51 protein-coding genes and 1 pseudogene (1 of these 52 only partly in view) are annotated in these 56856 nt (G+C 70.0%); 28 read left to right on the top strand and 24 right to left on the bottom strand.

Annotated elements, in window-relative coordinates:
• From CCN37_RS03865 to CCN37_RS03855, 3 genes are all read left to right on the top strand, one after another.
• On the top strand, positions 1-154 hold the final stretch of the coding sequence (locus tag CCN37_RS03865; protein WP_246842802.1) for a hypothetical protein. It extends 731 nt beyond the left edge of the window; 154 of the gene's 885 nt are visible here — the last part of the coding sequence; the start codon falls outside the window, past its left edge; its stop codon occupies positions 152-154.
• 230 nt (positions 155-384) lie between these two features.
• Positions 385-1032, top strand: a complete 648-nt coding sequence (locus tag CCN37_RS03860) for a hypothetical protein (protein ID WP_086819321.1) — start codon at positions 385-387, stop codon at positions 1030-1032.
• The gene (locus tag CCN37_RS03855) at positions 1029-2009 is read left to right on the top strand and encodes a tetratricopeptide repeat protein (RefSeq protein WP_371503588.1); all 981 of its coding nucleotides are present in this window, start codon (positions 1029-1031) and stop codon (positions 2007-2009) included. Before CCN37_RS03860 ends, CCN37_RS03855 begins: the two co-directional genes overlap by 4 nt.
• A 40-nt stretch (positions 2010-2049) precedes the next feature.
• Here CCN37_RS03855 and CCN37_RS03850 read toward each other — a convergent pair whose 3' ends face one another.
• The 4 genes from CCN37_RS03850 to glgB all read right to left on the bottom strand — a co-directional run bounded on the left by CCN37_RS03850 (position 2050) and on the right by glgB (position 7937).
• On the bottom strand, positions 2050-3492 hold the full coding sequence (locus tag CCN37_RS03850) for an aminopeptidase (protein WP_086819320.1): 1443 nt from the start codon (positions 3490-3492) through the stop codon (positions 2050-2052).
• Positions 3493-3711: 219 nt separating this feature from the next.
• Positions 3712-4044, bottom strand: a complete 333-nt coding sequence (locus CCN37_RS03845) for a hypothetical protein (protein WP_143261414.1) — start codon at positions 4042-4044, stop codon at positions 3712-3714.
• A gap of 177 nt (positions 4045-4221) precedes the next feature.
• A complete protein-coding gene (locus CCN37_RS03840; protein ID WP_086819319.1) occupies positions 4222-5574 on the bottom strand; it encodes a neutral zinc metallopeptidase in 1353 nt (450 codons plus the stop codon).
• A 131-nt stretch (positions 5575-5705) separates the two neighbouring features.
• A complete protein-coding gene (gene glgB, locus CCN37_RS03835; protein ID WP_086819318.1) occupies positions 5706-7937 on the bottom strand; it encodes a 1,4-alpha-glucan branching protein GlgB in 2232 nt (743 codons plus the stop codon).
• Positions 7938-8111: 174 nt separating this feature from the next.
• On the opposite strand from glgB, the gene CCN37_RS03830 reads away from it, so the two are divergent.
• Positions 8112-8420 carry a hypothetical protein gene (locus CCN37_RS03830; protein ID WP_086819226.1) on the top strand — a complete coding sequence of 103 codons (309 nt, stop codon included), beginning with the start codon at positions 8112-8114 and terminating at the stop codon, positions 8418-8420.
• 53 nt (positions 8421-8473) lie between these two features.
• Here CCN37_RS03830 and CCN37_RS03825 read toward each other — a convergent pair whose 3' ends face one another.
• The 3 genes from CCN37_RS03825 to CCN37_RS03815 are packed head-to-tail and all read right to left on the bottom strand — an operon-like array spanning position 8474 to position 13655.
• Positions 8474-9847: a phosphotransferase gene (locus CCN37_RS03825; RefSeq protein ID WP_086819225.1), complete on the bottom strand. Its 1374-nt coding sequence runs from the start codon at positions 9845-9847 to the stop codon at positions 8474-8476.
• Positions 9844-11670, bottom strand: coding sequence for a maltose alpha-D-glucosyltransferase (gene treS / locus CCN37_RS03820; protein ID WP_086819224.1), 1827 nt, complete (start codon positions 11668-11670; stop codon positions 9844-9846). Before treS ends, CCN37_RS03825 begins: the two co-directional genes overlap by 4 nt.
• 14 nt (positions 11671-11684) lie before the next feature.
• Positions 11685-13655, bottom strand: coding sequence for an alpha-1,4-glucan--maltose-1-phosphate maltosyltransferase (locus tag CCN37_RS03815; protein WP_086819223.1), 1971 nt, complete (start codon positions 13653-13655; stop codon positions 11685-11687).
• 399 nt (positions 13656-14054) lie between these two features.
• Here CCN37_RS03815 and glgP point away from each other — a divergent pair, with 399 nt between their 5' ends.
• Positions 14055-16616 carry an alpha-glucan family phosphorylase gene (gene glgP, locus CCN37_RS03810; RefSeq protein WP_086819222.1) on the top strand — a complete coding sequence of 854 codons (2562 nt, stop codon included), beginning with the start codon at positions 14055-14057 and terminating at the stop codon, positions 16614-16616.
• Between the two features lie 60 nt (positions 16617-16676).
• Here glgP and CCN37_RS03805 read toward each other — a convergent pair whose 3' ends face one another.
• The 6 genes and pseudogenes from CCN37_RS03805 to glgX all read right to left on the bottom strand — a co-directional run bounded on the left by CCN37_RS03805 (position 16677) and on the right by glgX (position 22842).
• Positions 16677-18434, bottom strand: coding sequence for an alpha-amylase family glycosyl hydrolase (locus CCN37_RS03805; protein ID WP_168200507.1), 1758 nt, complete (start codon positions 18432-18434; stop codon positions 16677-16679).
• Positions 18435-18495: 61 nt separating this feature from the next.
• A pseudogene (locus tag CCN37_RS42255) lies at positions 18496-18651 on the bottom strand (hypothetical protein); the annotation flags it as partial.
• 199 nt (positions 18652-18850) lie between these two features.
• Positions 18851-19243, bottom strand: coding sequence for a rhodanese-like domain-containing protein (locus CCN37_RS03800; protein ID WP_086819220.1), 393 nt, complete (start codon positions 19241-19243; stop codon positions 18851-18853).
• On the bottom strand, positions 19240-19758 hold the full coding sequence (locus tag CCN37_RS03795; RefSeq protein WP_086819219.1) for a cysteine dioxygenase family protein: 519 nt from the start codon (positions 19756-19758) through the stop codon (positions 19240-19242). The genes CCN37_RS03800 and CCN37_RS03795 overlap by 4 nt, the downstream gene beginning before the upstream one ends.
• Positions 19759-20423: 665 nt before the next feature.
• Entirely contained in the window at positions 20424-20654 is a 231-nt protein-coding gene (locus tag CCN37_RS03790) for a hypothetical protein (protein WP_086819218.1), read from the bottom strand.
• 73 nt (positions 20655-20727) lie between these two features.
• Complete coding sequence (gene glgX, locus CCN37_RS03785; protein WP_086819317.1) at positions 20728-22842, bottom strand: glycogen debranching protein GlgX; 2115 nt, start codon at positions 22840-22842, stop codon at positions 20728-20730.
• A gap of 69 nt (positions 22843-22911) precedes the next feature.
• On the opposite strand from glgX, the gene CCN37_RS03780 reads away from it, so the two are divergent.
• The 6 genes from CCN37_RS03780 (at position 22912) to CCN37_RS03755 (ending at position 29018) form a co-directional block, all read left to right on the top strand.
• Entirely contained in the window at positions 22912-23757 is an 846-nt protein-coding gene (locus tag CCN37_RS03780) for an ABC transporter ATP-binding protein (protein ID WP_210407862.1), read from the top strand.
• 72 nt (positions 23758-23829) lie between these two features.
• Complete coding sequence (locus CCN37_RS03775; RefSeq protein WP_086819217.1) at positions 23830-24609, top strand: enoyl-CoA hydratase/isomerase family protein; 780 nt, start codon at positions 23830-23832, stop codon at positions 24607-24609.
• Positions 24599-25558, top strand: coding sequence for a class I SAM-dependent methyltransferase (locus tag CCN37_RS03770; RefSeq protein ID WP_086819216.1), 960 nt, complete (start codon positions 24599-24601; stop codon positions 25556-25558). The genes CCN37_RS03775 and CCN37_RS03770 overlap by 11 nt, the downstream gene beginning before the upstream one ends.
• The gene (locus tag CCN37_RS03765) at positions 25558-26736 is read left to right on the top strand and encodes a class I SAM-dependent methyltransferase (RefSeq protein ID WP_086819215.1); all 1179 of its coding nucleotides are present in this window, start codon (positions 25558-25560) and stop codon (positions 26734-26736) included. The genes CCN37_RS03770 and CCN37_RS03765 overlap by 1 nt, the downstream gene beginning before the upstream one ends.
• 88 nt (positions 26737-26824) lie before the next feature.
• Positions 26825-27574 carry an HAD family acid phosphatase gene (locus CCN37_RS03760; RefSeq protein WP_086819214.1) on the top strand — a complete coding sequence of 250 codons (750 nt, stop codon included), beginning with the start codon at positions 26825-26827 and terminating at the stop codon, positions 27572-27574.
• Between the two features lie 37 nt (positions 27575-27611).
• On the top strand, positions 27612-29018 hold the full coding sequence (locus tag CCN37_RS03755; RefSeq protein WP_246842801.1) for a PucR family transcriptional regulator: 1407 nt from the start codon (positions 27612-27614) through the stop codon (positions 29016-29018).
• A 411-nt stretch (positions 29019-29429) separates the two neighbouring features.
• Here CCN37_RS03755 and CCN37_RS03750 read toward each other — a convergent pair whose 3' ends face one another.
• The gene (locus CCN37_RS03750) at positions 29430-30386 is read right to left on the bottom strand and encodes a nucleoside hydrolase (RefSeq protein WP_371503587.1); all 957 of its coding nucleotides are present in this window, start codon (positions 30384-30386) and stop codon (positions 29430-29432) included.
• A 59-nt stretch (positions 30387-30445) separates the two neighbouring features.
• Here CCN37_RS03750 and CCN37_RS03745 point away from each other — a divergent pair, with 59 nt between their 5' ends.
• Together CCN37_RS03745 and CCN37_RS03740 are read left to right on the top strand one after the other, a co-directional pair.
• Complete coding sequence (locus CCN37_RS03745; protein ID WP_086819212.1) at positions 30446-31195, top strand: acyltransferase; 750 nt, start codon at positions 30446-30448, stop codon at positions 31193-31195.
• Between the two features lie 140 nt (positions 31196-31335).
• Positions 31336-31773 carry an excalibur calcium-binding domain-containing protein gene (locus CCN37_RS03740; RefSeq protein ID WP_086819211.1) on the top strand — a complete coding sequence of 146 codons (438 nt, stop codon included), beginning with the start codon at positions 31336-31338 and terminating at the stop codon, positions 31771-31773.
• 127 nt (positions 31774-31900) lie between these two features.
• Here the strand turns inward: CCN37_RS03740 and CCN37_RS03735 are convergent, their stop codons facing one another.
• Both CCN37_RS03735 and CCN37_RS03730 read right to left on the bottom strand, forming a co-directional pair.
• Positions 31901-32404 (bottom strand): hypothetical protein, encoded by a 504-nt coding sequence (locus CCN37_RS03735; RefSeq protein ID WP_143261408.1) that lies wholly within the window; start codon positions 32402-32404, stop codon positions 31901-31903.
• A 60-nt stretch (positions 32405-32464) separates the two neighbouring features.
• A complete protein-coding gene (locus CCN37_RS03730) occupies positions 32465-33721 on the bottom strand; it encodes a glycosyltransferase family 4 protein (RefSeq protein ID WP_086819209.1) in 1257 nt (418 codons plus the stop codon).
• A gap of 124 nt (positions 33722-33845) precedes the next feature.
• Between CCN37_RS03730 and CCN37_RS03725 the strand changes: the two genes are divergently transcribed.
• Positions 33846-34037: a hypothetical protein gene (locus CCN37_RS03725; protein WP_086819208.1), complete on the top strand. Its 192-nt coding sequence runs from the start codon at positions 33846-33848 to the stop codon at positions 34035-34037.
• Here the strand turns inward: CCN37_RS03725 and CCN37_RS03720 are convergent.
• Genes CCN37_RS03720 through CCN37_RS03710 form a run of 3 tightly spaced genes read right to left on the bottom strand, consistent with a single transcriptional unit; the run spans position 34034 to position 37144 of the window.
• Positions 34034-35527 (bottom strand): glycoside hydrolase family 57 protein, encoded by a 1494-nt coding sequence (locus CCN37_RS03720; protein WP_086819207.1) that lies wholly within the window; start codon positions 35525-35527, stop codon positions 34034-34036. The two genes, CCN37_RS03725 and CCN37_RS03720, sit on opposite strands and share 4 nt — an antisense overlap.
• Positions 35524-36276: a bifunctional 2-polyprenyl-6-hydroxyphenol methylase/3-demethylubiquinol 3-O-methyltransferase UbiG gene (locus tag CCN37_RS03715; RefSeq protein WP_086819206.1), complete on the bottom strand. Its 753-nt coding sequence runs from the start codon at positions 36274-36276 to the stop codon at positions 35524-35526. Before CCN37_RS03715 ends, CCN37_RS03720 begins: the two co-directional genes overlap by 4 nt.
• A 25-nt stretch (positions 36277-36301) precedes the next feature.
• Positions 36302-37144 (bottom strand): DegV family protein, encoded by an 843-nt coding sequence (locus CCN37_RS03710; RefSeq protein WP_086819205.1) that lies wholly within the window; start codon positions 37142-37144, stop codon positions 36302-36304.
• Between the two features lie 72 nt (positions 37145-37216).
• Here CCN37_RS03710 and CCN37_RS39610 point away from each other — a divergent pair, with 72 nt between their 5' ends.
• The 5 genes from CCN37_RS39610 (at position 37217) to CCN37_RS03685 (ending at position 41844) form a co-directional block, all read left to right on the top strand.
• Complete coding sequence (locus tag CCN37_RS39610) at positions 37217-37606, top strand: VOC family protein (protein WP_086819204.1); 390 nt, start codon at positions 37217-37219, stop codon at positions 37604-37606.
• A gap of 160 nt (positions 37607-37766) precedes the next feature.
• Positions 37767-38549: an electron transfer flavoprotein subunit beta/FixA family protein gene (locus CCN37_RS03700; protein ID WP_086819203.1), complete on the top strand. Its 783-nt coding sequence runs from the start codon at positions 37767-37769 to the stop codon at positions 38547-38549.
• 18 nt (positions 38550-38567) lie between these two features.
• Positions 38568-39521 carry an electron transfer flavoprotein subunit alpha/FixB family protein gene (locus tag CCN37_RS03695; protein WP_086819202.1) on the top strand — a complete coding sequence of 318 codons (954 nt, stop codon included), beginning with the start codon at positions 38568-38570 and terminating at the stop codon, positions 39519-39521.
• Positions 39522-39645: 124 nt separating this feature from the next.
• Positions 39646-40416 (top strand): GNAT family N-acetyltransferase, encoded by a 771-nt coding sequence (locus tag CCN37_RS03690; protein WP_086819201.1) that lies wholly within the window; start codon positions 39646-39648, stop codon positions 40414-40416.
• A gap of 45 nt (positions 40417-40461) precedes the next feature.
• Entirely contained in the window at positions 40462-41844 is a 1383-nt protein-coding gene (locus CCN37_RS03685; RefSeq protein ID WP_246842800.1) for an MFS transporter, read from the top strand.
• Here the strand turns inward: CCN37_RS03685 and CCN37_RS03680 are convergent.
• A complete protein-coding gene (locus tag CCN37_RS03680; RefSeq protein WP_168200506.1) occupies positions 41839-42363 on the bottom strand; it encodes a MarR family winged helix-turn-helix transcriptional regulator in 525 nt (174 codons plus the stop codon). The genes CCN37_RS03685 and CCN37_RS03680 overlap by 6 nt on opposite strands.
• Before the next feature lie 52 nt (positions 42364-42415).
• Here CCN37_RS03680 and CCN37_RS03675 point away from each other — a divergent pair, with 52 nt between their 5' ends.
• The 3 genes from CCN37_RS03675 to mnmA are packed head-to-tail and all read left to right on the top strand — an operon-like array spanning position 42416 to position 45544.
• Positions 42416-43270 carry an NmrA/HSCARG family protein gene (locus CCN37_RS03675; protein WP_246842799.1) on the top strand — a complete coding sequence of 285 codons (855 nt, stop codon included), beginning with the start codon at positions 42416-42418 and terminating at the stop codon, positions 43268-43270.
• Entirely contained in the window at positions 43267-44439 is a 1173-nt protein-coding gene (locus CCN37_RS03670; protein WP_086819197.1) for a cysteine desulfurase family protein, read from the top strand. Before CCN37_RS03675 ends, CCN37_RS03670 begins: the two co-directional genes overlap by 4 nt.
• A 4-nt stretch (positions 44440-44443) precedes the next feature.
• Complete coding sequence (gene mnmA / locus CCN37_RS03665; protein WP_086819314.1) at positions 44444-45544, top strand: tRNA 2-thiouridine(34) synthase MnmA; 1101 nt, start codon at positions 44444-44446, stop codon at positions 45542-45544.
• A 234-nt stretch (positions 45545-45778) separates the two neighbouring features.
• On the opposite strand, the gene CCN37_RS03660 is transcribed toward mnmA, so the two are convergent.
• Positions 45779-46657, bottom strand: a complete 879-nt coding sequence (locus CCN37_RS03660) for a serine/threonine dehydratase (RefSeq protein ID WP_086819196.1) — start codon at positions 46655-46657, stop codon at positions 45779-45781.
• Between the two features lie 69 nt (positions 46658-46726).
• Between CCN37_RS03660 and CCN37_RS03655 the strand changes: the two genes are divergently transcribed.
• Entirely contained in the window at positions 46727-47638 is a 912-nt protein-coding gene (locus tag CCN37_RS03655; protein WP_086819195.1) for a LysR substrate-binding domain-containing protein, read from the top strand.
• On the opposite strand, the gene CCN37_RS03650 is transcribed toward CCN37_RS03655, so the two are convergent.
• Positions 47580-47915 (bottom strand): helix-turn-helix transcriptional regulator, encoded by a 336-nt coding sequence (locus CCN37_RS03650; RefSeq protein WP_086819313.1) that lies wholly within the window; start codon positions 47913-47915, stop codon positions 47580-47582. The genes CCN37_RS03655 and CCN37_RS03650 overlap by 59 nt on opposite strands.
• Positions 47916-48052: 137 nt before the next feature.
• Positions 48053-48985: a chitinase gene (locus CCN37_RS03645; RefSeq protein WP_246842798.1), complete on the bottom strand. Its 933-nt coding sequence runs from the start codon at positions 48983-48985 to the stop codon at positions 48053-48055.
• Between the two features lie 130 nt (positions 48986-49115).
• Between CCN37_RS03645 and CCN37_RS03640 the strand changes: the two genes are divergently transcribed.
• Positions 49116-50129, top strand: coding sequence for a methionine synthase (locus CCN37_RS03640; protein ID WP_086819194.1), 1014 nt, complete (start codon positions 49116-49118; stop codon positions 50127-50129).
• 114 nt (positions 50130-50243) lie between these two features.
• On the top strand, positions 50244-52091 hold the full coding sequence (locus CCN37_RS03635; RefSeq protein WP_086819193.1) for a glycoside hydrolase family 9 protein: 1848 nt from the start codon (positions 50244-50246) through the stop codon (positions 52089-52091).
• Here CCN37_RS03635 and CCN37_RS03630 read toward each other — a convergent pair.
• Positions 52088-53071 carry a YeiH family protein gene (locus tag CCN37_RS03630; protein WP_371503586.1) on the bottom strand — a complete coding sequence of 328 codons (984 nt, stop codon included), beginning with the start codon at positions 53069-53071 and terminating at the stop codon, positions 52088-52090. The genes CCN37_RS03635 and CCN37_RS03630 overlap by 4 nt on opposite strands.
• A 70-nt stretch (positions 53072-53141) precedes the next feature.
• Between CCN37_RS03630 and CCN37_RS03625 the strand changes: the two genes are divergently transcribed.
• From CCN37_RS03625 to ligA, 3 genes are all read left to right on the top strand, one after another.
• Entirely contained in the window at positions 53142-54029 is an 888-nt protein-coding gene (locus tag CCN37_RS03625) for a LysR family transcriptional regulator (RefSeq protein ID WP_086819192.1), read from the top strand.
• 74 nt (positions 54030-54103) lie between these two features.
• Positions 54104-54742: a hypothetical protein gene (locus tag CCN37_RS03620; protein ID WP_086819191.1), complete on the top strand. Its 639-nt coding sequence runs from the start codon at positions 54104-54106 to the stop codon at positions 54740-54742.
• A gap of 15 nt (positions 54743-54757) precedes the next feature.
• On the top strand, positions 54758-56854 hold the full coding sequence (gene ligA, locus CCN37_RS03615) for an NAD-dependent DNA ligase LigA (protein ID WP_086819190.1): 2097 nt from the start codon (positions 54758-54760) through the stop codon (positions 56852-56854).
• The last annotated feature ends 2 nt before the right edge of the window (positions 56855-56856 follow it).

Here is a 56856-nt window from a genome sequence, read left to right as displayed (position 1 = left end):
GCGGACCGACGACGGCGCGATCCTGCCGTGGCTGGAGATCGGTGAGGACGCGACGCGGCGCTTCGCGGAGTTGATCACGCCGATCGCGCGCACCCTCGCCGAGGGCAACGAGGCCTTCCGCGCCAACCCGATGGCGCTGCACCTGGTGACGTGATTTTCCTTTGCCACCATGGCAAAACGTCGCCCAGAAGGGAACGTCAGGGGGTGGCGCTAGCGTGGCGTGTCCACATCGGACACGCCACGCGAAGGAGCCCTGATGGTCGACGAACCGGTGATCGACGAAGGCGGAGAAGCGCCCCGGAAAATACATAACCCCGGCGGCATGTCCCGAAGGACAGAGGCGACCGGGGTCTTCGTCGAAGACTCTACCGGAGCCGCCCGGTGATGACAAACCCCACCCTGAACGCACTGCTGGAGCAGCGGTTGTCGGCGGAGCGGCTGGCTCCCTACCGGGCGGTGTGCGGGGGAGACCTCGGCGCGGCACTGACGCTCTACGAGCAGAACGCCCGGATCAGCGCGGCCTTCTGGCGAACGCTCGGCCACGTCGAGGTGTTGGTGCGCAACGCGATGCACTCCGCGCTGGTCGACCGGAGCGGGCGCGCGGACTGGTACGTCCCCCTCGCGGGGCTGCTGACCGAGAAGGCGCAGAAGGACATCGCTTCGGCGCAGGCCAGGGTCGCCAGGAACGGGCGGACCGCGACCCCGGGCCGCGTGGTGGCGGAGCTGCCGTTCGGCTTCTGGCGGTACCTGCTCGCCGCCAGGTACGACCGCACGCTCTGGCGCACCTGCCTGAAGGACGCCTTCCCCGGGGCGTCAGGTCTTCGTCGCGAGGTGCACGACAAGGTCGCGGGGCTGCACGAGCTGCGGAACCGGATCGCGCACCACGAACCCGTGCACAACCGCCCGCTGCGCCGCCTGCGGGCGGACGCGCTGGTGGTCGCGGGGTGGATCTGCCCGTCATCGCGCGCGTGGGTCGGGGCCGGGTGCTGGGTCCCCGGCGCTGTCGGCGGCGTGTCAGGATGGAGGACGTGACAAGGCCAGATCGACGTCAGAACGCCGCCCTCTCCGCCGCGCTCGCCGGCGCCGTGGACCTCTCGGCGGTCAAGGCGCGGGCGGAGGCCACCTCCCGCCAGCAGAGCCGTCCGGCCGCCCCTTCTGCGCCCGGCTCCGCGCCCGCCGCCTCCGGCGAGTGGGTCGTCGAGGTCAGCGAGGCGACCTTCCAGCAGGACGTGCTCGAACGCTCCCTGCAGGTGCCGGTCATCGTGGACCTGCGCGCGAGCTGGAGCGAGGAGAGCCAGCAGCTGTCCCCGGTCCTGCAGCGGCTCTCCTCGGAGAGCAACGGGACCTGGGTCCTCGCCAGCGTCGACATCGACGCCAACCCGCGCATCGCGCAGGCCTTCGGCGTGCAGTCGGTGCCGATGACCGTCGCCATCGCGGGCGGCCAGGTCCTGGACGGCATTCCCGGACTGCAGCCGGAGCCGCAGCTGCGCCAGTGGATCGGCTCCCTGATCGAGGCGCTGCGCGACCGTCTCCCCGGCATCAAGGCCGCCGAGGAGCGCGCCGCCGCCGGTGGTGGTGCCGCCGAGGCCGAGCAGCCCGAGGACCCCCGCTTCACCGAGGCCGAGGACGCCTTCGAGCGGGGCGACTACGCCGCCGCCGAGGCCGCCTACGAGCAGATCCTCTCCGTCGAGCCCGCGAACGAGGACGCCAAGGCCGCGCTCGCGCAGGTGCGTTTCACCGCGCGCGCTGAGCAGGCCGGCTCGGGTGCGGTCGCCACGGCGGACGCGAACCCCGACGACGTCGACGCGCAGCTCACCGCCGCCGACGTGGAGATCGCCGAGCAGCGGGTCGACGAGGCGTTCGCGCGGCTGATCGAGACCGTGCGCCGCACCGCGGGCGAGGACCGCGACCGCGCGCGCCAGCACCTGGTCGGACTCTTCGAGCTCTTCCCCGCTGACGACCAGCGGGTCGCGCTGGCGCGCCGCAACCTGGCCAGCGCCCTGTTCTGACGCTCATGACAGTGGGGCCGGGTGCGCCCGGCCCCACTGTCTAGCGGAAGTCCTCGGTGCAGGCGGAGATGCCGTCGAGGAAGCCGACGTGGAAGGCCTCGACCCGCGCGAAGCCGGACGGCACGCCCTTCCCGTTGACGTCGGCCGCCATCCCCGTGTTCTCGGTGAGCAGCTGGGTGATCGCCTCGTCCAGGTCGCCGGGGGAGATCCGCAGCGTTCCGACGGGGTTGCGGCCGCCGTACGGGCGCTGGAGCAGGCTGCCCGCCCAGTTGCCGACCATGCACGCGGTGCGCAGCCCGGCCACCTCGCCGGTCAGCTTCATCCCGACGGCCTTCTGCACGGAGAGCACGTAGCGCGAGGCGATCTCGCCGAACGCCGCGAAGTCGCCGATCGCGCGGGCGCGTTCTTGCTTCGCGGGCGCCTTGCCGAGCTGGGCCAGCCGTTCCATGTCCAGCGCGACGGTGTTGCTGCTCTCGCAGTAGGTCGCCGCCGCTCCCGCCGCCGCCGCGCAGGAACCGCCGAAGGTGATCTCGGGCGGAGCGGCTCCGGTGTCCTTGTGGACGGCCTGGAGGTTCTCCACGATCGCCTTCACGGTCTGCTCGTTGACCGGCAGGTTGCCCTTGGTGTCGTCCTGCTTGGCGAAGGTGTACTCGGTGATCCGCGCGTCGATGTCCTTGGCGTCCATGGCCGCGCAGCGCTTCGGGCCCTGGCCGAAGCCGAACTGGAACGCGGTGACCCGGTCGAAGGCGTTGCCGTGCGCGCCGCGCTTGGTGTAGGAGGAGCCGACCGAGTCGCGCAGCGCGAACATGGCGCCGAGCACCTTGCTCAGGCCCTCGCCGGTGGAGACCTCGAAGTGCTCGGCCTTGCCCTCGGCGACGTGCCGGAAGAACGCGCCGGTGAAGCAGTCCGCCTGCTGCTCGGCGATGATCGTCGGCATGCCGAGCTTGGTGACGCCGCTGCGGTGGCCGACGGCGTGGCCGACCTCGTGCGCGAGCACGGCGACCACGGCCATCGGGCCGTAGTTGGTGCTCAGCATCGGCAGCAGGCCGCCCCGGTCCCACGCGATGAGGTCCTCGGACGGACAGAAGAACGCGTTCTCCACGCCGGCGGTGTTGCTCTTGCACAGCACCATGTTCTTGCCGCCGGAGTCCCACGACGCGAGCCTGCGCAGCGGCTCGTAGGGCTTGCCGAAGGTGAGCGGGAACTGCTCGAGCCAGTACCTCTGCACGTCGGTGACGGCGTTGCTGGCCAGTCGGTCCATGACGCCGTCGTCGGCGTTCTCCACGGTGATCTGGGCGTCCGCCACGCCCGAGCGGGGGCCGCTGGCGCCCTCGGTGACCTTCAGGCCGGCAGCGCTGCCGGGGTCGACGACCGCGCCGACGCGCTTGGCCTCGCCCCTGATCACCGTTGTGCAGCCGGCTGCCAGCAGCAGCGCCGCCACCAGCGCCGTGACCCGCACCGCTCTCCGTCGAGCCGCCCCCATCAGCACGTGCGTACTCCTTCGCCCACCCGCGGATTCGGCCGAACGCGGCCGACGCCGCCAAACCGTACCGTCCGACGGGCCGCGCTGGCCGCGTACTCACCGACTGGGGGGCGCTCGCTCCTTGCGGAGGGGGAGCGGGGTGGATTCCGTGCCGCCCTGCACAGCACGGAATCCACCCCGCCGGGGTCCGGAGTCAGCTCTCCGGAGGAACGCGAGAAACTACTGGAACTCCACGCTGGTGCTCTGCACGCCGAACTTGCACTCGAATCCGTCGCTGCCGGGCCCCGTGTGCCAGCCGCCGGTGTAGTCGGTCTGCGTGGAACAGGCCACGTGCAGGCGCCACATCTGTTCGGTCGCTGCTGCTCCCGAGCCCGCGCACTTCGTGCCGCCGTAGGTGTTGAACCATTCGTTGACGCACTTCAGCCCGTTCATGGACTGGTCGGTCCTCCCGGACTTGGCAACGCCGTTCTCCGCGAGGGCGCTGGGGGAGGCACCCAGGAGGATCGCGGCGGCGACACCTGCGGCGAACACCGTCCTCACTGCCTTGCTCATCGTCGCCCCATTTCTTCCGAGAAAGTCAGTGAATTGATTCATGTTGACCGTGTGGTGAAATATTAAATGTCGCCAAGAATTGTCGTCAATGTGAACAAGAACTGTTTGATGAGTGTTTTGGTCGTGCATGAAAAGCCGTGGTGAGAAATGTGAAACTGAAACTGTTTCTCCGGGTTCTCAGCCGATGCCGCACGCCTTGGCGCCGCCGAGGACGCCGGAGCGGAACGCCGCGAGGCGGTCGAAGCCGGAGGCGATCCCGGCGCCCGCGACATCGCGCGAGCCGTAGTCGTAGCCCAGCAGCACCTGCACGGCCTCGTCCAGGTCGCCGGGTGCGAGCGCCGCGCTGCCGTCAGCCCCGCGCGAGGCCGCGTCGCTGTAGGCGCCCGCGAGGCAGAGCGCGCCGCGACCGGCTCCGGCGCCGCCGACGCCGCGGCCGAGCGCGGCCATCGCGGCCAGGCCGTACCTGGCTGCCAGGAGGGCGCCGACCGCGTAGTCGCCGATCTGCTCGTGCAGCCGCTGCGGCTCACCCCTGCCGTCGAGCCGGATCGCGTGCTCGGCGACGCAGAAGGACGCGGGCCCCTGACCGCCGCAGCTCGCTCCCGCCCCGGTGTTCGGCTTGCTCCACTGACCGCCGTTGCGCCGAACCAGCCCGCCGAACCAGCCGTCGAGTCCGGAGCTGATCGCCTCCACCGACTGCTGGTAGCTCCGCGCGGGTCGGCTCACGGCGCTCTCGCTGACCGTGAACCTGCGGTTCTGCACCGTCATGTCCGCGCAGCGCCGCGGTCCCTCCGCGTACCCGTCCTGCATCGCGGACGCGCGGTCGAAGGCGTTGCCGTGCGTCGCTTCGTCGACGTCAACCGTGTCGATCGGATCGCGCAGCACCGTGAGCACACCCATCGCACTGTCCACATCGGACTGCGTCACGCGCAGCCGTGGCGCTTTGCCGGCCACCGCCCAGCGCAGTGTCGCTCCGGCGAAGCAGTCGGCCATCGCCTCCGTGAGGATCGTCGGGTAGCGCTCCGGCTGCTTGCGCTGTTCCTCCGCGCCGATGCCCGCGCGGTGGTGCACCGCGTGCCCGATCTCGTGCGCCAGCACCAGCAGTACCGCCGCACCCGAGTACTTCGCGTTCAGCACGGGGAACAACGCGGCGCGGTCCCACACCACGGAGTCCACACTCGCGCAGTACAGCGCGTTGCCTTCGAGTTCGCTGGTGTGCGAGGTGCACGGCGGCGGCTTCCCGGCCTGTTCATTGCTGTCCACGGAGTAGAAGCCGTTGATCGGCTGCCACGGTTTGCCGAACGTGGGCTCGAAGTTTTCGCGCCAGTACTGCTGCACGTCGGTGACCACCGTCGCGGCGAGCTGGTCGATCTCACCGTGATCCGTGCCGTTGACGAAGCCCGGGTCCACTGTGTCCTTGGTGATGCCCGTGCGCGCGACAGGCTCTCCGGGAACCGCAGTGGTGCAGGCGGCGAGCACGCAGAACGCGCCGATCCCGCACAGGGCACGGCGGAGCGCTCTGTTGTCGAACATGCCCACCCGGTCAGCCTTCCGCATCACCGCGCGCGCCGCAGCGAAGTCCAGCGCATTAGGTGGTTCCAGTCGTTAAAGGTTAAGCACCTAACCTTCAACGACCCGCTCGTCCGTGCAAGGTTACGGCGGATCTACTCGCCGCTCTCCAACAGCTCCGGGGCGGCTTCGAGGTCCGGGGTGTCGGGGACCGCGAGGACGTCGGGGGTCAGCAGCAGCACTCCGGACGGCGGGAGCTGGAGCACGGCGGAGTGGGTGCGGCCGTGCCACGGCTTGGCCTCCGCGCGCACGGAGCCGAGGTTGCCGACACCGGAACCGCCGTAGCTCTCGGCGTCGGTGTTGACCGCCTCGCGCCACATGCCGCCATGGGGCAGGCCGACGCGGTAGTTGAGGTGCGGGCCGCCGGAGAAGTTGGCGACGCACACCACGGGCTCGGCGCCGTCGGCGAGCCGGACGAAGCTGAGCACGTTGCCACCGGAGTCGTTGGCGTCGATCCACGAGAAGCCCTCTGGCGAGGTGTCCTTCGCGTACATCGCGGGCGCGGAGCGGTAGAAGGCGTTGAGGTCGCCCATGAGCGCGGCGATCCCGCCGTGCAGCCGCTCGCCGAGCAGGTGCCAGTCCAGCGAACGGGATTCGGCCCACTCCTGGACCTGACCGAACTCCCCGCCCATGAACAGCAGCTTCTTGCCGGGGTGGGCCCACATGTAGGCGAGCAGCGCGCGGAGGTTCGCGGCCTTGTTCCAGTCGTCGCCCGGCATCCGGCCCCACAGCGAGCCCTTGCCGTGCACGACCTCGTCGTGCGACAGCGGCAGCGTGTAGTTCTCGCTCCACGCGTACATCAGCGAGAACGTCATCTCGTTGTGGTGGTAGGAGCGGTGGATCGGCTCGCGCGCGAGGTAGTGCAGCGCGTCGTGCATCCAGCCCATGTTCCACTTGAAGCCGAAACCGAGGCCACCGAGGTGCGTGGGCCGCGTGACACCGGGCCACGCCGTGGACTCCTCGGCGATCATCATCACGCCGGGGTGTCTCTTGTAGACGGTCGCGTTCAGCTCCTGGAGGAACCGCACCGCGTCGAGGTTCTCCCGCCCACCGTGGACGTTGGGCAGCCACTCGCCCTCGTTGCGCGAGTAGTCGAGGTAGAGCATCGAGGCGACCGCGTCCACGCGCAGGCCGTCGACGTGGAACTCCTCCAGCCAGTACAGCGCGTTCGCGACGAGGAAGTTGCGGACCTCGCTGCGCCCGAAGTCGAACACGAGCGTGCCCCAGTCCGGCTGCTCGCCACGTCGCGGGTCGGCGTGCTCGTACAGCGGTGTGCCGTCGAAGCGCGCGAGCGCCCACGAGTCCTTGGGGAAGTGCGCGGGCACCCAGTCCACGATCACGCCGATGCCGCGCGAGTGCAGGTGGTCGACGAAGTAGCGGAAGTCGTCCGGGGAACCGAAGCGCGCGGTCGGCGCGTAGTAGGAGGTGACCTGGTAACCCCAGGAGCCGCCGAAGGGGTGCTCGGCGACGGGCAGCAGTTCGACGTGGGTGAAGCCGGTCTCGGCGACGTAGTTCGCCAGCTGTTCGGCCAGTTCCCGGTATCCGAGGCCGGGACGCCACGAGCCGAGGTGCACCTCGTAGACGCTCATCGGCGCGCTCGACCAGTCGGTGACGTCGCGCTCGGCGATCCACGCGGTGTCGGTCCACTCGTGGATGGACTCCGTGACGACGGAAGCGGTCTGCGGCGGCACTTCGGTGGCGAAGGCCATCGGGTCGGCCTTCTCGTGCCAGTTGCCGTCCTTGCCGAGGATGCGGAACTTGTACCTGGTGCCCGCGAGCACTCCGGGCAGGAAGATCTCCCACACGCCGGAGGAGCCGAGCGAGCGCATCGGTGTCGCGACGCCGCTCCAGCCGTCGAAGTCGCCGCACACGCGCACGCCCTGCGCGCTCGGCGCCCACACCGCGAAGGACGTGCCAGCGACCGTGCCGCTCGGGGTGTCGTAGCTGTGCGGGCGCGCACCGAGCACTTCCCACAGTCGTTCGTGACGACCCTCGCCGATCAGGTGCAGGTCGAGTTCGCCCAGCGTTGGCAGCCAGCGGAACGGGTCGTCGGAGATGTCCACGTGCTCGCCGTAGCGCACCTGCAACTGATAGTCCCCGGGCGGCGCGTCGACCAGACCCGAGAACAGCCCACCGTGGTGCACCTTGTTGAGGCGGTGCTTCTCCCCATCAACGACGACGTGGACCTCGTCGGCGTGCGGGCGCAGCACGCGGACCGCGGTGCCCTTCTGGTGCGCGTGTGCGCCGAGCACCGAGTGGGGGTCGTGGTGTGCCCCGCCGAGTAGCCGGTTGATCTCGTCCGTGCTGGGTGCGCTTGCGTCGGGCATGGTCACGTCTACGGGCTTCCCGTTCGCTAGGAGTAGTAATCAGGAGTGCCGTGGGTGCACGGACATCTTAGAGCGGCACCGGTCGTCGGTCAGGGCCGAAAAGTCAGCGTTGATCTTGGTGCTCGGGAGAGGGTGGGGCGTACCCGCACCGTGCACGACGAAAGGACCTAGTAGATGTCTTCCCTGATGCGGCGTGCCGCCGTCACCGCGGCCGTTGTCGGAGCCGCCGCAGTCGCCCCAGTGCTCACCAGCGGGACCGCGCTCGCCGCGAAGGCGCCGTCGTGCATCTCCATCACCGCGGAGCCGGTCGGCTGGATCACCCAGACCTACCACCTGCACAGCAGCTGCAAGTCGAAGACTTATAAGGCGTTCGCGGTGTTCAGCAGCGCCGTGGGCCCGTGCCTGACCCTGAAGCCCGGCGCGGACTCGGGCGGCTTCAAAATCGCCAGGACCGCCGACTTCAAGCGCATCGACCTGTGCTGAGCCGGTGACCGCGTGTCGGCCGGGCGCACCTGTCGCCCGGCCGAGCACCGGTGTCACGAGCCGGTGATGCGTGCGATCGACGACAGCGGCACCGCGAGCCACTCCGGGCGGTTCCCGTGCTCATAAGCGACCTCGTACACCGCCTTGTCCAACTCCAACGCCCGCAGCAGCACGGCGTGCTCGCGCGGGTCCGCGGCCTTCTCGGCGTAGCCCGCGCAGAACGCGTCGCGGTTGCGCCGAGCCCACTCCAGCGCGCGCTCGGTGAGCTGGTCCTCGGAACCGCCCGGGTAACCCACGAGCAACTGGTGCGCCGCGTAGTCGAAGGACCGCAGCATCCCCGCGACATCCCGCAACGGCGAACGCAGCGACAGCCGTTCGGCCGCGGGCGCGGCGGGCTCGCCCTCGAAGTCGATCAGCACCCACCCGTGCGCGGTCCGCAGCACTTGGCCGAGGTGAAGATCGCCGTGGATGTGTTGCACAGCAATTGGACTGGTCAGCTCACGAGCCGCCTCGAACGCGGAACGCAGCCCGTGCTCGTGCGCGCTCAGCTCGGGGACGGCAGCGAGCACGGCGTCGAGTCGGCGCTGCATCGCGTCGACTGTGGACTCCAGCAGCTCGCGGCCTTCGGAGCCGCTGCCGAGCGCTTCCGCGAGGTCGGCGTGCACCTCGGCGACGGACTGACCGAGCCTGCGCGCCTCGCCCGCGAAGTCGCCGCCGACGTCCTCGGGGTGCTTCTCGCCCCCCGCCATCAAATCGCGCACGCTCGCGGTCGCCATCGCCCAGCCGTCCGCAGCGGCGGGCAGGAAGCGTTGCAGCATCCCAAAAGTGACGTCATCGCCGTCCACAGAGCCCTGGATGGCACCGAGCGGTTCCGCGATGTGCTCGCACTGCTGTCTCTGCAGCGCGCGGTGCAGCGTCAGGTCGGGATTGGTGCCCGTCACGAGCTTGCGGAAGAGCTTGAGGATGTAGTGGTGCCCGTAGACCAGCGAGGTGTTGGACTGCTCCGCGCCGACCGGCCTGCTCTTGAGCGCGCTCTCCAGTTGCGCGCCGGCCTCGTGCTGGAAGTCCAGCCCGGCCAGGGACTCCCCGCGCGCGATGAGGTCGAGCAGTAAGCCGGTCAGCTCGGTGTCCTGCGTGGCGTCGTAGCAGGCGAGCTGCGCCCGCGTGCCGATCCAGGCGTGCCCGAGGTGTTCCGGCAGTTCGGTGCGCAGGCCGATCAGCAGCTGGTAGCGGTCGGAGCTGCCGTTCTGGCGCACCTCGATCACCGAGTGCACCAGGGCGGGATCACCGTCCACAAGGGACACAGCTTGGACGGGAGCGACCGACTCGACGGCCCTGTCCTTCCCGGCGAACCAGCGCTGCGTCGGCAGCCACTCCTTCAGCGCGTCGGCGAGTTCGGTGATCACCTCGGTCGGTGAGGAGGTCACGGAGCCTCTCCCTCGTCGGTGGCGGGTGTCAGCTGGAACCAGTAGAAACCGTGGCCCGGCAAGGTCAGCAGGTACGGCAGTTCGCCGATCGCGGGGAAGCGCACGCCGCCGGTCAGCTCGACCGGGACATAGCCCTCGAACTCGCCGAGGTGCAGTTCCACCGGCTGCGGGAACCGCGAGAGGTTGTTGACGCACACGACAACGTCATTGCTGTCGTTGTCGTCCTCGCTCGTGGAGTACGTGCGGATGTAGGCCAGGATGCTCGGGTTCGACGAGCCCAGCTCGGTGAAGTCGCCGAGGCCGAACGCCGGGTGCTGCTTGCGCACCTCGATCATCCTGCGTGTCCAGTGCAGCAGCGAGGAGTTGTTGTTCAGGTGCGCCTCGACGTTGACGGCCTGGTAGCCGTACACCGGGTCGGCGTTCACCGGCAGGTAGATCCGGTTCGGGTCGCAGCTGGAGAAGCCCGCGTTGCGGTCCGGCGTCCACTGCATCGGTGTGCGCACGCCGTCCCGGTCACCGAGCCAGATGTTGTCGCCCATGCCGATCTCGTCGCCGTAGTACAGCACCGGTGAGCCCGGCAGCGACAACAGCATCGCGTTGAACAGCTCCTGCTGGTTGCGGTCGTTCTCCAGCAGCGGGGCGAGGCGCCTGCGGATGCCGATGTTGGCCTTCATCCGCGGGTCCTTGGCGTACTCGGCGTACATGTAGTCGCGCTCGTCGTCGGTGACCATCTCCAACGTGAGCTCGTCGTGGTTGCGCAGGAAGATGCCCCACTGGCAGCCGTCCGGGATCGCGGGCGTCTGCGCCAGGATCTCCGAGATGGGGAAGCGGTTCTCCCGCCGCACGGCCATGAAGATGCGCGGCATCAACGGGAAGTGGAAGGCCATGTGGCACTCGTCGCCGCCGACCTCCTCGTCACCGAAGTAGGCCACCACGTCCGAGGGCCACTGGTTCGCCTCGGCCAGCAGCACGCGACCGGGGAACTCGTCGTCGACGACCTTGCGGCACTTCTTCAGGAACTCGTGCGTGCGCGGCAGGTTCTCGCAGTTGGTGCCCTCCTCCTCGAAGAGGTACGGCACCGCGTCCAGCCGGAACCCGTCGATGCCCAGGTCCAGCCAGAACCGGAGCACGTCCAGCATGGCTTCCTGGACCTCGGGGTTCTCGTAGTTGAGGTCCGGCTGGTGGGAGAAGAAGCGGTGCCAGTAGAACTGCCCGCGCACCGGGTCGTAGGTCCAGTTCGACGTCTCGGTGTCGACGAAGATGATGCGCGCGTCCGGGTAGCCCTGGTCGCTGTCGCTCCACACGTAGAAGTCGCCGTACGGCCCGTCCGGGTCGCTGCGCGAGGCCTGGAACCACGGGTGCGCGTCCGAGGTGTGGTTGAGCACCAGGTCGGTGATCACGCGGATACCGCGCCGGTGCGCCTCGTCGAGCACGTAGACGAAGTCGTCCACCGTGCCGAAGTCCGGCAGCACGGCGCGGAAGTCGCTGATGTCGTACCCGCCGTCGCGCAAGGGCGAGGCGTAGAACGGCGGCAGCCACAGACAGTCCACGCCGAGCCATTGCAGGTAGTCCATCCGCGACGCGAGCCCGCGGAGGTCACCGGTGCCGTCGCTGCTCGAATCCGCGAACGCGCGCACCAGCACCTCGTAGAACACCGCGCGCTTGAACCAGTCCGCGTCCTCCGGCGCTTGGCGAGCGTGGCGGAAGTCCTCCGCCTGCGGCTCTATCAGGTGTCCGTCGGAGGTGACGCCCTCTCCCGTGTGCGGTATGCCTTCGAGCCCCAGTGCCGCGTCGGGCTTGATCTCCCCAGTAGAGCCGTTCATCGCACCACCTAGCGTCAGCGTCGTTCGACCGCCACGATGTGGGCCACCGCGCGGTGAGGCTCCAGCCTCACGAAATTCGCCTGGCCCCAGTCCCATGTCTCCCCAGTGACCTCGTCGCGCGCGGTGAACCGCTCCGTCCAGTCCATACCCAACAGGGGTAGGTCCAACCACAACGTGCCTTCTTGGCCGTTGTTCGGATCGAGGTTCACCACGACCACGACGGTGTCCCCAGTGGCCGGATCGGACTTGGAGTAGGCGATCAGGGCGTCGTTGTCGACGTGGTGGAAGCGCAGCGTGCGCAGCCTGCTCAGCGCCGGGCGCGCGCGGCGGACCTCGTTCAGCCTGCGCAGCCACGGTTCCAGTGAGCGGCCTTCGCGCAGCGCGGCGTCGAAGTCCCTCGGGCGCAGCTCGTACTTCTCCGAGTCCAGGTACTCCTCGCTGCCCTCGCGCACCGCCTGGTGCTCGAAGAGCTCGTAGCCGGAGTACACGCCCCAACTGGGAGACAGTGTCGCCGCGAGCGCCGCGCGCACCGCGAACGTGCCGGGGCCGCCGTGCTGCAACGACGCGTGCAGGATGTCCGGGGTGTTGACGAACAGGTTCGGCGTGCCGTCGTCGGCGTGCGCCACCAGCTCGTTGCCGAACTCGATGATCTCCTGCTTGTGCGTGCGCCACGTGAAGTACGTGTAGTACTGCGTGAACCCGCGCTTGGCCAGACCGAACATGCGCGCGGGGCGCGTGAAGGCCTCGGACAGGAACAGCACGTCCGGATGGGTCTCCTTGACCTTCCAGATCAGCCAGTTCCAGAAGTCCGGTGGCTTGGTGTGCGGGTTGTCGACTCGGAAGATCCGCACACCGGCCTCGGCCCAGTGCAGCACCACGCGCAGCGTCTCCGCGTAGAGGCCCTCGGGGTCTCTGTCGAAGTTCAGCGGGTAGATGTCCTGGTATTTCTTCGGCGGGTTCTCCGCGTAGGCGATCGTGCCGTCCGGCAGCACCGTGAACCACTCCGGGTGCTCGGCGACCCACGGGTGGTCCGGCGCGCACTGGAGCGCGAAGTCCAGCGCGACCTCCATGCCCAGCTCGCTCGCGCGCGCGACGAAGCCCTTGAAGTCCTCCATCGTGCCCAGGTCCGGGTGCACGGCGTCGTGACCGCCCTCGGCCGCGCCGATCGCCCACGGTGAGCCGACGTCGGTCGGTCCCGGAGTGAGGGTGTTGTTGCGCCCCTTGCGGTTCTCGCGGCCGACCGGGTGGATCGGCGGCAGGTACACCACGTCGAAGCCCATCGCGGCGACTCGGTCCAGCGCCTTGGACGCCGTGGCGAAGGTGCCGTGCACGGGGTTGCCCGCCGTGTCCACGCCGCCCGTGGAGCGCGGGAAGAACTCGTACCAGGAGCTGAAGCGCGCGCGCTCGCGGTCCACCCACACGCGCTGCGGCTTGCCCTTGGTGACCAGTTCGCGCACGGGGAACTGGTGCATGATCCGGCGCACGGGCTCCGAGAGCGCGACAGCGATGCGTTCGGCGACCGGGCGGTCCGTGTCGCGCAACGACTGCGCGGCGATGGTCAGCAGCTCGCGGTCGTTGCGGCGGTCCGGCCTGCGCGAGACGCGGTCGATGAGGCGCGCGCCGATCTCCAGGTCGTTCGCCAGCTCCCCGGCGCCCTGTCCGGCGGCCACCTTGACCTCGATCGCGTGCAGCCAGGTCGCCCACGGGTCCGACCACGCGTCCACGCGGAAGGTCCACTGCCCCGGGCTGTCCGGCACGATCGCCGCGCTGTACTCGTCGAGGCCGCCGCCGAGGTGGGTCATCCGCGTCTGCCGCGCGACCCTGTCGTCCGGCCCGCGCCACGCGACGGTGGCCGCGACCGCGTCGTGGCCCTCCCGCCAGACGGTGGCTTGGATCGGGATGTGTTCCCCCACAACGGCTTTCGCCGGATCGCGTCCGCAGGAGATGACTGGGGAGACATCGTCGATACCGAGCCGACCGCTCACCGGCAACGCCCTCTCGCAGTAGTTCAGGTCCGATTGTCAGTGCCGTCCTGGCGCAAGTCTGCCTGATTCGATCCAGTTGGCCGACCCCAGGTCCGGGGTGACCCTGTGACGGGGGTGCCCGGAGATCGCCGAGTTCACGCACCATGATGCGGGTTACCTAGACGTAGTCCCATCCGGGCGAGCACTTCGACCCGAACGGCGGAGCCCGCTGCTCCACCCCGCCGCACCCTCCCGCTTCACTTTCCACCCCGTCAACCCATCGCCCCCGCTCGCGCCGCCGGGGCGTCGTACTCGATGTGACATTCCTGGGCGCGGCGCCGTGGGATCGCCTGCAATGTTTTGCAGGCTTCGCTGGGAATCTTGCCAACCGGGGCGGGGGGCGAAGTACAGTTCGGTCGCGTGAGAGCACTGCGCCGGTTCACCGTCCGCGCCAGTCTGCCGGAGCCGTTGGCGGCTCTCGGGCGGCTGGCGACCAACCTCCGCTGGGTCTGGCACCAGCCGACCCAGGACCTCTTCGCCTCGGTGGACGCCCAGGCGTTTGAACGCCTCGACGGCGACCCGTTGCGGCTGCTCGCCGAGGTCCCGCCGGAGCGGCTCCATGAGCTCGCCGCCGACGAGGGCTTCCTCGTGCGGACCGCGGCCATCGCCGACGACCTGGACCGCTACCTCGACTCCGGGCGCTGGTACCAGCGCCGCCAGGAGGAGGCCGAGGGCATGCCGTCCTCGATCGCCTACTTCTCGATGGAGTTCGGAGTCACCGAGGCGCTGCCCAACTACTCCGGCGGCCTCGGCGTCCTCGCGGGCGACCACCTCAAGGCGGCCTCCGACCTCGGCGTCCCGCTGATCGGCGTCGGCCTGCTCTACCGCTCCGGGTACTTCCGCCAGTCGCTGTCGCACGACGGCTGGCAGATCGAGCACTACCCGGTGCTCGACCCGCGCGCGTTGCCGCTGGAGCCGCTCACCGAGCCCTCCGGCGCGCCGATCCTGGTGCACGTGGCCATGCCGGACGACCGCGTGCTGCGCGCCCGCGTGTGGAAGGCGCAGGTCGGCCGCGTCCCGCTGCTGCTGCTGGACTCCGACGTCGAAGAGAACGACGAGGACCTGCGCGGCGTCACCGACCGGCTCTACGGCGGCGACCAGAACCACCGCATCCGGCAGGAGATCCTGGCCGGTATCGGCGGCGTCCGCGCCGTGCGCGTGTTCTGCGAGCTGACCGGTCACGCGCAGCCGGACATCTTCCACACCAACGAGGGCCACGCGGGCTTCCTCGGCCTCGAACGCATCCGCGAGTACGTGGCCTCGGGCGAGCTGGACTTCGACCAGTCGCTCTCGACCGTCCGCGCGGGCACCGTGTTCACCACGCACACCCCCGTCCCCGCGGGCATCGACCGCTTCCCGGTCGACCTCGTGCGCCACTACTTCGGCGCGGGCGGAGACGGTCTGCTCCCGGGCGTTCCGGTCGACCGTGTGATCGCGCTCGGTGCCGAGGAGAACCCGGGTCTGTTCAACATGGCGCACATGGGCCTGCGCCTCGGACAGCGTGCGAACGGCGTCTCGCAGCTGCACGGTCGCGTCAGCCGCGAGATGTTCAGCAGCCTGTGGCAGGACTTCGACGTCACCGAGGTCCCCATCGGCTCGGTCACCAACGGCGTGCACGGTCCGACCTGGGCGGCCACCGAGATCAGCAAGCTGCTCGGCGAGTCCGACCCGGACCTGGTCGACAAGGGCGTCGGCATCCACGGCTTCGAGCCGGTCACCGACGAGCGCCTCTGGGAGCTGCGCGGAGAACTGCGCGGTCGCCTCGTCCAGGAGATCCGCCGCAGGCTGCGCGCGTCCTGGGTGCAGCGCGGAGCCTCCAACCTGGAGCTGGGCTGGACCGACTCGGTCTTCGACCCGACCGTGCTGACCATCGGCTTCGCCCGGCGCGTTCCCACGTACAAGCGGCTCACGCTGATGCTGCGCGACCCGGAGCGGCTGCGCGCGCTGCTGCTGGACCCGGAGCGCCCGGTGCAGCTGGTGGTCGCGGGCAAGTCGCACCCGGCCGACGACGGCGGCAAGGCGCTGATCCAGCAGATCGTGCGCTTCGCGGACGACCCCGAGGTGCGGCACCGCATCGTCTTCCTGCCGGACTACGGCATGTCGATGGCGAAGTACCTGTACTGGGGCTGCGACGTCTGGCTGAACAACCCGCTGCGGCCGTTGGAGGCGTGCGGCACCTCCGGCATGAAGTCCGCGCTCAACGGCGGCCTGAACCTGTCCATCAAGGACGGCTGGTGGGACGAGTTCTTCGACGGCGACAACGGCTGGGCGATCCCCACCGCTGACGGCGTCGTCGACCCGAACCGCCGGGACGACCTGGAGGCGACGGCGCTCTACGAGCTGATCAGCAGCAAGGTCGCGCCGATGTTCTACGACCGGGGCGAGGGCGGTGTTCCGGCCCGGTGGATGGGCAAGGTGCGGCACACGCTGGCCTCGCTCGGCCCGCAGGTGCAGGCCTCGCGCATGGTCAAGGAGTACGTCGAGACGCTCTACACCCCGGCGGCCCGGTCGGCCACCGCGGTCGGGGAGTACGCCTACAACGGCGCGAAGGAGCTGGCTTCCTACCGCGCCCGCCTCGACGCCGCGTGGTCCGCCGTGCGCGTCACGGAGACCACGTTCTCCGTCAACGGGAACAGCGCGGCCCCGCTGCTCGGTTCCAAGGCGTCGGTCACCGCGCGCGTGGACCTCGGCGGCCTCGACCGCACGGAGATCGAGGTGCAGGCGGTCATCGGCCGGGTCGACGACGCGAACGAACTGCGCGACGTGGTCTCGGTGCCGATGGCCCTGGTCTCGCCGGGCGAGTACAGCGCTGAGGTGGAGCTGCCGTACGCCGGTCCGACCGGCTACACGGTCCGCGTCCTGCCGAAGCACGAACTGCTCGCGTCACCGGTAGAGCTCGGCAAGGTCGTTCTCGCGACCTGATGCCGTGACGACGGTGGGCGGCCCCTGGTGGCGGGGGCCGCCCACTACGTCATTTCCGGGTCACTTCGGCGCCTGCGTGAACAATCCGTCCGCGCCGATCCTGCCGGTGGAGTCCTTCACCACCACGCGCAGTTCCACGCGTGCGCCTGATGACGCACCGGGCAGCTTGCTGAGGTCTGTGTAGACCCGGTACGGCCCAGCGTCGTCGGTGCCGAGGACCGTCCAGTTCGCTTGCCCCGCAATGCGTGCCGCGAACGTCGCCTGTGCGCGCGAGCCCCCTGGGACCTCTGCGAGCAACCCCGTGCGTCCGTCCTTCGCTGGTGCCGTGAGGGACAGCTGGGGCTTCGGAGCCGACTGTGCGTCGGGAACGGGCTTGTCGCTGCGGAGCACCGAAACCGCCAACGGCGGCACTGTCACCTTCACGGTGCGGTTGGCTCCGCTAGTCGGACCGGTGCCTCTAACCGGGAAGTCCTGCCGGAAAGTGAAGTCTGACGCAGACACCGCGATATCCACCGTGCGCGCTTCTGTCGCCGAGTTCGCAGTGACCAGGTACTCGTGCCCTGTCACCGGGTCGATGCGGCTGTAGGCCACTACGTCCGCGTCGGCGTGGCGCATGATTTGGTTGCCGCGCTTCCACACCGCGTTCGCCGCCGTATAAGCGCTCAGCGAGCTCAGCTGTCGGTACAGCGGGTGTGTGGTGTCGAAGTTGTCCCGTGCCGGAGTGCTGGCCGTGCCCACCTGTGTCTGGCCCAAGTGCTCCGCGACCTTGGTGGGGAACATGTCCTGCCGTGCGTCCGCGTCGCCGCCGGTGCCCGCGAAGCCCTGTTCGTCGCCGTAGTAGACGACCGGGTTTCCGCGCCACAGGTACAAAAGCGCGTTGCCGAGCCGCAGTCGGTCCAGCAGCTCTTGAGCGCCGATTCCGGGACGGTCGCGCTGAAGCATCCACGCGAGCCTGCCGGTGTCGTGATTACTCAGGAAGGTGTTGAGCGAGTAAGCGTTCGAATCGGCATCGGTGTACAGATCGTCGGCGTCCAGCGCCTGTGCGAGCAGCGAGGCGCCCTTGCCCGCGAGGAACTGCGACGCCGCCCCCTGGAACGGGAAGTCCAGCACGGACTGCATCCGCCCGGCGGTGGTGTAGTGCGAGGTGTGCGTCGGGTCGCCGGTCAGGTCCTCGCCGAAGATGAAGAAGTCGTGCTTGCCGCGCGCGTTCGCGTGGGCCTTCACCGTCGGCGCGAACGCCTGCCAGAACTCGGTGTTCACGTGCTTGACGGTGTCCACCCGGTACCCGTCGATGTCCATCGAGTCGATCCAGTCGGTGTAGATCCGGCGCATGCCGTCCACGACCCTGGGGTGCTCGGTCATCAGGTCGTCGAGCCCGAAGAAATCGGCGAACAGGATCTGCTCCCCGGCGAACTCCAAGGCGTCACCGCGGTTGTGGTAAAGCGTGCGGTCGTTGAGCCATTCCGGTTTCTTCCGCTGCGCCGAGGCTTCGTCGTGGAACTTCGGCACATAGGGGAACGATTTCTCGACGGAGAGTTTCGGGAAGTCCTGCCGTCCCGCCATCGCGGTGATGTCGAACGGCCTTCCGTTGGCGTCGCGATAGGGAGCCTCGGCCAGTGTGCGGTAGGGGTGGTCACCGTCGAAACCGATGACGTCGGCGGTGTAGTGCGCGGTGATGTCGAAGAAGACTTTGATTCCGCGTGCGTGCGCTCGGTCGATCAGGGCCCGCATCTCCTGTTTGGTGCCGAAATGCGGGTCGAAATCGGTGAAGTCGGTGATCGCGTACCCGTGGTAGGCCGCGAAGGCGTTGCCCCCCACCCGCGTCGACCACCCACCTGTTGCGGAACGGCGGGTTGATCCACAGCGCTTCGACGCCGAGACCGGCCAGGTAGTCGAGCTTCCCGCTGAGCCCGGCGAGGTCGCCGCCGTGGAAGAACTGCTTGTCAGCCGGGTCGAACCCGTGCTGGAGCCGATCGCCCGCGTCCAGCCCGCCCCGGTCGTTGCGGGGGTCGCCGTTGGCGAAGCGGTCGATCATCGCCATGTAGAACGGCACGCCGGACAGGTCGTTCCGCAGCGGGTCGCGGGCCAGTCCGGCGTCGTTCGCGCGCGTCGTGACCGGTGCCGGAGTCGCGGCGACCAGGGCCGCGACGGCGGCGAGACCGCATAGAATGCGAATGCGGCGCACATTTCCTCCTGCGTGCAAATCATTCGATTGCGCGCAGGTTAGTGCTCGATCAGGGGATTGCTGGAGTTCCTCCTGGCTTGGTAGGAAGCCCTGCCGCCTGCCACCCGCGGAAACCGCCGACGAGATCAGTTGCACTGTTCAACCCGACCCGGCGCAGATCGCGCGCGGCGAGGCTGGAGGAATAGCCCTCGTTGCACACGACGACCACCACTGAATCAGGCCGGATCTCGGGAATGCGGTGTGATCCGGCCGGGTCCAACCGCCATTCCAGGTGAATGCGCTCGATCGGCAGCGCACCCGGGATCTCGCCTTCCTCCGCCCGGTAGGAGTGCGGGCGGATGTCGACGATCAGCGCGCCGTCCTGCTGCGCCGCGAAGGCCTGCTCCGGCTCCAGCCGGTCGATCTCCGCGCGCGCCTCGTCCAGGAACTTGTCGATGCTCATGCTCTCGGAGCCTCCGTGTACGCCTCAAGGCTGGGGTACTCGTTGGTCGGCAGTAGGGGCGGCGAGTACGCGTGCACGGTCGCGGCGTTCTGCACGCCCGTGTTGCGGACCTGGTGCGCCCGCCCCGGGCCGAAGCCGACACCCGTGCCGAGCTTGCGCGTGGCACCCCGGACCGGGCCGGTCGGATAGCGGTAGTCCTCGCGCAGCTCGCCCCGGTACACGGTGAACGAGCCGGAGGCGCCGCCGTGGTCGTGCGGTTCGGTGCCCTGGCCCGGCATCCAGGAGAGCAGCCACAGCTCCACCTCGTCGGTCAGCGCCAGGCGTGCCCACCAGCGCTGCTCCGGCACGTACTGGAGGACGCCCGCGAGCTGGTCCTCGAACACCGACGCCACGTTCTTGGTCAGCCCGAGCAGCTCGCTGGCCGTCCACAGCGGACGGCGCGGGGCGATGAAGTCCCGCAGCAGGGGGAGGTCGAGCGCCGGGTGGATCTCCGGCGCGGACAGCGAAACGGTCATGCGTGCGCTCCTGGTTCAGGAAGTGGGGAGGGAGAACCGGAACGCGGCGCGGCGCGCGGGATCAGCGCAGAGTTCGAGGCGCGATCCCGCGAAAGGATCTTCGGGTGGGGTCCGTGATCACATGCCACGCCGCGCGCACGTACACGCACAGCTGGTCAACCGGGCCTGGTCCAGCGGCAGGTTGTTCCACAGCAGCGAGCGGATCACAGCGAGATGCTCCCACAGCGCGACCCGCGCCGACCAGCGGTTCCGCATCCTGGACAAGGACTCTGATGTGGCTCTTTGCGCCCTTGGCAATGTGTCGCGAGACCTGATGAACATCCGCCCAGAACGCTCCATTGGCGGGAATCTGTCAGCGCGCTCGGCTGGCGCATGCGCATCGTCGTGGACTTCGCCGACGACGCGGAGCAGGAGTTGGAGCTGCCGCCGAACCTGGCGGTGATCGCATGAGAACGGCGGGCCGGAGCACAGTGACTCCGACCCGCCCTTGTGAATCAGGTGCTACTGGTAGGTGTACAGGTCCAATATGGCGCCGAGCGGGCTCGGGTGGCAGGCGGCGCCGACGTCGGAACCGCAGATGCCTGCCGCGACGCTCCCGCACTCCTCCGGTGAGTCCGCCGATGATCGCCAAGAATCGGTTCACCTCACGGGAGAAACCGCTTGGATCAGAAGCTCCGGACGTACAGGTCGTACATGTCCCTCATGGAGTTGTAGGGGCACTTGGCATCGCCGTCGCTGCCGCGGAACCGGTCCGCGTCGGACTCGCACTCGGTCCAGGTCCAGTACGAGCCGTAGTACTTCCAGTCGCCCGCGTGCGCGGTTCCGGTGGCGCCGGTGAGCATGATGCCGACGGCGGCGATGACGGCGGTGAGCCCGCCGATGATCTTGGTGGTCATGCCTTCACGATTGCGCGGATCGGGCGGTTGCCAAGAGGCGTTTCACTCCAAAGTGAATCATCTTGGTGTGACCTCACGCCTTGACCTTGAGCACCAGGAAGGTGCGCGCGGGCACGGTCAGCGAACTCCCCGAGGTCAGCGGGCTCACGTCCTCGGGAACGCCGTCGTCGGTGCTGGTGTCGAGGACCGGCTCGTAGCAGCGCCCGTACTCGTCGGAGGGCATGTTGATCCGCGCGGGCTCGGCGCCGGAGTGCAGGACGAGCAGCCACGAGTGGTCCTCCAGCGGCTCGCCGAGGCGGGATCGCCCGCGACAGTCCTCGCCGTCGATCCACATCATCAGCGTTCGCCGCGAGTCGTCGAACCAGTCGGTCTCGGTCATCTCCCGCCCGTCGGCGTGCAGCCACACCAGGTCGGGAACGCCGCTGGGGGTCTCGCGGCCGTCGAAGAACTCGGCTTGGCGCAGCGCGGGGCACTCGGCGCGCAGGGCGACCACGCGCCTGGCGAAGGTCAGCATCGCCTCGGACGCCCCGGTCGGCGCCCAGTCCACCCACGACGTCTCGTTGTCCTGGCAGTAGGCGTTGTTGTTGCCGCCCTGCGTCCGCCACATCTCGTCGCCCGCGGTGATCATGGGCGTTCCGGTGGACAGCACGAGCGTGGCGAACAGGTTGCGGGCCTGCCGCGCGCGCAGCTCCAGCACTGAGGCGTCGTCCGTCGTACCCTCCTCGCCGCAGTTCCACGAGCGGTTGTCGTCGGTGCCGTCGCGGCCGTCCTCGCCGTTGGCCTCGTTGTGCTTGTGGTTGTAGGACACCAGGTCGCGCAGGGTGAAGCCGTCGTGCGCGGTGACGAAGTTGATCGACTGCCACGGACGGCGCCCGCTGAGGTCGTAGAGGTCGGAGGAGCCCGAGAGCCGGTACGCCAGCTCGGCGACGCCGGTCGACGAGCGCCAGAAGTCGCGCACGGTATCGCGGTAGCGCCCGTTCCACTCCGCCCACTGCACGCCGAAGTCGCCGACGCGGTAGCCCTCGCCGGTGGCGTCCCACGGCTCGGAGATGAGCTTGCGCTGGGCGAGCACCGGATCGGTGGTGATCGCGGTCAGCAGGCCCGCGTTGCGGTCGAAGCCACCGCCGCCGGGCCGACCGAGCACGCTGGCCAGGTCGAACCGGAAACCGTCCACTCCCAGTTCGCTCGCCCAGTAGCGCAACGAGTCGGTGACCAGGCGCACCACGGTCGGCGAACCCGCGTCGAGGGTGTTGCCGCAGCCAGTGAGGTCGAAGCCGCCGCCGTTGGCGGAGTGCAGGTAGTAGGCGGGCGCGTCCAAGCCGCGGAAGCTGAGTGTCGGACCGCCGAGGCCGCCCTCGCACGTGTGGTTGAACACGACGTCCAACAGCACCTCGATGCCCGCTGCGTGCAGCGCGGCGACCATGGTGCGGAACTCCTCGACCTCGCGACCGGGCTCGCTGGCGTACGCGGCGTGCGGTGCGAGGAAACCGAGCGTGGAGTAGCCCCAGTAGTTGTTCCTGCCCTGCGCGGTCAGACCGGGCTCGTCGACGAACGAGTGCACGGGCAGCAGTTCGACAGCTGTCACACCCAACCGCTGTAGGTGCTCGATGACCGCTGGGTGCGCCATGCCGAGATAGGTGCCGCGTTGGTGCTCCGGCACCTCGGGGTGCAACTTCGTGAAGCCCTTGACGTGGACTTCGTAGATGACGGTCTCTTCCCACGGCACGTTTGGCGCGGTCCCGGTGTCGGCCCCACCGGGCGCGGTAACCCGCGAGAGCGGCACGCTGCCGAGCGAGTCCACGGCGGACGGAGTCCAGTCCATGTGCTCACCGACGTAACCGAGCGCCGCATCGACATCGGTCAGCGTTCCGGAGATACGGCGCGCGTACGGGTCGACGAGCAGCTTCGCCGGATTGCAGCGCAGACCACGCGTCGGGTCGTAGGGACCGTGCACGCGGAAGCCGTAGAGCTGGCCATCGGTCACGCCAGGCACCAAACCGTGCCAAACGCCGAATGTGCGCTCTGTCAGCTCCACGCGCCGCTCGGTCAGATCGTCCTCGATGAGGCAGACCTCGACGGCGTCGGCGATGGAGGACGCCACGGCGAACCGGACGCCACCACCCTCGGGGTGGGCCCCGAGCGGGAACGGGCGACCGGCCAGGACGGGGTGCTCGTGCTCGGCTGTCACGCACAAGATGATCCACGATCCGGAGCTGATCAAGGGGCGGTGGCGGGCCCGGATCGAGGGATCGCAAGAATGGGTCCCGTGACCGAGCGCGCAGCGATGCAGTCCACCGCGGGCGACGGGGTGGACGTGACCGACCTAGTGGTGCGCATGGACGGCGTCGGCGTCCGAAGGGCCCGCACCTCCCTGCTCCGAAAGGTCGACTGGCGCGTCGAGCTGGACGAACGCTGGGTGGTGCTCGGCCCCAACGGCGCGGGCAAGACCACGCTGCTGAAGCTGGCGGGCGCCGAGATGCACCCCTCCACCGGCCAGGTCAACGTGCTCGGCGAGAAGATCGGCCGCACCGACGTCTTCGAGCTCCGGCCGAGGATCGGGTTCTGCTCGGCCGCGCTCGCCGCGCGTGTCCCCGGTGAGGAGCAGGTGCGCGACCTCGTGGTCAGCGCCGGCTACGCGGTGCTCGGCCGCTGGCGCGAGCAGTACGACTCGATGGACACCGACCGGGCGGACGAGCTGCTCAAGGCCATGGGCATCGCGCACCTCGGCGACCGGACCTTCGGCACGCTGTCCGAGGGCGAGCGCAAGCGCACGCTGATCGCACGCGCGCTGATGACCGACCCCGAGCTGCTGCTGATGGACGAGCCCGCGGCGGGCCTGGACCTCGGCGGTCGCGAGGACCTGGTCATGCGGCTGTCCGCGCTGGCCATGGACCCCGACGCGCCCGCGATGGTGCTGGTGACCCACCACGTGGAGGAGATCCCGCCCGGGTTCACCCACGCCATGCTGCTGCGCGAGGGCGGCGTCGTGGCGCAGGGGCTGCTCACCGACGTGCTGACCGAGCACAACCTGGCGCAGACCTTCGGCCAGGACCTGGCGTTGCAGCGCTCGGGTGATCGGTACTTCGCCTGGCGTCGAGCGTGATCCCTACCGTTCGGTAGCCTGCGACGGACGGGCCCGGAACCCGGGACCGCGAGCAGCGAGGAGGGTCTTGGCGTGGGCGAGTTCGTCAGGCTTGAGGTCGACGGCGCGATCGGCACCATCCGGCTGGACCGTCCGCCGATGAACGCCTTGAACCAGCAGCTGCACCTGGAGATCAGGGCCGCCGCGCAGGAGGCGGCCGAGCGCGCCGACATCCGCGCGGTGATCGTCTACGGCGGCGAGAAGGTCTTCGCGGCCGGCGCGGACATCAAGGAGATGGCCGACCTCTCCTACGGCGAGATGCTGGACTGGGGCGGCAGCCTGTCCACCTCGCTGAGCGCGGTCGCGGCCATCCCCAAGCCCACCGTCGCCGCGATCACCGGCTACGCGCTCGGCGGCGGCTACGAGCTGGCGCTGACCTGCGACCGCCGCATCGGCGGCGACAACGCCAAGGTCGGCCAGCCGGAGACGTTGCTCGGCGTGATCCCCGGCGCGGGCGGCACGCAGCGCCTCGCGCGGTTGATCGGCCCGGCCAAGGCCAAGGACGTGATCTTCACCGGCCGCTTCGTGAAGGCGGAGGAGGCCCTGCGCATCGGCATGCTGGACGAGGTCGTCGCGCCGGACGAGGTCTACCTGGCCGCGCGCCGCTGGGCCGAGCAGTTCGCCAGCGGCCCGGCCCGCGCGCTCGCCGCGGCCAAGGCGGCGGTGGACATCGGCCTCGACGGCGACCTGAACACCGGCCTGCGCCTGGAGACCCAGCTGTTCGCGGCGCTGTTCGCGACGGAGGACCAGAAGGCGGGCATGCGCTCCTTCATCGAGAACGGCCCTGGGAAGGCGACCTTCAGTGGCAAGTAGTGATCCGAAGCCCAATCCGCACGCGACTGCGGAGGAGGTGGAGGCGGCCTGGAAGGACCCGAAGCTGGCCAACGTCCTCTACCACGACTGGGAGGCGGGCACCTACGACGAGAAGTGGTCGATCTCCTACGACGAGCGCTGCATCACCTACGCGACAGGGCGCTTCCGCGCGGTCGCCGGTGAGCGGGACTGGCCGTACGAGCACGCGCTCGAACTGGGCTGCGGCACCGGGTTCTTCCTGCTGAACCTGATGCAGGGCGGCGTGATCAAGCGCGGTTCGGTCACCGACCTCTCGCCCGGCATGGTCGAGGTCGCGGTGCGCAACGCCCAGTCGCTCGGGCTCGACGTGGACGGGCGGGTCGCCGACGCGGAGACGCTGCCCTACGACGACGACACCTTCGACCTCGTGGTTGGGCACGCGGTGCTGCACCACATCCCGGACATCCCCTCGGCCATGAAGGAGATCCTGCGGGTGCTCAAGCCCGGCGGGCGCTTCGTGTTCGCGGGCGAGCCGACGAAGGTGGGCGACTTCTACGCGCGCAAGCTCGGCCAGCTCACGTGGTGGGCGACGACCAACCTGACCAAGCTGCCGCCGCTGAACGGCTGGCGCAGGCCGCAGGAGGAGCTGGACGAGTCCTCGCGCGCGGCAGCCCTGGAAGCCGTGGTGGACCTGCACACCTTCGACCCGGACGAGCTGGAGCGCACCGCTCGGGCGGCCGGGGCGACGGAGGTGCGCGCGGTGACCGAGGAGCTGGCGGCGGCGCTGTTCGGCTGGCCGGTGCGGACCTTCGAGGCCGCGGTCCCGCGCGAGAAGCTCGGCTTCGGCTGGGGGATGTTCGCCTACCGCGCGTGGCAGCGGCTGACCTGGCTCGACGAGAACGTGCTGGCGAAGGTCGTACCGCGCAACGTCTTCTACAACGTGCTCATCACGGGGAACAAGCCGGTCTAGTGGGTTACGGGTTCACGGTCGAGGACGTGGAGTTCCTCCGGTCCTCGACGGGGGGAGAAGCGTTGCGGGCGGCGGCGGAACTGCCGCTCACGCCCGCCTCGCGGCTGCGTGACGTGGCGTCGGCGCGGCGGATCGCGGGGGAGCGGTTCGCCGCGGCGGTGCTGGAGACCGCCGTGCTCCGGCGGCGCGCGGTGTCCAAATTGGACGGTGCGGCGTCGTGGTTGCTGACCGAGGACGCCGCGCAGCAGGCAACGGCCTCGGTCGTGGCCCGGCACCGCGCGGGACGCCTTGAAGGACGCGACGTTCACGACGTGACGTGCTCCGTCGGGGCTGACCTCATCGCGGTCGCGGCGGTCGCGGACCGCTGCGTCGGGTCCGATGTGGACGGTGTCCGGCTCGCGATGGCCCAGCACAACTGCGAGGTGTCCGGCGCGTCCGTCGGTCTGCTGCGGGCTGACGCGCTGCGCCCGGTGAGCCGGGGCACGGTCGTGCTCGCGGACCCCGCTCGGCGTGACGGGACGGGTCGGCGGAAGTGGCGGCCGGAGGACCTGGTGCCGCCGCTCGGTGATCTGATGGCGGCCTACCGCGGCCGGGACATGGCGGTGAAGTGCGCGCCAGGACTGGATTTCGCGGCTGTGCCGTGGGCGGGTGAGGTCGAGGTCGTCTCACTGGCCGGGCAGGTGCGCGAGGCGTGCGTGTGGGTCGGCGCCCCCGCGACCTTCGGCGTGAGCAGACGCGCGACCGTGCTCGGCCCGGAAGGTCCACTGTGGACCGTCACGGACGCCGAGTCCGACGCGTGCCCGACGCGCGAGGTCGGCGAGTGGATCATCGACCCGGACGGCGCCGTGGTGCGGGCCGGCCTCGTGCGGCACTACGGCGCGCGGCACGGGCTCGGCCAGCTCGATCCGCGCATCGCCTACCTCACCGGGGACGCCCCGCCCCGCGGTGTTCGCGCGTTCCGCGTGCTGGAGCACGGCAAGTACAACGAGAAGACCCTGCGCGCGCTGCTGCGCGAACGCGGGATCGGGCGGCTGGAGATCCTGGTGCGGGGCTTGGACATCGACCCCGACGCGCTGCGCAGGCAGTTGAAGATCAGCGGCCCCGAGGAGGCGACCGTCGTGCTGACCCGCGTCGGCGACACGCCCACCGCGTACCTGTGCCGCGCCGAGCGGGTGTGAGCTTTTCCTAACCGGACCGTCCGGGAGGAACACGCCAAGCCGGTCGTATCGGGTTGAGCGCTCGCGCTCTCCGGCCTAGTTTCCCCGCATGGTCAGTCGCACCGCCGCCCTCGTGATCGCAGCTGGGCTCCTCGTCGGTACCGTCGCACTCTCCACTTCGGACGGTGCGGACGCCGCGGGCAAGCCCAAGGAGCCCGCCAACATCGGCCAGGTCAAGAACGACGTCAAGCAGTACTACGGCGACTACCTCGACCCGGCGGGCAAGCACCACGCGTCCGCGACGAGCGCGTGGGCCAACCAGACCGCCAGTGAGATCAACTCCGCGCGCCGGTGGTTGGAGCGCAGGCTCGCCGAGGGCGTGAAGAACCCGGCGATCGTGCTCGACATCGACGACACCTCCGAGCTGACCTACGGCTTCGAGGCCGAGCGCGACTTCGGCTTCGACCAGGCCGCCTTCGACAAGGCGATCAACGCGGGCGAGTTCCCCGCGATCGAGCCGACGCGCGAGCTGACCCAGTGGGCGAGCAAGCGCGGCGTGCACGTCTACTTCCTCACCGGCCGCAAGGAGAACGTCCGCGAGGGAACGGTGAACTCCTTGCGCAAGAACGGTTTCCCCGAGCCCAAGGCGCTGTTCCTCAAGCCGCTCGACAAGCCGCTCCCGTGGCTGGCGTGCGGGCTGAGCTGCAACACCGTGCAGTACAAGTCCGGCACGCGCGCGCACCTGGAGAGCCAGGGCGAGACCGTGCTGCTCAGCGTCGGCGACCAGTACAGCGATCTTGAGGGCGGGCACGCCGAGCGCACGGTGAAGCTGCCCAACCCCATGTACCACCTGCCGTAGCGCTGCTGCGACCGCTCGGCCCTGGCAGCATGGGGCCGTGCCGACGCCGGGGAACGACCTGCGCGCCATGCACCAGGAGGTGAGCAGGCCGGACGGTCTGCGCCTGCTGGTGCGATGGCTCGCGCACGGCCTCGACGCGTCGGTCGCCCTGCTCGACGCGTCCGGCTCCGCGCTGCACGCGTTCCCCGCCGCACCTCCGTCGCACGACGCTCGGGATGAGGCCGCGCGCGTGCTCTCCGGGCAGAGCCGGTCCGCGACGGCAGAGACACCCGAACACGTGGTGCGCGCGCTCTTGGTCGACGAGCACCCCGGTCCGGTTCTGGTGGTTGAGCAGGTGAAGGGCGCCGGATTTGTCGCGGCACCGAACGAGCTGATCGCCGACGCGGTCCGATTGTTGCGGCTGAGGTGGCGGTTGGACCGCGCGGAGAAGCGCCTTCGCGACGTGGAGCTGGCGGAAACCCTTGCCAGGGAAGCGGTTCTGCACCTGTTGATGATCGGTGACCTCGGTGCCGCCCGGCGGGTCGCAGGCGCGCTCCGGCCCGAGCTGACCGATCTGCTGCGGGTGTACGTCATCGAGTGCGCGGTCAACGCGCGGACCGAGATCGCCGCCCTGTGCGACGCGGCGTGCCTCGGCCGCGCGTGGATCATCCACTGCCCGGTCTACACACGGCACCTCATCCTGCTCGCACCCGCCGCGCGGAACGATCCCGTTGAGTCGGCACTGCGTGCTGTCGCGCGCGAGGACATCCGCGTGGGCGCGAGCGACGTCGTCGACCTGCGCGGTACCGGAACCGGCTATGAGCAGGCGTTCCACGCGCTCGCCGTCGCCCGCCACGGCGAGGAACCCTTCGCGGAGTTCAGCGCGCGCACCGAACTCGCCGCGCTGCTCGGGCACGCGGGCCGTGCCTGGGCCAGGCAGGTGCTTCGCCCGCTCGCCGACTTCGTGCCGGAGCGACCGCAGGACCCGGACAGCCACGAACTGCTGGCCACTCTGCGGTCGTGGCTGGACTTCCACGGCGGTGCCGCTCGGCAGTTGAAGATCCACCGCAACACGCTCGCCGCGCGCGTCCGGCACGTGGGGTCCGTGCTCGGGCTCGATCTCGACCCGCTCGACACGCGGGCGGAGCTGCACCTGGCACTCCGCCTGCACGCGCCGGGCTCGGACTCAGCGGCGGATCTCGCTGATGTCCTTGGCACGTCGGCGGTTCGGCACTGGGCGGCGAAAGTGATCGACCCGTTGCCGGAGTCCCTCCTGGACACTCTGCGCGCGTGGTCGGCCGCCGACGCGCGCCTGGAAGGTGCCGCGTCCGCACTTGGTGTGTCGGTGACAGGTGTCCGGAAACGGCTCATCCGCATCGAGCAGCTGTTGGGGCGCTCGCTGCTGTCCGGTCCCTCCGCGCGCTACGACCTCGTCCTAGCGCTACGCGTGCACGACGCGACCTGACACAGCAGTTCTGCACCCTGCCGCGCACTCGCTGTGCAAATCGAGCCTATCGGCGCCTGATCTGCGCTTTTACCGTCTGCGGCACACCAGCCGACGAGGAGCCAGCATGTCGCCCCACTTCGATCCACCGCTCGCAGCTCCCGAGCGCACCAGGCCCCCGCATCCGCATGACGAGCGCCGCGACTGGCGCACCCCGTCCAGGCTCCCCCTCCCCGTCCCACTCCCCGTTTTTCCCGTTTCGTACTCATAGCGGGCTTCGGGAACGCACTTTCCCGCTATGAGTACGAAACGGGGGTTCGGGGGTCGCGGCCCCACCTCCCGCCGCGGCTCCCTGTGCCTGGTGCACGGGTCGCGTTGCGCTGCCGCCACAGCGCGACCCGTGTGCCTGGCGGCTCCGCGCAGGCCGGAGCGTCAGGAGCGGTCGAGGAGACGGTTGAGGACAGTGGCGCGCACGGCGTCGAGGTCGGCGTCGACCGCCACGTCGATGCGGCGGCCAGGCGCGTTGAGCCTGCGGTCGGCGATGGTCGCACCCCGCGCCGGGCCGAGGTCGCACAGCACGTCCACCGGCAACGGAGTGGTGCGCAGCGTGCCCGGCACCACCGCTTCGAGCACGGCGAGCGCGTCGTGCAGCGCCACACGGTCCTCGCCGTAGAACTCCAGGTAGCGGTTGCGGTAGTGCTCCACGACCTTGGCGAGCGTCGTGGCCGCGACACCGCCCGAGGCCAGCTCGGCCAGCCACGGCCCGTCCACCGCGCACCGCAGCGTGAGGTCCAGCGGGACGAGGGTGACCGGCACGTCCTCCTCGACCAGCACCCGGCGCGCCGCCTCGGGGTCGCTCCAGATGTTGAACTCCGAGGTGGCCGTGGTGTTGCCGCCCGCGAACGCGCCGCCCATCACCACCACCCGAGCGATCCGGGGCTTGAGCTCGGGGAAGGACGCCAGCAGCAGCGCGACGTTGGTCAGCGGCCCGATCGCGGCGATCGTCACCGGCCGCTCCGCCGCGCGCAGCACCCTGGCCAGCTGCTCCACCGCGCCGACCGGCTCCACCGACCGCGCGGCCTCCGGGAGCAGGCCGGACTGCCCGCCGAGCCCGTCGCCGCCGTGCCACTCCTCCGCGCGGTGCAGCAGCGCGTGCACCAGCGGGCGGTCCGCCCCGGCCGCCACCGGCACGTCCTCGCGGCCGACCAGTCGCAGCACGCGCAGCGCGTTGGCCGAGGTGATCTCCGGCCCCACGTTGCCGAACACCGTGGTCACCGCGAGCAGGTCCACCTCGGGGCTGTTCGCGGCCAGCAGCAGCGCGACGGCGTCGTCGATACCCGGGTCGGTGTCGATGACGAGCGGGGTCCGGTCGGCGGGAGGCATGCTCATGCCGCATATCCTGCCCGCTGACAGCGCGAGGATCGAACCTGAATGCGGGGGACCAGCGGATGACCAGCATGTGGGGCGCACCGTTGCGGGCCAGGTGGGACCTCGGCCAACGGCGGGACCCCCAGCAGGCCAGGTTCCTCACCCTGGCCTCGTTGCGCTGGGTGATCCGCAACAAGGCGTGGACGCCGTGGTACCTCGTCCGCTACTGGCGGCTGCTGCGCTTCCGGCTGGCCAACCCGCACATCGTGTTGCGCGGCATGGTCTTCCTCGGTCGCGATGTGGAGATCCACTGCAAGCCCGGTTACGGCCGGATGGAGATCGGCCGCTGGGTGCACATCGGCGACGGCAACGCGATCCGCTGCCACGAGGGCTCGCTGCGCATCGGTGACAAGGCCGTCTTCGGCAGGCAGAACACCGTCAACTGCTACCTCGACATCGAGCTGGGCGCGGCCACCCTGGTCGCCGACTGGGTCTACATCTGCGACTTCGACCACGTCACCGCGGACATCACCAGGCCCATCAAGGACCAGGGCATCGTGAAGTCCCCCGTGCGCATCGGCCCGGACACCTGGCTGGGCACCAAGGTCACGGTCCTGCGCGGCACCCGCGTCGGCCGGGGCTGCGTGCTCGGCGCGCACGCGGTGGTGCGCGGAGACATCCCGGACTACGGGATCGCGGTCGGTGCCCCCGCCAGGGTCGTGCGCAACCGCGTCGCCGACTACGAGGCCGACGCCGAGCGCAGGGCCGCCGTCGCGGACATGTCCCGCAAGGCCGACGAAGCCGCGCAAAGGGCTCTAGACAACTCCTGACCTGGGTTTCCCCTCGGTCACGCCCGTGTTGCGGACGGGTGCACGCCCCTCCCTCAGCGCTCCACAGCGGACATACCGTCGCCTCCTCCGTCATCGGCCGATGGCGGTGCCACGTCGGGGACGAGTCGTCGGAGCACGTCATGCGCACTTCCGAACCCGGTGCCATACGCACCACCTTCCTGTTGCTGCCGCTCGCACTGGCCCTCGGCGCCTGCGGTGCCGCGCCGAGCGCGGGCCCGGCGCCGACGACCACCACGACCTCCGCGCTGTTCACGACGGTGCCGAGCACAACGGTTCCGACGACCACGACCACCACCACGGAGATCACGACGACGGTGCCGCCCGCACCGCCGGCGCCCCCTGCTCCGCCCGCACCGCCGGCGCCGAAGCCGGCGACCACCAAGCCCAAGGTCGTCACCACCACCAAGCCGAAGCCCGCCCCGCAGCCGGGCACCGATCCGCGGTTCGGGACCTGCAAGGAGGCCAAGTCCAAGGGCTACGGCCCGTACCGCAAGGGGATCGACGTCGAGTACGGCTGGTACCGCGACGCCGACTCGGACGGCATCGTCTGCGAGTGAACGGCACGCACCCGCACGTGACCGTCCACAGTGGACAGGCTGCGATCAGCGCGCGCTCATCGGTCGGCCGTGACGCGGTCAGGAACGACCGGTCTGCGTCGCGAGCGCACTTCTCCGGGTTCGTGGGTTAGGTGCCGACGCCACTGTCCACAGTGGACGCGGCGGGGGTGGAGGACAGGCGGCGGCCCGGGACGTCCGGGTCGCAGCCGACCTTCACGAGGCGGGCGCGGATGGACGAGCGGGAGCGGCCGAAGAGCTCGGACAGCTCGCCGATCACCACGGTGCCCGCGGTCGGGTCCACGCCGTCGGCCAGCCAGTGCTCCCGCAGCCGTGCGTCCTGCTCGGTGGACCACGGGGCGTTGGCGTTGGTCGCCGTCCGCGCGCCGCGTTTTCGGTTCTTGCGCGGATCGTGCAGGCGGGACAACGCCTCCATCACCTCGGACAGCAGCTGCCCGCAGGGGGCGAGCCCGTGCGCGGGGAGCACCAGCTCGCCCGTGGCGACGGAGTCGCCGTCGAGGTCGGTTCCGGACAGTTCGATCGCGACGTGCTCGCCGTCGCCGATCCTGGCGCGGACCGCGAAGGTGCAGTCACCGGTGTGCACGTCGCCTTGGTAATCCAGTGAAATAGCCATGCCGTCGACGGTAGGCACACCGCCGACGCCCCCAGCGCCACCGAAGCCGGAGCCCGGACCTCAGTGTCGCCCGAAAGCGTTACCTGAAGCGATTTTCGGCCGACCCAGCTCCTTCTCGGGTCCCCTGCGAGCGGCCGCGTACACGTCAGCGGTCCCAGAAGCGATCTTCGCCCAATCGAAATCGCTGCTCAACCGGGCCTTCGCGGCCTTGGCCCGCCGCCGCGCGGCAGCCGGATCGTCGAGCACGGCTCGCACAGCGGCGGCCAGAACGTCGACATCACCGGGCGGGAACGACAATCCGGTCACACCATCGAGTACAACCTCACCCAAGCCCCCAGCAGTCGACGCGACGAGCGGAGCCCCGGCAGCCGCGGCCTCCAGAGCGACGATGCCGAAGGGCTCGTACCGGCTGGGCAGCACCACCGCGTCAGCGGCGGCCAGGGACGCGGCGAGGTCCCGGTCGGAGAGGTGGCCGACGAACTCCACCGAGCGCAGCACGCGGTGCTTGCGCGCCTGCTCGACGAGCCAGTCCGACCCGGTCCCCTTGCCCGCGATCACCGCGCGCGTGCCCGGGTGGCTGCGCCTGATCCTGGGCAGCGCGGCGAGCAGGTCGTGCACGCCCTTCTCCCACTCCAGCCGCCCGAAGAACAGCAGGAACGGGGCGCCGTCGGGGGAGAAGCGCCGCTTCGCCGCCTCGATGTCGGAGGGCCGGACGCGCCAGCTCCTCGGCTCGATCCCGTTGTGCAGCACGGTGACCGCGTCCGGGTCGATGTCGAACAGCGCCGCGGCCTCGTCGCGCATCGCGGCGGAGCAGGTGATCACCGAGTCCGCGCTTGTGGCCAGCCACCACTCCACGGAATGGATCTGCTGGTTGAGCGGCTGGGAGAGCCAGCCGTTGTAGCGGCCGGCCTCGGTCGCGTGCACCGTGGCGATCAGCGGCGCTCCCGCGACCTCGGCCAGCGTCACCGCCGCGTGCGTGACGAGCCAGTCGTGCGCGTGCACGACCTCCGGCCGCCACTGCGCGAGCAGGCGCAGGCCCGCCCTCGTCATGGCGTGCCCGATGCCCAGGGTCCACGCGACCAGGTCCTGCTCGAAGCTCAGGTGCGGCGGGTCCTCGGCCACCCTGATCAGGCGCACACCGTCAGCGACCTGGTCAGAGGTGGGATGGGTCTCCGCGTCGGTGCCGAAGGGCTGGCGGCACAGCACGACCACCTCGTGGCCCTGCGCGGCGAGCTGCCTTGCCAGCGCGTGGACGTGTCTGCCCAGCCCACCAACCACCACGGGCGGGTATTCCCAGGACAACATCAGTACGCGCATGTTCAGACATCCTGACAGGTCGGCGCGGCGCTCCCGCGCGGTGGCGCATGCGGTTCTCTAATGTGCGTCGACCCAGCGCACGGAGGTACCGTCCGCGTAACACCACTACTGGGAGGCCGCCGCCATGTGGTTCTACGTTCTGCTCGGGATTGTCGTCGTGGGTCTGCTCGTCGCCGCGTTTCTCGACCGGAAGGCCAAGAAGACCCGTGGTGAGCTGAAGCCCAGCAACCCCGACCTCGAAGGCCACCGCGCGAAGATCGAGCCCGGTTTCGTGCGTCCGGAATCGTCCATGATCGTGCCAGCTTCGGACTCCTAGAGCGTTCTGGCATCGAGATGGCCGAAGAGGCCGTCCTGCTGTCGTAGGCGGGCGGCCAACTCTTCGGCCTTCAGTGCGTCTCCGTAGCCGATGAGCCGCGCGAGCTCGTCGAAGCGCTCGGTGTGCACGTGCGCGCGATGGCGTGCGTAGTCGGCTGCGGAGTCCTTGGTGACCATGAAGGCCCAGTCGCTCGACAACGCGAGCAGCGCTTCACGTACGAGCTGGTCCTGAGCAGCGCTGCGGGTGGTTCCAGGCGCGACGGTCGCCAGGAGCTTCTTCTGGAGTTCAGCGCCGGAGGACACGAGGTCGGCCACCTTCTCGCCGTCCCAGACGCGCCAGTCCTTTCCAGAACCCCAGGAAGACGCGGGCAGGTCCACCGGACCGCTGACGAGCCCCGCCTCCGTGGCGCCGCGCAAAGTCGTCACGTGCACACCGGCCTCCGGCATACCCCGTAAAACGGCCTCAAGCCACGCAGGTCCCTCATGCCACCAGTGGCCGTAAAGCTCGGTGTCGTACGCGGCCACGACGTGCGCTGGTTTGCCGTGCTGGTCGCGCAGTGACTTCAGACGTCGCACTACGACATCGATGAAGTCTTCCGCGTGCTTCTGGACGGTCTGTGCCGCCAACGCGGGGTCGTACGGTTTCTTGTCCTCTGGAGAGACCTGCTTGCCAGTCACCCGCGACGGCTTCAGACCAGAAGGATGGTCGTAGGTGTGGAAGTCCTTATAAGCCGCGTCTCCGGGGTAACCGGCCTTCGGTGACCACACGCGATAAGTGACTTCGAGGTCGCGGCCGAAGCACACGACATCAGAAGAACCCACTGTGCGGCCGAAAGCGGTGTCGCCGTGCAGAGCCGGTCCATCGACCAGGAATCGCTTCACACCCGCTGCGGCGTAACCGTCTTCCATGCCCGGCTCGTAGCCGCATTCAGGAGCCCAAATGCCTTCGGGCGTGTGACCGAGTCGGAGATTGGTGTCCGCCAAGCCCGTGCGTAACGCGAAGGCTCGAATGCGCGGGTCGAGCAACGGCTGGAACGGATGCGTCGCGGGGCCACCGATCAGTTCGATCACGCCGTTGTCGACAAGCGGACGCAGCACCGGAGAGAAGCCGTGGCGCCACCGCGACTCGAACTCCTCAATGGCCTTGGCAGCGCGCTGGTGCTCGTCGGCGGCCAAGGAGCGCAGTAGCGGGTCCGCGGTGCGCCACTGACCCGCGGCGAGCTGCGCGCGCAGTTGCCAGTTTCCGAGCCACAGGTGGAATTCCCGCAAGCAGTACGGGTCGTCGAGTTGTGCGGCCAGGACCGGGGTCACGCCGAGCGTGAGGACGTCGCTGCGCCCTTCCTCGCCGAAACGACGCAGCATGTCCACGATCGGCAGGTACGAGTGCGCCCACGCCTGGTGCAGCCACTCCTCGCCGACCGGCCAGGAACCGTGGTGTGCCAACCACGGCAGGTGGCTGTGCAGGACGAAGCTGAACGATCCGAGCTTCACGGGCGCACCGCCACGGCGACGAGGTCGAGGCTCGCATCGAGGTCATCGTCGCTCAGTACGAAGTCCGACGCGGTGATGGAACCGATGTCTCGCAACAGATCCGGTGGCCACACGCCGTCGCCGAGCACCACGCGCACCTGTGCGTCGATGATCGAGCCCGCATAAGCCGTCTCCAGCGAACGCAGGCGCGGACCGTGGTGCAGGCCGAGCAGCCGCTCCGTCACGAAGCCCGCCTCGGTGAGCAGCGAGTCCAGCTCGGACGGCGCGAGCTCCCTGGTGTGAAAGGGATTCAGGGGTGTGTCGCGACCAGGGGAGAATGTGATCCGGTTCGGCGTGCTGATCAGCAGTCGGCCGCCCGGGCGGAGCACGCGCAGGCACTCGCGCAGGAAGCCGGGCTGGTCCCACAGGTGCTCGATGACCTGGAAGTTGACCACCACGTCCACTGTGGACGAAGCGAGCGGAAGGCTGGCCAGGTTGCCCCGCAGCGCGACGACCTCGGGATACGCCTTCGCCACGTGCCTGGAGGTCAGCTCGTCGTAGTCCAGCGCGACGACGCGATCAGCCACGTCGGCGATGACGCGCGCGCCGTAACCCTCGCCGCAGCCCGCCTCCAGAACGCGCGCGCCCGCGCAATGCTCCAAGAGGGCGAGGTACGCGATCTCGTGCCGTCTGAACCAATAATTCTCTTCGAGTACGCCTGGAACAGTGCGTTCGCCGGTCAGCGGCAGGGGCTCAAGCTCACGCGTCACGCACGCACACTACCGGCCAGTAGTGTCAGCAGGGAGAGATGCTGACGCCGAGTGCTCCAGGGCCGGTGTGCGCCCCGATGATCGCGCTCGTCTCCGAGAGCAAGAACTCGTGTCCTAGAGGGATCTCGTCGCGCAGACGCTCGATCAGCTCCTCTGCGCGCTCGCGCGAAGCGAAGTGCTCGACTGCCACGTCAACGGGCCGACCTGACGTGTGCAGTGCGGCGAGAGCGGCCAGGCGGGAGATCGCGCGTTCGGTTCCGCGCACGCGCTCAAGGGGCTCGATGCGGCCCTCGTTGAGCGCGAGCAGTGGCTTGATGGACAGCGCTGAGCCGATCAGTGCCCGTGCGGCGCCGATGCGGCCACCACGGCGCAGGAACTCCAATGTGTCCACGTAGATGAGCGAGCTGGCGCCGCCGAGCCTGTGGTTGACGATGTTCAGCACTTCGCGCGGACTCGCGCCCGCCATCGCCGCCTCGGCGGCCGCGATCGCCGCGAAGCCCACGACCATCCCGCACGCCCGCGAGTCGATGACGTGCACCGGCACTCGCGTGTGCCCTGCGGCCTCGCGCGCGGTGGCGCAGGTTTGGGACAGCTCGGTGGACAGGTGGATGGACACCACCGCCTCCACTCCTGCCGCCACGGCGTTCTGATAGGTCCAGAAGAACGCGGCGGCCGGTGGCGGGGCGGTCGCGACCTGCTTCCGCGCGCGCATCGCGGAGACCAGGTCCGCCGTGGGCACACGTGCCTCGTCGGTGGCGGTCTCGCCGACCTGGAGCTGCAGTTGCACCACCGTGATGCCCAGGCGCCTCGCCAGCTCCGGGGGAAGCGAAGCGGTGGAGTCGGTCACCACGGCCACTCGCCGATTCATGAACGTGAGGCTAACTCCGATTTGGCGCGAAATGAGGGGGTGGGTGTCGGAGAGCCGTGCTACTCATCACACATGAGCGAAGCACTGGTGCTGATCAGGCACATCACCATCGATTGCGCGGACCCGTACGGCTTGGCCGAGTTCTGGGGTCGCGTGACCGGTTGGCCGATGGGCGAGGGCGACGAGCCGGGGGACCCCGAGGTGCTGCTCGAATCGAGCGAGGGGCCGGGCCTGCTGTTCATCCGCGTTCCCGAGGGCAAGTCGGCCAAGAACCGGCTGCACCTGGATCTTCAGCCGCGGCGGCGCACGCGGGACGAGCAGGTGGAGTGGCTGGTCGGCATCGGCGCGAAGGTCTTCGACGACCAGCGGCGGCCGGACGGCGCGGGCTGGGTGACGATGACCGATCCCGAGGGCAACGAGTTCTGCGTCGAGCGCAGCGCCCAGGAGCGCGCTTCGGGGTGAGAACCGTCACGCGGGGTGCGCGTGGCTCGGACATTACTGACGGGTAACCTGTGCGTAAGCAAGGCCACAAGTGCCGTGCGTGCAACGGCATGGCAGGGTCAGCAGCAATTCCCGTCACAGACGCGCCCGCCGCGAGTTGTCAGGAGGTCGAAGGGGACCTATGAACATCGTCGTCCTGGTCAAGCAGGTGCCAGACACCTGGTCCGAGCGCAAGCTCACCGACGGAGACCACACCCTGGACCGCGAGGCCGCTGACGCGATCCTCGACGAGATCAACGAGCGCGCGCTCACCGAGGCCCTGCGGCTGAAGCAGGAGCTCGGCGGCGAGATCACCGCCGTCTGCATGGGCCCGGAGCGCTCCACCGACGCGATCCGCAAGGCGCTGTCGATGGAGGCCGACAAGGCCGTGCACCTCTCCGACGAGGCGCTGCGCGGGTCGTGCGCGGTGCAGACCGCCAAGGCGCTGGCCAAGGTGATCGGCACGCTCGACTCCGTGGACCTGGTCATCGCGGGCAACGAGGCCACCGACGGCCGCACCGGCGCGATCCCGGCCATGCTCGCGGAGCTGCTCGGGCTCGCCCAGCTGACCCACGCCAGCAAGGTCACCGTCGACGGCGGCACCGTCACCATCGAGCGCGAGACCGACGAGGGCAAGGCCACCGTCCAGGCCGCGCTGCCCGCCGTGGTCAGCGTGACCGAGAAGATCTGCGAGCCGAAGTACCCGTCCTTCAAGGGCATCATGGCCGCGAAGAAGAAGCCGATCGCCAAGCTCACGCTGGCTGACGCCGGTATCGACGCGAGCGAGGTCGGCATCGCCAACGCCCTGTCCAAGGTCGTCGAGGCCGCCCCGAAGCCGCCGCGCTCCGGCGGCGAGCGGGTCACCGACGAGGGTGACGGCGGCGTGAAGATCGCCGAGTACCTGATCGCCCAGAAGCTCGTCTGACCCGGAAGCGAGGAGAACATGTCCGAGGTACTCGTTCTCGTCGACCACGTCGACGGCGAGATCAAGAAGGTCAGCTTCGAGCTGCTCGCGGCCGCACGCCGCATCGGTGAGCCCTCGGCCGTCGTGGTCGGCGCTCCCGGCACCGCGGCCAAGCTGAAGGAGTCGCTGGCCCAGCACGGCGCGGCCAAGGTCTACGTGGCCGAGTCCGACACCGCCGCCGACGAGCTGGTCACGCCGAAGGTGGGGGTGCTGGCGTCGCTGGTCGCCTCCGCCTCGCCCGCGGCCGTGCTCGTCTCGGCGACGCTGGAGGGCAAGGAGGTCGCCGGGCGGCTCGCCGTGCGGATCGACTCCGGTCTGCTCACCGACGCCGTCGACGTGGCCGCCGACGGCTCCGTCACGCAGTCCATCTTCGGTGGCGCGTTCACGGTGAAGTCGCAGTCCACCGCCGGTGTCCCGGTGATCAGCGTGCGCCCCGGCGCCGTCGAGGCCGAGCAGGTCGACGGTGCCGCGACCGAGGAGACCGTCGAGGTCCCCTCCGCCAGCGCGCCCGCCAAGATCGTCAGCCGTGAGCCGGTCGTCGGTGGCGACCGCCCCGAGCTGGCCGAGGCCTCCGTGGTCGTCTCCGGTGGCCGCGGCGTCGGCAGCGCGGAGAGCTTCGAGGTCGTGGAGAAGCTCGCCGACGCGCTCGGCGGTGCCGTCGGCGCGTCCCGAGCCGCGGTCGACTCCGGCTACTACCCGCACCAGTTCCAGGTCGGGCAGACCGGCAAGACCGTCTCGCCGCAGCTGTACATCGCGCTGGGCATCTCCGGCGCGATCCAGCACCGGGCGGGCATGCAGACCTCGAAGACCATCGTCGCGGTGAACAAGGACGCCGAGGCGCCGATCTTCGAGATCTCCGACTTCGGCGTCGTGGGTGACCTGTTCAAGGTCGCGCCGCAGCTGACCGACGAGGTCGCCAAGCGCAAGGGCTGACGTTTAGCCAATTCGTGGGGAGTTCCGGTCCGTCCGGGGCTCCCCACGAGTCGTTCACCGGACTGTCATCCCGGCTCCGCGTGGCCGTATCCGTGGGTCCGGACGCGATCGGTACACCCTGCGTATGGCGCAGCCCAGCGTGCTGCTCAGCACGCAAGAGCACAGGTCCACGTACTCGCTCCTGGTGGCGAGGGACGGTGATGACGTGGTGGCCGCGCAGCGGTTGCGGCACCAGGTCTTCGCCGAAGAGATGGGTGCGAATCTGCCCGGTCCCCTCGACACCGAAGACCCGCTTGCGGGGTCGAGCATCGACTCAGACCCCTTCGACGAGATCTGCGACCACCTCCTCGTCCGCGACGACAGCACCGGACAGATAGTCGGTACCTACCGCGTCCTGCCCGCAGGGCGTTCGGCGCGCTGTTACTCCGAGACCGAGTTCGACCTCAGCGCGCTGTCTCCGTTGCGTGCGTCCCTCGTGGAGACAGGACGTTCCTGCGTGCATCCGGATCACCGTTCTGGCGCGGTGATCGGTCTGGTGTGGGCGGGCCTCGCGCGCTACATGTTGCTTACAGGGCACGAATGGCTCGCTGGGTGCGCTTCGGTGCCGCTCGCGGACGGTGGTGCTTCGGCGGCCGCTGTGTGGGATCGCGTGCGGAACAAGCACTACGCGCCCGAGGAGTACCGCGTGCGCCCGTTGACGCCGTGGGACGCTTCGGCCGCTGTGTGCGCTCGTAAGGCGGAGATCCCGCCGTTGTTGCGCGCGTACCTGCGGATCGGCGCGTGGGTGTGCGGGCCGCCCGCGCACGACGCGGACTTCGGTGTCGCGGACTTCTACGTGCTGCTGTCGATGAGTCGGATGGATCAGCGCTACACGCGGTTCTTCTTGGGCGGCTGAAAAGGACTGGACCTCCAGTGCGGTGGAGGGTGCAGGCTGTTCCTCGTGCCCTCATCCACCACCCCTGCCGCTGAGAGCGGAAGCGCCCTCTGGGCCCCTGACCGCCGTGTCCCGACCCTGGCCCTGATCCTGCTCGTCACCCTGGCCGCCTTCGAAGCGATGAGCGTCGGCACCGCGTTGCCCACGCTCGTCGCGGAGCTGGGCGGCCAGGACCTCTACTCGTGGCCGTTCACCTCGTTCCTCGCGGCGAGCGTGATCGGCACCGTGCTCTCCGGCCGCGTCTGCGACCGCCTCGGCCCCGTGCCGTCGTTGGTCGTGGCGCCGGGACTGTTCTTCGCCGGGCTCGTGGTGGCCGGTGTCGCGGACAACATGTGGGTGCTGCTCGTCGGCCGCGTGCTCCAGGGCGCGGGTGCCGGTGCGCAGATCGTGGCGCTGTACGTGATGGTCGCGCTGGTCTACCCGGAGCGCGACCGGCCCGCGGCGTTCGGCGCGCTGTCCGCCGCGTGGGTGGTGCCGTCGCTGGTCGGTCCTGGCCTCGCGGGCCTCGCGACCGAGCTGCTGTCGTGGCGCGTGGTGTTCCTCGGGTTGGCGCCGCTGGTCCTCATCGGCTGGTTGCTGCTGATCCCCGTGGTGAAGACGCTGCGCGCGCGTCCCGACGCGGTCCCTGAGCAGCCGGACGCGCCGCGCAAGGGGCTGCCGCTGGCCGCCGTGTGCGCAGCTGTCGGTCTTTCCGCGCTCACGTGGGCGGCGGAGCACCCGCAGCTCTCGTCGCTCTTCCTCGGCCTCGGTGGTCTGGTGCTGCTCGCACCGTCGCTTCGGCGACTGCTGCCGCCCGGAACGCTGCGTGGCAAGTCCGGACTACCTGTCGTCGTGCTCTCGCGCGGTCTGCTTTCCGGCTCGTTCTTCGCCGTGCAGGCCTACATCCCGCTGGTGCTGTCGAACGTGCACGGGTACTCGCCGACGCTCGCGGGCGTTCCGCTGACCGTGGGCTCGTTGGGCTGGTCCGCCGCCGCGGCGTGGCAGGCACGGCAGCGCGACGTGCAGAGCGAGGTCATGATCCGCCGTGGCTTCCTGCTGCTCGCGGTGGCGCTGGCCGGGGCTGTGCTGATCGCTCCCGCGTGGGGGCCCGCGTGGCTGATCTACCCGCTGTGGGCGATTGCCGGGTTCGGCATGGGGACGGCCATGCCGAACATCGCGGTGCGCGTGCTCGCGCTGTCCACACCGGGCGACCGCGGCTTCAACGGGGCCGCCGCGCAGGTGTGCGACATGTTCGGCTCGGCCGCGCTGATCGGGCTCGGCGGAGTGCTCGTCGGGGCGATCGCCTCTGCCTCGCAGCCGACCGCGGCGGTGATCCCGCTCGATCTCGTGATGGCCGGGTTCGCGCTGCTCGGAGCGGCCTTGATCAGCCGCAACGTCACGAAGTCATAGCTCGAAGCGCACGTCGGCGAACCGGCGTTCGTCGAAGCGCTCGTGTCCTTCCAGCAGCTTGCGGCCGATCCTGCGGAGGTCGGCGAGGTCGCGCTCGGTGAGCATGCCGCCGAAGCAGTCGGTCAGCGCCCGGTGGTAGGCCGGGCGGGTCCGCTCGGTGAGCGCCAGCAGGCCGGCGTCGGTGATCACGGCGTCGGTCTGCCTGCGGTTGTCCGGCGGCTGCTCCCTGGTGGCCCAGCCCCGGCGGACCAGCCGCTCGACCAGCCTCGTGGCCCCGCTCGGGCTCGTCGCGAGCGCGTCGGCGAGGCGCAGCATCGACATCCGCCGCTCCGGCGCGTTCGCCAGCCGGAAGAGCGCCTGGTGCTCCACCAGCGTGCAGTCGCCCGCCGCCTCCATCCGCGCGGTCATCGCCGCCTGGACGGCCTCCACCGCCTGCTGGGCGTGCAGCCACGCGGACAGCACCTCGGGGTGGTTGCCGGGCACGTCGATCTTCGGCCAGCTCTGGTCGGCTCCGCTCACGTGACCCAGCATACGCTTGACACCGCTAAGTTTTCGAGCGCAATCTTTTTGCATGAAAATGTCTTCGCCGATCGCCGTGACGGGTGCCACCGGCGTCCAGGGCGGAGCCCTCGCCACGCTCCTCCTGGACCGTGGTCAGGCCGTCCGCGCCCTCACCCGTGACCCGACTTCGACCGCCGCGCGAGCACTGCGCGACCGTGGTGCAGAGGTCGTTCGCGCCGACTTCGACGACCCTGTCTCGCTCGCTGCGGCGTTGAGCGGCAGTCGGGCGATGTTCCTGATGAGCACCCCGTTCGGCACCGATGCCGCTACCGAGATCCAGCAGGGCATCGCCGCGATCGACGCCGCGGTTCGTGCTGAGGTCCAGCACGTCGTGTTCAGCTCTGTCGCGCACGCTGACCGTAGGACCGGTGTGCCGCACTTCGACAGCAAGTGGGAAATCGAGCGCTATCTGGCACGCGCGGGCCTCGCGTGGACAGTGCTTGGTCCTGCCAAGTTCATGGACAACTACGCCACCGGCTGGGCCGCGTCGTTGCTGCGCGAGGGACGATTGGTGCTGCCGTTGTCCGCTGACCGCTCCATCGCCCTGGTCTGTGCCGCCGACATCGCGGGCATGGCCGCGCTCGCACTGGCTCAGCCGGAGCGGTTCGCCGGTGTCCGCATCGACATCGCCGGTGACCAGTGCACACCCGCAGAGCAGGCTGCGTCGTTCGCCGCTGTGCTCGGCCGCCCTGTTGCTTTCGAGCGGGTGCAGGCTCAGGGGTACGGCGATGACCTCGCGGCGATGTTCGAGTACTTCGACACCGTGGGGCTCGATGTTGACACTGCGGCGCTCCGGGCGGAGTACCCCGAGGTCGGCTGGCGCACGTTCGACCAGTGGCTTGGAGCTACCCTGGTCAGGACATGACTTACCTGGATCACGCGGCGACCACGCCGATGCTGCCTGAGGCCGTGGCGGCGATGACCGAGGCGTTGCCCGTCGTGGGCAACGCCTCGTCGCTGCACACCTCGGGCCGTCGCGCGCGCCGAGTGGTCGAGGAAGCCCGCGAGTCTCTTGCGGCGTCGGTCGGTGCTCACCCCTCCGAAGTGATTTTCACCGGCGGCGGCACCGAGGGCGACAACCTCGCGCTTAAAGGCATCTTCTGGGCCCGTCGCGCCGCTGACCCGCGCCGCGTCCGCGTACTGGTTTCGGCGGTGGAGCACCACGCCGTGCTCGACAGCGCGGACTGGCTCGCCGAGCACCAGGGCGCCGTGGTCGAGACGGTCCCCGTGGACTCCGTTGGCCGCGTACAGCCGGAGGCGCTGGCCGAAGCGATCGACCGCGATCCGGAGTCCGTCGCGCTGGCCAGCGTTATGTGGGCGAACAACGAGGTTGGCACGGTCAATCCGATCCGTGAGCTGGCTCTCGCGCGTGATGTTCCGTTGCACACCGACGCCGTGCAGGCGGTCGGGATGGTGCCGGTGGACTTCGCGGCTAGTGGCGCGAACGCGTTGGTGCTGACCGGGCACAAGCTCGGTGGCCCTGTTGGCTTCGGCGCGCTGCTGCTGCGGCGCGACACCGCGTGCACCCCCGTGCAGCACGGCGGCGGCCAGGAGCGCGACGTGCGTTCAGGGACGCTCGGGCTCGCGGGGATCGTCGGGCTGGCGACAGCGGTGCGACACGTTGTGGCGTCGCAGCTGGAGGAAGCGGCTCGGCTGCACGAGCTGCGGTCGGAGCTCGTGCGCGGAGTGTTGGCGGCAGTGCCCGACGCGGTGCTCAACGGCGATCCGGTGGACGTGCTGCCAGGGACGGCGCACTTCACGTTCCCGGGATGTGAAGGCGACAGCCTGCTGATGTTGTTGGACAGCAAGGGAATCGAGTGCTCGACCGGCTCCGCGTGCACGGCGGGCGTCGCGCAGCCGAGCCACGTGCTGCTGGCCATGGGAGCCGACCGGGCGGCGGCGCGGGGATCGCTGAGGTTCTCCCTCGGGCATACCTCGACCGCCGCCGACGTTGCCGCTGTGGTGGCCGTGATCGGTCCGGCGGTGCAGCAGCTGCGAGGCGCCGGGCGGCGCAAGATCGGTGTGAGGGCGTGAAGTGATGCGAGTACTGGCGGCGATGAGCGGCGGAGTGGACTCCGCGGTCGCGGCGGCGCGTGCGGTGGCCGACGGCCACGACGTGACCGGCGTGCACCTGGCGCTCTCGGCCAAACCGGGCACGCTGCGCACCGGCTCGCGCGGCTGCTGCACGATCGAGGACTCCCACGACGCGCGCCGCGCCGCCGACGTGCTCGGCATCCCGTTCTACGTGTGGGACCTCGCGGAGCGCTTCACCGAGGAGGTCGTCGACGACTTCGTCGCGGAGTACTCGGCGGGGCGCACCCCCAACCCGTGCATGCGCTGCAACGAGAAGATCAAGTTCGCCGCGCTGCTGGACAAGGCGATCGCGCTGGGCTTCGACGCGGTCTGCACCGGCCACTACGCTCGGCTGTCCACTGTGGACGGAGCGCCGGAGCTGCGGCGCAGCGCGGACGGCGACAAGGACCAGTCCTACGTGCTGGCCACGCTGACCGAGGAGCAGCTGCGGCACTCGATGTTCCCGCTCGGCGGCTCGACCAAGCCCGCGGTGCGCGAGGAGGCCGCCGAGCGCGGGCTGTCCGTCGCGGAGAAGCCCGACAGCCACGACATCTGCTTCATCCCCGACGGTGACACGCGAGGATTCCTGCGCTCCAAGATCGGGGAGCGGCCCGGCCAGCTCGTCGACGACGCCACCGGCGCGGTGCTCGGCGAGCACGCCGGAGTGCACGGCTTCACCATCGGCCAGCGGCACGGCCTCGGCATCGACACGCCCGCTGCGGACGGCCGCCCCCGTTATGTGCTCGCGCTGGAACCCGTTTCGGGCACGGTGCGCGTTGGTTCCGCAGAGCGCCTTGAGGTCGCTGCGATCACCGGCTCGCGCGTGACGTGGCCCTCCGGGCGCCCGCTGACCGAGCCGACCGAGTGCGTCGTGCAGGTCCGCGCGCACGGCGGCCTCGCGCCCGCGCTGGCCGAGGTGTCCGGCGACTCCCTGGCGCTCAGCCTCCGCGAACCCCTGCGCGGCGTGGCCCCCGGCCAGACCGTCGTCCTCTACGCGCCCTCCCCCTCCGGCGACCTCGTCCTCGGCGCCGCCACCATCACCGCCACCGCGCCCCGCACTCCGTGACCCCGCGCCCGCCGTCCTCGCGTTTTGGCTACTTGTTGTGAAGTTGAACGTTCACAAATCGCAACAAGTAGCCAAAACGCGAAAAACTCCGCCGTCCCGCTCGCCTCATCGCGAGCCGGAGTGGTCTAGGGATTCCCGTTTCGTAGTCATAGCGGGATTGGGAGTACGAAACGGGATTTGGCGTGCCTGGGGGACGATGAGGGTCGGGTCGTGTTCTGTGGGGGCACGGGGGGTTTAGGTGGGGGACCAATCGGTGTTGGCTCCGCAGAGGACTACGCAGGGGAGGAGTCCGGGGACCGCGCCGGAGAGCCACGCTGCGAAGGGGACTGCGGCGGCGGGCTCCACGGCCAGGCGGGCTTCCTCCCAGAGGCGGTCGCGGGCGGCGAGGATTTCCTCGTCTGTCACGAGGAGTGAGACTGCGCGCTCGTGCAGTGCGGAGTGAGCCAAGCTTCCTACGCGGACGGCGCCCAGGGCTGACGCGGCGATTGAGTCCACTGTGGAGTCGACGGGGTGGCCCGCCTGGACGGCGGCGTTGAAGCAGCAGCAGGTGGCGGGTTCGACGGCGACCACGGTTCGGGTGCCGATCGCTGAGGCGATGCCGGTGACCAAGCCGCCTCCGCCCACCGCGACGGCGACGGCGTCCACGTCGGGGGCGTCCTCGACGATCTCCTCGCCGACGGTGCTCTGGCCCGCGATGACGTCGGGGTCGTCGTAGGCGTGCACGAACCGCACGCCGGGTTTCTCACCCTCTTCGAGCGCGGTGGCCAGGGCCTCGGCGTAGCCGCCCGCGTGCGGGACCACTTCGGCACCGAGAGCGCGGATGCGGCGGAGCTTCGATTCGGGCGCGTTGGCGGGGACGTGCACGCGAGCGGGGATGTCGAGGTGTTGTGCCGCAGTGGCAACGCCCATGCCGTGGTTGCCGCCGGAGGCGGTGACGGCGAGGTCAGGGCGTGGGCCGGAGAGCAGCGCGTTGGTGGCTCCGCGCAGCTTGAAGGAGCCGGTGAGCTGCAAGTGCTCCAGCTTCAGCACGAGCGGGCGACCGTCGATCGTCAAGCGCAGCAACGGAGTGCGCCTGATGTACGGGGCGATGCGCGCGGCGGCGGGGGAGACCATGACCTCAGCTTGCGGCCACGGGCACCCTCTCGGAAAGTTAAGTCTCCTGAGCCGAGTTAAGGAGCGCTAATGGTCGACCCGGGGCGACTGCGGGTGCTCGTGGAGGTCGCGCACGCCGGATCGATTGCCGCCGCCGCAACACGAATGGCCTTCACGCCGTCCGCGTTGTCCCAGCAGCTGAGCAAGCTCGAACGCGAGGTCGGCGCCCGGCTGCTCGACCGGGGCCCCGGCGGCGTGAAGCTCACGGCGGCCGGTCGAGTCCTCGTGGAGCACGGGGAACGCGTGCTCGGCGAACTGCGGGCGGCCGACGAGGCGGTGCGCGCGCTGCTCGGCGAGGAGCCGGAGCGGCTGTCGATCGGCGCCTTCCCCACGGCGGGCCAGCTCCTGGTCCCGGGCGCGCTCGGCGAGTTCCGGAGCAGGCACCCCGGAGTGCAGCTGTCGCTGGTCGACCTCGAACCGCCGTCGGGCTACGGGCTGGTGGCCTCGCGCGAGCTGGACCTGCTGATCACCCACCGCTACCCGGGCGTGGTGCTGCCGAAAGCCGATGGGCTGCAACGGTTGCGGCTGCTGGACGATCCGCTGCTGATCGCCATGCCCGCCGCGCACCCGCTGGCAAGGGCCGAGCGCGTCGCCCTCGCCGACCTCGGCGGGCAGGAGTGGATCTGCGGCGGTCCCGGCATCGCGGACCTGATCACGCTGGAACGCTTGGCGCGGCGCGGCGGTATCGACGTGAAGGTCGCCTTCGAGACGCACAACTACGAGGTCACGCTGGCCCTGCTGCGGGCGGGCCTCGGCATGGCGCTGCTGCCCGCGAGCGTGTTCGCGGAGGCCGACACCACGCGCGTGGTGGCCAGGGTGCTGACTGACGCGCGACCCGTGCGGCGGGTGTACGCGGTGCTCCGACGGCGGCCGTCAGCCCTGGTCAGCGAGGTTGTGGAGCTACTGCGAACGGTGGCGGAATCCGTTCGCTGGCCGCGCTGACCCGATCGGCGAGCGCCTCGGCGAGCAGCCTGCGGATGTTCTGGTCGTGCGCGGAGTAGTAGACGAAGGTGCCCTCGCGCCTGCCCCGCACCAGCCGGGCGAGGCGGAGCTTGGCCAGGTGCTGGCTCACCGCGGTCGGGGTCGTCCCGACGAGGTCGGCGAGCCCGGCGACGGAGGACTCGCCCTGGTACAGCGCCCAGAGGATCTTGATCCTGGTCGGGTCAGCCAGGAGGCGGAACGCCTCGGTCGCCGCTCGGACGTCGTGGTCGGCTGGCATCAGGAAGTCCGGGTCGCCGGTCTGCACCGCAGCAGCTTAGCCATGTGCGTACCTGCATGCATTCGCAGGAATGCGCACGGAAAGGTGGTCGAGGGCCGCCCCCGCCACGGGGCGCGTCACGAGGGCGGCCCCCAGTCTCAGAACCCCTTGAAGATGGTCGTGAACTCCCACTGCGACTGGGCGATCCCGCTGCACGTCGGGGAAACCCCGCCGCCGGCGCAGGAGCCGTTGTCGCGGCCGATCGACCAGAAGCCGATGAAGCCGATGGAGTTCGACCGGGCCCAGTCGAGGAGTTTGCGAGCGTGGGCCTGGGTGGTGGTCATGCCGGTGTCGTTGCGGCCGATCATCGGTGTCACGCCGAGCTTGGCGCGCAGCTGCGCGTCGGACTTGCCGGGCCACACGGTCTTCATCTGCCGCAGCACGGCCTGTGACGCGGAGATCATCGCGTCACCCCAGTCACCGGTGTAGCCGAAGTTCATCAGCATCGGGTTGACCAGCACGTCGACGTTGTGGCGCGCGGCGCTTTGCAGGATCTGCAAGGAGAACGGGTCGACGCCGTAGTCCTGGCCCTGCACGCGCAGCGTGTAGCCGACGGAGGTGCCGCGTTCGCGCTGGATCGTGGCGAGCGCCTGGTTGACGGTGTCGGCGGGGATCGCGGCCTCGACGTCCACGTCGATGTGCGTCGCGCCGGTCGCGTCGAGGATCTTGCGGTAGGCGTCGGCCAGAGCGGAAGCCGTGCCACAGACGTGTTCCAGGTACGGGCCGAGCGCGCCGCCGGTCGCGATGACGACGTCACCGCCCATGGCCTTCAGCTCGCGGATCTGGTTGATGACGCGCGGTTCGGTGAGGTCGATCGTGCCGCCCCACTTGGGATCGCAGCCCGCGTGGCTGCCGAGCGCGAAGGCGAGGGTGAAGTGCTTGACGCCGGTCGCCCGCGCCACCTCGGGCAGCGTCGGCCGCTCCATCGTGATGTCGATGTAGGGCGCGTACCGGATGGGAGCTGCTTGCGCGGAAGCTGGCTGCACCAGCGCAGCCATCGCGATGATCACGGCGAGCAGGGTTCTGACCACGACAACGCCTCCCAACGGGTGCTGGCGGCGGCCGGGCTCCTCGACCGTAAGTGGCCTGGACCACTTCGTCAATAGGTCTAGACCACAACCTCCGTATCGGCCGAACGTGCCGGGGTGATAGGCAGAGCGGGTGACAACACCGCTCCTGCCAGCCGGAACAGCGACCGGAATCGGTTCCATGCCCGGCGTCGACCCGGTCGAGGCCGCCCGCGTCATCGCCGGTGAGCTGCCCCTGCTGCCGCACCTGCCGGAGCTGCCCGCGCGCGGCGTCGGCGCGGACCTGATCGGCCGCACCGCCGGGCTGTTGGTGGACCTGGCGGTGGAGGTCGTGCCCTCCGGCTACCGGGTGACCGCCCGGCCCGGGCGCGACCACCGGCGCTGCGTCGACCAGCTGCGCGGCGACATGGACGCGATGGAGGAAGTGCTCGACGGCGTGCGGCCCGAGCTGTTCAAGGTCCAGGTCGCCGGGCCGTGGACGCTGGCCTCGATGATCGAGCTCCAGCGCGGGCACCGGGTGATGACCGACCACGGCGCGCTGCGCGAGTTCGGTGAGTCGCTGGCGGAGGGCCTTGCCCGGCACGTCGCCGAGGTCGCCGCGCGCACTGGTGCCAAGGTGATCGTCCAGCTCGACGAGCCCGTGCTGCCCGCCGTGCTCGCGGGTTCGCTGCCGACGCCCTCGGGTTACGGCACCGTGGCGACGGTGCACGCGCCGGAGGCGGAAGCCTTGCTGCGCAACGTGATCACTTCCGTTGGCGCTCCGGTGGTGGTGCACTGCTGCGCCGAACGGCCGCCGGTGTCGTTGCTGCGGCGGGCCGGTGCGAGTGCGATCGCGCTGGATGTGGCTCTGTTGAGCGGCAAGGAGCTGCTGGACGAGCTGGGCGAAGCCTGGCAGGAGGGCCTTCCGCTGTGGCTCGGCGTGGTCCCGGGCGTCGACCCCGGCAAGCCGATGTCGCTGCGCGAGGCCGCGACGCCCGCCTTCACCCTCGCCGACCGCCTGGGATTCGACCGCGCCCGCCTGAGCGAGCTGGCCGTGCCGACGCCCGCCTGCGGTCTGGCCGGGGCGACGCCGCAGTGGGCTCGCCGCGCGCTCGCGCTGGTCAACGACGTGGCCAAGGCGTTCGTGGAGCCGCCGGAGAGCTGGTGAATTCGGCTCTCGACACGCATTGACGCGAGACGGAAGCCGGGGGGAGGATTGGCGCCCAATAGGCAACATTCTTAACTATTGGGCTCCCGCCGCCAGCCCCGGAACGGAGGGTCTGTGCGTCGTGCCCACGTCATAGCCGTCGCCACCGCGCTCGTCGTCACCGCCAGCCCAGCGATCGCCGCCCCCTCGGACGGGCACGTGCGGGTCGACGGGATCGGCTACGCCGTCGGCGAGAGCAAGACCGCCTACTTCCTCAGCGGCGCCACCGGGAACGCCTCCTTCGAGGTGCTCAACCAGAAGGGTTCCTCGGTACTGCGGGGGAAGGCGGGCGCGAGCCTGGGCGGCTGGAACCAGCGCTTCACCTCCGTGCGGCCGCTGGACCTCTCCGCCGTCGACAAGCCGGGTCGCTACCGCGTGCGCGTCGCCGGGGTCACCTCGCCGGAGTTCTCGATCGGCTCGGCCGAGGACGTGTTCCGGCCGTGGATCGACAAGACGGTGGAGTTCTTCCAGACGCAGCGCGACGGCGCGGACGTCGTCCCCGGCGCCTTCGACCGCAAGCCCTCGCACCTCGCCGACCGCAAGGCGACGGTCTACGAGACGCCGGAGTTCGACGACCAGAACCGGCCGACCACCGTGCTCAAGCCGGTCGGCGGGCCGGTGGACGTAGAAGGCGGCTGGTTCGACGCGGGCGACTTCCTCAAGTTCACCCACGCCACCTCGTACTCGCTGGCGAGCCTGCAATACCTCCAGCGCGAGCTGAAGAAGCCGCACGCGGGGCTCAACGCGGAGATCAACCACGGGCTGAGGTGGCTCGACAAGGCGTGGGACTCCGCGAGCAAGACCCTCTACATCCAGGTCGGCATCGGGCCGGGCAACGAGGACCTCGGCTTCAAGGGCGACCACGACGTGTGGCGGCTGCCCCAGGACGACGACGCGCTGAACGTCAAGCCGGGCGACGAGAAGTACTACGTCAAGCACCGCCCGGTGTTCCGGATCACCGCGCCGATCAGCCCCAACCTCGCGGGCCGGGTCGCGGCGTCGTTCGCGCTCGGAGCGCAGTACAACGCGCGCCAGAACCCCTTGCTGGCCAAGAAGTACCTCGACGAGGCGGCCTCGATCCTGGCGAACGCGCAGACGGAGAACGTCGACCCGGAGAAGCTGGTGACCGCGCTGCCGAGGGCGTTCTACCCGGAGAGCTCCTGGATGGACGACATGGAGCTGGGCGCGGCCGAACTCGCGGCGGCCGGGCGTGCGCTCAAGGACCCGCGCGCCGGCGAGTGGGCGACGGCCGCGACGAAGTGGGCCAAGCGCTACATCGACAGCGGCGAGACCGACACGCTCAACCTGTACAACACCAGCGCGCTGGCTCACGCGTCCCTGGTTCGCTTGCTGCGCAACGGTTCTGTGCGCAAGGCCGAGGTCACTGAGCGGGATCTGACCGAGCACTTGAAGAAGCAGCTCCAGTCCGGTGTGGACAGTGCGGCGAAGAGCCCGTTCCGCACGGCGGCCAGCGTCACCAGCTTCGACGCGGCGCCGCGCAGCTTCGGGTTCGCCTCCACCGCGCAGCTCTACCGCTCGCTCACCGGCGACCGCGCGTTCGAGGCGTTCGGCACGCGGCAGCGCGGGTTCGCGCTCGGCGCCAACGCGTGGGGTGTGTCGCTCGTCGTCGGCGCGGGTGACTTCTCGCGCTGCGTCCACCACCAGGTCGCCAACATCCAGGGCGATCTCAACGGCGGCAAGAAGGTGCTGGTGGGCGCGGTGATCAACGGTCCGAACAAGGCCGGGCTGCTCGGCGACCTCGGCGAGTTCGGTGACATGCGGCCGTGCCAGCGCGACATGAAGGCCTTCGACGGCGCGGGCTCGGAGTTCCTGGACGACACCAGGTCGTGGGCCACCTCGGAGACGGCGATCGACTTCACCTCGACGGCGATGCTGACCTTCGGGTTGACGTCGCTGCGCTAACCGACGAGCAGCACCCCGGTGTAGGCGACCACGGTCACCAGCACCGTCGATCCCAGGCCGAGGACCAGTGCCTTCGGGCCGGTCCCGGCCAGGGATCGAAGCTGCACACCGGTCCCGAGCCCGAAGAGCGCGCCAGCCAACAACAATCCGGTGATGTCCTTCGTCGTCGGCACCCACGCCTCGGGGAACACCGACGTGCTGCGCAACGCCACCATCGCGAGAAAACCCAGTACGAACAACGGGATCAGCGGCGGGCGCTTGCCTTCCACGGCGGGACGCCTGCGCCGCTCCACGATGCTCAGCCCGGCCGCGAGCGGGGCCAGCAGCACCACGCGGCTGAGCTTCACCACGACCGCGGCGGCCACGGCGGCGGCACCGGCGGGGGAGGCCGCGGCGACCACCTGGGCGACCTCGTGCACGCTCGCGCCCGCCCACATGCCCAGCTCGACGCCGCCGGAGAGCAGCGGCAGCACCAGCATCGAGATGCTGCCGAACAGCGTGACCAGCCCGATCGCGGTGGCGACCTCGGACTCCTCGCGCTCCACGATGCCCTCGACGGCGGCGACCGCGGACGCGCCGCAGATCGAGAATCCCGTGCTGACCATCAACGTCAGCCCGCGCGGCAAACCGAGCAGGTGGCCGAGCAACACCGTTCCGAAGAACGTCACCACGACCGTCACCAGCACCACGAGCAGCATCCCGCCGCCGAGCTGGAGCACCTGCGCCACCGACAGCTGCACGCCGAGCAGGACCACGCCCGCGCGCAGGAACCGCCGCGTCGCCCACTTGAGGCCCGACCTCGTCGACTCCGGCAGCACCGGGAGGTTGCCGACCACGACACCGAGCACCACCGCGCCGGTCAACGGGCTCACCGCCGGGAGCAGCCGGTTCACCGCCAGCGCGAGGACGACGGCGAGGGCGATGGCGAGCAGGCCGGGTGTGTGGGTTCGGACAACTGAGTGGCGGGATACAGCGGGCACGGTGCCACCCTGCCTCCTCCCGGGAGCCTTCGGTACCCCAGAGATCAGCAACAGGTCATACCCTTGGGCTATGAGTCAGCCACCGGACGTCGAGTCACTGCGGCTGCTCGTCCTGGTCGGCGAGCTGGGCAGCCTGGGAAGGGCGGCCCGTGCCCTGGAGATCAGCCAGCCCTCGGCCAGCAAGCGAATGTCCACTTTGGAACGACGCCTGCGCCTGGAGCTTGTCGAGCGCGGCCCCGGCGGCTCCAGCCTCACCACGGCCGGGCGCGTGGTCAGCGACTGGGCGCGGCGCGTGCTCGACGAGCTGGACGTGCTGCTGGCCGGGGCCGAGGCACTGCGCGGCGAACAGGACGCTGAGCTGCGCGTCGCCGCGAGCATGACCGTCGCCGAACACCTCGCTCCCGGCTGGATCGCGGAGCTGCGGCGCGGGGTGGCAGATCTGTACGTGGGCCTCCAGGTGACGAACTCCGGCACGGTCGCCGACCTGGTGCGCAAGGCCGAGGTGGCGATCGGCTTCATCGAGTCGCCGACCGTGCCGCCCGGCCTGAACTCCCGCCGCGTGGCCACTGACCGCCTCGCCGTGGTCGTCGCGCCGCACCACGCCTGGGCCCGCCGTCGGCGTCCGCTGAGTGCTGCCGAGCTGGCCGCGACCCCGCTCGTCGTGCGCGAATCGGGCTCCGGCACGCGGGACACGTTGGAGCGCGCGATCGGCGCTGTGCAGCCGCTGCTCGAACTCGGCTCGACCACGGCCGTGCGCAGCGCGGTGATGAGCGGAGCGGGACCCGCCGTGCTGAGCGTGCTCGCCGTGCAGTCCGACCTCACTGACGGAAGGCTCGTCGAGGTCCCGGTGGACGGCCTCGACCTCCGTCGCTCGCTGCGCGCGGTGTGGCCGTCCGGGCGCACACTGGGCGGCCACGCGGCGACCTTGCTCGCGGTCGCGGTTCGCTCCACCCAGTGACCTGCTCAGTACAGCGAGGTGACGAAACCACCTCCGGCAGGGCAACATGATCGGCGACGAAGAATGGGGTGCATGTGAAGTTCCTGCGTCGCCGGGCCGAGGAACCCGATCACGCCGCGCTCGCCGCCGCCTTCTGGCAGCGGTGGGAGGAGCTGCTGCCCGTGCTCAGCTCCGCGCTCGGCGAGCGTGAGCCGCGCAAGGTCGAGCCGCTGCTGTGCGACACCGTCACCGCGCTGCACCCCGACCTGCACTTCACCATCGAGCGCGGCCACGAGTCCGTGTACGCGCTCGTGGTCAGCGCCCAGGGCGATCCCGCGCTGCGCCCCTACACCGACGCGTGGTTGGCCGCAGCGCCGCCGTCGAGCGCGCTGTGGGAGTACCACGACGCCGTGCCCGCCGTGCCCGATCCGACGCAGGTGACGGTGAACCTCGGCGCGCACCGCCTCGCGCTCGGGCAGGTCCGCGTCTCCGCGCGGGTCGACGAGGACGCGGGCGTGGTCGACGTGGAGGTCTACCACCCGAGGCTGTCCGAGCTGGACGACGCCGCCAAGGCCGCGATGACCTTCCTGCCGCTGGACGCCACCCTGGGCGAGCGCCTCGCGGCGGACCGGCTCGGCCGCGTGGAGACGGCGGAGACCGAACCGGATGACTCGATCGGGTTACTGGAGTTCCGCGACCTCGTGCGCGAGCTGGACCGGATGGCGGGCGGCTGAGGTTACGCTGCACGTGTGACCAGCGCCGATGATGTTCCGAACGACGTGCGAGAGCGCCACTCGGTGCTCGCTCAGGAGATCTCCGAGCACCAGTTCCGGTACTACTTCAAGACGCCGACGATCTCCGACGGCGAGTTCGACGCGTTGTTCCAGGAGTTGCAGGCGATCGAGGCCGAGCACCCGTCGCTGGTCACCCCGGACTCGCCGACCCAACGCGTCGGCACGGAGTTCGTCACCGAGTTCAAGGCCGTCGACCACCTGGAGCGGATGCTCAGCCTGGACAACGCCTTCGACCACGACGACGTGCGCGCGTGGGTGGAGCGGGTCGAGAAGGAGGTCGGTTCCGGCGCGCACTACCTGTGCGAGCTGAAGATCGACGGGCTCGCGGTCAACCTGCTGTACGAGAACGGCCGCCTCACCAGGGGCTTGACCAGGGGTGACGGGCGCACCGGCGAGGACGTGACGCTCAACCTGCGCACGCTGCGCGACATCCCTTCGCAGCTCACCGGGACTGACGAGTTCCCCGTGCCCGAGCTGGTCGAGGTGCGCGGCGAGGTGTTCTTCACCCTGGAGGACTTCGAAGCGCTCAACGCCGGTCAGGTCGCCGCCGAGAAACCGCCCTTCGCCAACCCGCGCAACGCGGCGGCGGGATCGTTGCGGCAGAAGGACCCGCGCGTCACCGGGAGCAGGGCGCTGCGGATGATCTCGCACGGCCTCGGCAAGCGCGGCGGCTTCGAACCCGCGCGGCAGTCGGAGTCCTACGCGGCGCTCAAGGCGTGGGGCCTGCCCGTGTCCGGGCACACCAAGGTGCTGTCCACAGTGGAGGAACTGCTCGCGCACATCGACCACTGGGGCGAGCACCGGCACGACGCCGAGCACGAGATCGACGGCGTGGTGATCAAGGTCGACGAGGTGCCGTTGCAGCGCAGGCTCGGCAGCACCTCGCGCGCGCCGCGCTGGGCGATCGCCTTCAAGTACCCGCCGGAGGAGGCCACCACCGAGCTGATCGACATCCGGGTCAACGTCGGTCGCACCGGCCGGGTCACGCCGTACGCGGTGATGGAGCCGGTCAAGGTCGCCGGGTCCACCGTCGCCATGGCCACGCTGCACAACGCCGACGAGGTCCGGCGCAAGGGCGTGCTCATCGGCGACCGCGTGGTGATCCGCAAGGCGGGCGACGTGATCCCGGAGGTGCTCGGCCCGGTCGTGGACGCGCGCGACGGCTCCGAGCGCGAGTTCGTGATGCCGACGCACTGCCCGGAGTGCGCGACGGAGCTGGCGCACCAGAAGGAGGGCGACGTCGACATCCGTTGCCCCAACCAGCGCAGCTGCCCGGCTCAGCTGCGGGAGCGGTTGTTCCACCTGGCGGGGCGCGGCGCGTTCGACATCGAGGTGCTCGGCTACAAGGCCGCGACCGCGCTGCTGGAGTCCGGGGTGATCGCCGACGAGGGCGACGTCTTCGACCTCACCGCCGATGCGCTGCTCCAGGTCGAGCTGTTCCGCACCGACAAGGGCGTGCTGTCCAAGAACGGCGAGAACCTGCTGGAGAACCTGGAAACCGTCAAGGACCGTCCACTGTGGAAGGTCATCGTGGCGCTGTCCATCCGGCACGTCGGCCCCACCGCGGCGCAGGCGCTGGCCCGCGAGTTCGGCTCGCTCTCGGCGATCGCGGCGGCCGAGGAGGAGAAGCTGGCCGCCGTGGACGGTGTCGGCCCGCGCATCGCCAAGTCCGCCCACGAGTGGTTCCAGGTCGACTGGCACCGCGAACTGGTCGACAAGTGGCGCGCGGCGGGCGTGCGCATGGAGGACGAGCGCGACGAGTCCGTGCCCAGGACCCTCGAAGGCATGTCGATCGTGGTCACCGGCACGCTGACCGGCTACTCCCGCGACGAGGCCAAGGAAGCGATCATGGTTCGCGGTGGCCGGGCCGCGAGCGCGGTCTCCAAGAAGACCTCGTTCGTGGTGGTCGGCGACAACCCCGGCTCCAAGCACGACAGGGCGCTGCAGCTCAAGGTCCCCGTCCTGGACGAGCCCGGCTTCACCACCCTCCTCACCGAGGGCCCGGAATCCGCCACCAAGATCGCCCAGTTCAGCGACCCCACCCCCTCCTGACC

This window comes from Allokutzneria sp. NRRL B-24872 (assembly GCF_002155965.1).
In the GTDB taxonomy this organism is placed as follows: Bacteria; Actinomycetota; Actinomycetes; order Mycobacteriales; family Pseudonocardiaceae; genus Allokutzneria.
Note: the sequence above shows the minus strand (reverse complement) of the source record. Positions and strands in the feature narration are given on the sequence as shown.

What these genes read in the sequence shown, in the direction of transcription:
- treS (WP_086819224.1), bottom strand. Translation starts at nt 11,670, where the DNA reads ATGAACGGCTCTACTGGGGAGATCAAGCCCGACGCGGCACTGGGGCTC.
- CCN37_RS03675 (WP_246842799.1), top strand. Translation starts at nt 42,416, where the DNA reads ATGAAAATGTCTTCGCCGATCGCCGTGACGGGTGCCACCGGCGTCCAG.
- CCN37_RS03735 (WP_143261408.1), bottom strand. Translation starts at nt 32,404, where the DNA reads ATGGCTATTTCACTGGATTACCAAGGCGACGTGCACACCGGTGACTGC.
- CCN37_RS03700 (WP_086819203.1), top strand. Translation starts at nt 37,767, where the DNA reads ATGAACATCGTCGTCCTGGTCAAGCAGGTGCCAGACACCTGGTCCGAG.
- CCN37_RS03710 (WP_086819205.1), bottom strand. Translation starts at nt 37,144, where the DNA reads ATGAATCGGCGAGTGGCCGTGGTGACCGACTCCACCGCTTCGCTTCCC.
- CCN37_RS03670 (WP_086819197.1), top strand. Translation starts at nt 43,267, where the DNA reads ATGACTTACCTGGATCACGCGGCGACCACGCCGATGCTGCCTGAGGCC.
- glgB (WP_086819318.1), bottom strand. Translation starts at nt 7,937, where the DNA reads ATGCCCGACGCAAGCGCACCCAGCACGGACGAGATCAACCGGCTACTC.
- CCN37_RS03650 (WP_086819313.1), bottom strand. Translation starts at nt 47,915, where the DNA reads ATGCCAGCCGACCACGACGTCCGAGCGGCGACCGAGGCGTTCCGCCTC.
- CCN37_RS03695 (WP_086819202.1), top strand. Translation starts at nt 38,568, where the DNA reads ATGTCCGAGGTACTCGTTCTCGTCGACCACGTCGACGGCGAGATCAAG.
- CCN37_RS03780 (WP_210407862.1), top strand. Translation starts at nt 22,912, where the DNA reads ATGGGTCCCGTGACCGAGCGCGCAGCGATGCAGTCCACCGCGGGCGAC.
- CCN37_RS03740 (WP_086819211.1), top strand. Translation starts at nt 31,336, where the DNA reads ATGCGCACTTCCGAACCCGGTGCCATACGCACCACCTTCCTGTTGCTG.
- CCN37_RS03760 (WP_086819214.1), top strand. Translation starts at nt 26,825, where the DNA reads ATGGTCAGTCGCACCGCCGCCCTCGTGATCGCAGCTGGGCTCCTCGTC.
- CCN37_RS39610 (WP_086819204.1), top strand. Translation starts at nt 37,217, where the DNA reads ATGAGCGAAGCACTGGTGCTGATCAGGCACATCACCATCGATTGCGCG.
- CCN37_RS03850 (WP_086819320.1), bottom strand. Translation starts at nt 3,492, where the DNA reads ATGGGGGCGGCTCGACGGAGAGCGGTGCGGGTCACGGCGCTGGTGGCG.
- CCN37_RS03655 (WP_086819195.1), top strand. Translation starts at nt 46,727, where the DNA reads ATGGTCGACCCGGGGCGACTGCGGGTGCTCGTGGAGGTCGCGCACGCC.
- CCN37_RS03725 (WP_086819208.1), top strand. Translation starts at nt 33,846, where the DNA reads ATGTGGTTCTACGTTCTGCTCGGGATTGTCGTCGTGGGTCTGCTCGTC.
- CCN37_RS03845 (WP_143261414.1), bottom strand. Translation starts at nt 4,044, where the DNA reads ATGAGCAAGGCAGTGAGGACGGTGTTCGCCGCAGGTGTCGCCGCCGCG.
- CCN37_RS03795 (WP_086819219.1), bottom strand. Translation starts at nt 19,758, where the DNA reads ATGACCGTTTCGCTGTCCGCGCCGGAGATCCACCCGGCGCTCGACCTC.
- CCN37_RS03840 (WP_086819319.1), bottom strand. Translation starts at nt 5,574, where the DNA reads ATGTTCGACAACAGAGCGCTCCGCCGTGCCCTGTGCGGGATCGGCGCG.
- CCN37_RS03750 (WP_371503587.1), bottom strand. Translation starts at nt 30,386, where the DNA reads ATGAGCATGCCTCCCGCCGACCGGACCCCGCTCGTCATCGACACCGAC.
- CCN37_RS03860 (WP_086819321.1), top strand. Translation starts at nt 385, where the DNA reads ATGACAAACCCCACCCTGAACGCACTGCTGGAGCAGCGGTTGTCGGCG.
- CCN37_RS03690 (WP_086819201.1), top strand. Translation starts at nt 39,646, where the DNA reads ATGGCGCAGCCCAGCGTGCTGCTCAGCACGCAAGAGCACAGGTCCACG.
- CCN37_RS03830 (WP_086819226.1), top strand. Translation starts at nt 8,112, where the DNA reads ATGTCTTCCCTGATGCGGCGTGCCGCCGTCACCGCGGCCGTTGTCGGA.
- CCN37_RS03660 (WP_086819196.1), bottom strand. Translation starts at nt 46,657, where the DNA reads ATGGTCTCCCCCGCCGCCGCGCGCATCGCCCCGTACATCAGGCGCACT.
- mnmA (WP_086819314.1), top strand. Translation starts at nt 44,444, where the DNA reads ATGCGAGTACTGGCGGCGATGAGCGGCGGAGTGGACTCCGCGGTCGCG.
- CCN37_RS03625 (WP_086819192.1), top strand. Translation starts at nt 53,142, where the DNA reads ATGAGTCAGCCACCGGACGTCGAGTCACTGCGGCTGCTCGTCCTGGTC.
- CCN37_RS03745 (WP_086819212.1), top strand. Translation starts at nt 30,446, where the DNA reads ATGACCAGCATGTGGGGCGCACCGTTGCGGGCCAGGTGGGACCTCGGC.
- CCN37_RS03790 (WP_086819218.1), bottom strand. Translation starts at nt 20,654, where the DNA reads ATGACCACCAAGATCATCGGCGGGCTCACCGCCGTCATCGCCGCCGTC.
- CCN37_RS03730 (WP_086819209.1), bottom strand. Translation starts at nt 33,721, where the DNA reads ATGCGCGTACTGATGTTGTCCTGGGAATACCCGCCCGTGGTGGTTGGT.
- CCN37_RS03800 (WP_086819220.1), bottom strand. Translation starts at nt 19,243, where the DNA reads ATGAGCATCGACAAGTTCCTGGACGAGGCGCGCGCGGAGATCGACCGG.